This window comes from Mesorhizobium sp. WSM4830, from assembly GCF_055811495.1.
Window position 1 is genome coordinate 55,354 of sequence record NZ_JBVVQI010000006.1, and the last position, 54,233, is coordinate 109,586.

The 54,233-nt window shown below is 62.5% G+C and carries 61 protein-coding genes (1 of these 61 running past the window's edge); 29 read left to right on the top strand and 32 right to left on the bottom strand.

Annotated features, from left to right (window positions below):
• Positions 1-69: 69 nt before the first annotated feature.
• Both AC0L2Y_RS10235 and AC0L2Y_RS10240 read left to right on the top strand, forming a co-directional pair.
• The gene (locus AC0L2Y_RS10235) at positions 70-1,143 is read left to right on the top strand and encodes a branched-chain amino acid ABC transporter substrate-binding protein (protein WP_473555829.1); all 1,074 of its coding nucleotides are present in this window, start codon (positions 70-72) and stop codon (positions 1,141-1,143) included.
• 14 nt (positions 1,144-1,157) lie between these two features.
• Complete coding sequence (locus AC0L2Y_RS10240) at positions 1,158-2,177, top strand: P1 family peptidase (protein WP_473556067.1); 1,020 nt, start codon at positions 1,158-1,160, stop codon at positions 2,175-2,177.
• A 47-nt stretch (positions 2,178-2,224) separates the two neighbouring features.
• Here the strand turns inward: AC0L2Y_RS10240 and AC0L2Y_RS10245 are convergent, their stop codons facing one another.
• Complete coding sequence (locus AC0L2Y_RS10245) at positions 2,225-2,479, bottom strand: DUF2171 domain-containing protein (RefSeq protein WP_023674734.1); 255 nt, start codon at positions 2,477-2,479, stop codon at positions 2,225-2,227.
• Between the two features lie 246 nt (positions 2,480-2,725).
• Here AC0L2Y_RS10245 and AC0L2Y_RS10250 point away from each other — a divergent pair, with 246 nt between their 5' ends.
• Genes AC0L2Y_RS10250 through AC0L2Y_RS10265 form a run of 4 tightly spaced genes read left to right on the top strand, consistent with a single transcriptional unit; the run spans position 2,726 to position 5,902 of the window.
• On the top strand, positions 2,726-3,451 hold the full coding sequence (locus tag AC0L2Y_RS10250) for a DUF2259 domain-containing protein (RefSeq protein WP_473555831.1): 726 nt from the start codon (positions 2,726-2,728) through the stop codon (positions 3,449-3,451).
• 11 nt (positions 3,452-3,462) lie between these two features.
• Positions 3,463-3,963: a hypothetical protein gene (locus tag AC0L2Y_RS10255; protein WP_473555834.1), complete on the top strand. Its 501-nt coding sequence runs from the start codon at positions 3,463-3,465 to the stop codon at positions 3,961-3,963.
• A gap of 59 nt (positions 3,964-4,022) precedes the next feature.
• Positions 4,023-5,330 carry an adenylosuccinate lyase gene (gene purB, locus AC0L2Y_RS10260; RefSeq protein ID WP_473555835.1) on the top strand — a complete coding sequence of 436 codons (1,308 nt, stop codon included), beginning with the start codon at positions 4,023-4,025 and terminating at the stop codon, positions 5,328-5,330.
• Positions 5,330-5,902 (top strand): RBBP9/YdeN family alpha/beta hydrolase, encoded by a 573-nt coding sequence (locus tag AC0L2Y_RS10265; protein ID WP_473555836.1) that lies wholly within the window; start codon positions 5,330-5,332, stop codon positions 5,900-5,902. Before purB ends, AC0L2Y_RS10265 begins: the two co-directional genes overlap by 1 nt.
• Position 5,903: 1 nt before the next feature.
• Here the strand turns inward: AC0L2Y_RS10265 and AC0L2Y_RS10270 are convergent, their stop codons facing one another.
• The gene (locus AC0L2Y_RS10270) at positions 5,904-6,716 is read right to left on the bottom strand and encodes a VOC family protein (RefSeq protein WP_352492448.1); all 813 of its coding nucleotides are present in this window, start codon (positions 6,714-6,716) and stop codon (positions 5,904-5,906) included.
• A 271-nt stretch (positions 6,717-6,987) separates the two neighbouring features.
• On the opposite strand from AC0L2Y_RS10270, the gene AC0L2Y_RS10275 reads away from it, so the two are divergent.
• Complete coding sequence (locus tag AC0L2Y_RS10275) at positions 6,988-7,536, top strand: RBBP9/YdeN family alpha/beta hydrolase (protein WP_473556070.1); 549 nt, start codon at positions 6,988-6,990, stop codon at positions 7,534-7,536.
• On the opposite strand, the gene AC0L2Y_RS10280 is transcribed toward AC0L2Y_RS10275, so the two are convergent.
• Positions 7,533-8,306, bottom strand: coding sequence for an HpcH/HpaI aldolase family protein (locus AC0L2Y_RS10280; protein WP_473555839.1), 774 nt, complete (start codon positions 8,304-8,306; stop codon positions 7,533-7,535). The genes AC0L2Y_RS10275 and AC0L2Y_RS10280 overlap by 4 nt on opposite strands.
• Before the next feature lie 120 nt (positions 8,307-8,426).
• Positions 8,427-8,747 (bottom strand): DUF1476 domain-containing protein, encoded by a 321-nt coding sequence (locus AC0L2Y_RS10285; RefSeq protein ID WP_023674726.1) that lies wholly within the window; start codon positions 8,745-8,747, stop codon positions 8,427-8,429.
• A 270-nt stretch (positions 8,748-9,017) separates the two neighbouring features.
• Here AC0L2Y_RS10285 and purC point away from each other — a divergent pair, with 270 nt between their 5' ends.
• From purC to AC0L2Y_RS10320, 7 genes are read left to right on the top strand one after another with little or no spacing between them, the layout of a single operon-like run.
• Complete coding sequence (gene purC, locus AC0L2Y_RS10290; RefSeq protein ID WP_023674725.1) at positions 9,018-9,812, top strand: phosphoribosylaminoimidazolesuccinocarboxamide synthase; 795 nt, start codon at positions 9,018-9,020, stop codon at positions 9,810-9,812.
• A 40-nt stretch (positions 9,813-9,852) separates the two neighbouring features.
• Entirely contained in the window at positions 9,853-10,095 is a 243-nt protein-coding gene (purS, locus tag AC0L2Y_RS10295; protein ID WP_352492490.1) for a phosphoribosylformylglycinamidine synthase subunit PurS, read from the top strand.
• 18 nt (positions 10,096-10,113) lie between these two features.
• On the top strand, positions 10,114-10,368 hold the full coding sequence (locus AC0L2Y_RS10300) for a hypothetical protein (RefSeq protein WP_352492450.1): 255 nt from the start codon (positions 10,114-10,116) through the stop codon (positions 10,366-10,368).
• On the top strand, positions 10,365-11,033 hold the full coding sequence (gene purQ, locus AC0L2Y_RS10305; RefSeq protein ID WP_352492451.1) for a phosphoribosylformylglycinamidine synthase subunit PurQ: 669 nt from the start codon (positions 10,365-10,367) through the stop codon (positions 11,031-11,033). Before AC0L2Y_RS10300 ends, purQ begins: the two co-directional genes overlap by 4 nt.
• A 31-nt stretch (positions 11,034-11,064) precedes the next feature.
• Positions 11,065-11,730 (top strand): glutathione S-transferase family protein, encoded by a 666-nt coding sequence (locus AC0L2Y_RS10310; RefSeq protein WP_473555841.1) that lies wholly within the window; start codon positions 11,065-11,067, stop codon positions 11,728-11,730.
• 2 nt (positions 11,731-11,732) lie between these two features.
• Positions 11,733-12,143: a hypothetical protein gene (locus AC0L2Y_RS10315; RefSeq protein ID WP_473555844.1), complete on the top strand. Its 411-nt coding sequence runs from the start codon at positions 11,733-11,735 to the stop codon at positions 12,141-12,143.
• A gap of 4 nt (positions 12,144-12,147) precedes the next feature.
• Entirely contained in the window at positions 12,148-12,795 is a 648-nt protein-coding gene (locus AC0L2Y_RS10320) for a Pr6Pr family membrane protein (protein WP_473555846.1), read from the top strand.
• A 184-nt stretch (positions 12,796-12,979) separates the two neighbouring features.
• Here AC0L2Y_RS10320 and AC0L2Y_RS10325 read toward each other — a convergent pair whose 3' ends face one another.
• From AC0L2Y_RS10325 to AC0L2Y_RS10335, 3 genes are all read right to left on the bottom strand, one after another.
• Positions 12,980-13,225 carry a hypothetical protein gene (locus tag AC0L2Y_RS10325; RefSeq protein WP_473555847.1) on the bottom strand — a complete coding sequence of 82 codons (246 nt, stop codon included), beginning with the start codon at positions 13,223-13,225 and terminating at the stop codon, positions 12,980-12,982.
• Positions 13,218-13,469, bottom strand: coding sequence for a type II toxin-antitoxin system prevent-host-death family antitoxin (locus AC0L2Y_RS10330; protein ID WP_473555849.1), 252 nt, complete (start codon positions 13,467-13,469; stop codon positions 13,218-13,220). The genes AC0L2Y_RS10325 and AC0L2Y_RS10330 overlap by 8 nt, the downstream gene beginning before the upstream one ends.
• Before the next feature lie 135 nt (positions 13,470-13,604).
• Positions 13,605-13,757: a DUF1127 domain-containing protein gene (locus AC0L2Y_RS10335; RefSeq protein WP_473555852.1), complete on the bottom strand. Its 153-nt coding sequence runs from the start codon at positions 13,755-13,757 to the stop codon at positions 13,605-13,607.
• 186 nt (positions 13,758-13,943) lie between these two features.
• Between AC0L2Y_RS10335 and AC0L2Y_RS10340 the strand changes: the two genes are divergently transcribed.
• The 3 genes from AC0L2Y_RS10340 to AC0L2Y_RS10350 all read left to right on the top strand — a co-directional run bounded on the left by AC0L2Y_RS10340 (position 13,944) and on the right by AC0L2Y_RS10350 (position 18,063).
• A complete protein-coding gene (locus AC0L2Y_RS10340; protein WP_473555854.1) occupies positions 13,944-15,356 on the top strand; it encodes an aminotransferase-like domain-containing protein in 1,413 nt (470 codons plus the stop codon).
• A gap of 149 nt (positions 15,357-15,505) precedes the next feature.
• On the top strand, positions 15,506-17,743 hold the full coding sequence (gene purL / locus AC0L2Y_RS10345) for a phosphoribosylformylglycinamidine synthase subunit PurL (protein WP_352492491.1): 2,238 nt from the start codon (positions 15,506-15,508) through the stop codon (positions 17,741-17,743).
• Between the two features lie 86 nt (positions 17,744-17,829).
• Positions 17,830-18,063, top strand: a complete 234-nt coding sequence (locus tag AC0L2Y_RS10350) for a BolA/IbaG family iron-sulfur metabolism protein (RefSeq protein WP_023674714.1) — start codon at positions 17,830-17,832, stop codon at positions 18,061-18,063.
• Positions 18,064-18,075: 12 nt separating this feature from the next.
• Here AC0L2Y_RS10350 and AC0L2Y_RS10355 read toward each other — a convergent pair whose 3' ends face one another.
• Positions 18,076-18,882 (bottom strand): phosphodiester glycosidase family protein, encoded by an 807-nt coding sequence (locus tag AC0L2Y_RS10355; protein ID WP_473555856.1) that lies wholly within the window; start codon positions 18,880-18,882, stop codon positions 18,076-18,078.
• 162 nt (positions 18,883-19,044) lie between these two features.
• On the opposite strand from AC0L2Y_RS10355, the gene grxD reads away from it, so the two are divergent.
• Complete coding sequence (grxD, locus tag AC0L2Y_RS10360; protein WP_023674712.1) at positions 19,045-19,380, top strand: Grx4 family monothiol glutaredoxin; 336 nt, start codon at positions 19,045-19,047, stop codon at positions 19,378-19,380.
• Positions 19,381-19,536: 156 nt separating this feature from the next.
• Complete coding sequence (locus tag AC0L2Y_RS10365) at positions 19,537-20,781, top strand: multidrug effflux MFS transporter (RefSeq protein ID WP_473555858.1); 1,245 nt, start codon at positions 19,537-19,539, stop codon at positions 20,779-20,781.
• A gap of 19 nt (positions 20,782-20,800) precedes the next feature.
• On the opposite strand, the gene AC0L2Y_RS10370 is transcribed toward AC0L2Y_RS10365, so the two are convergent.
• From AC0L2Y_RS10370 to rpsD, 4 genes are all read right to left on the bottom strand, one after another.
• Positions 20,801-21,208 (bottom strand): hypothetical protein, encoded by a 408-nt coding sequence (locus tag AC0L2Y_RS10370; RefSeq protein WP_473555859.1) that lies wholly within the window; start codon positions 21,206-21,208, stop codon positions 20,801-20,803.
• A 49-nt stretch (positions 21,209-21,257) separates the two neighbouring features.
• A complete protein-coding gene (locus AC0L2Y_RS10375; RefSeq protein WP_473555862.1) occupies positions 21,258-22,085 on the bottom strand; it encodes an inositol monophosphatase family protein in 828 nt (275 codons plus the stop codon).
• Positions 22,075-22,962 (bottom strand): tRNA 2-thiocytidine(32) synthetase TtcA, encoded by an 888-nt coding sequence (ttcA, locus tag AC0L2Y_RS10380; protein WP_473555863.1) that lies wholly within the window; start codon positions 22,960-22,962, stop codon positions 22,075-22,077. Before ttcA ends, AC0L2Y_RS10375 begins: the two co-directional genes overlap by 11 nt.
• A 152-nt stretch (positions 22,963-23,114) precedes the next feature.
• Positions 23,115-23,732 carry a 30S ribosomal protein S4 gene (gene rpsD, locus AC0L2Y_RS10385; protein WP_473555865.1) on the bottom strand — a complete coding sequence of 206 codons (618 nt, stop codon included), beginning with the start codon at positions 23,730-23,732 and terminating at the stop codon, positions 23,115-23,117.
• A gap of 380 nt (positions 23,733-24,112) precedes the next feature.
• Here rpsD and AC0L2Y_RS10390 point away from each other — a divergent pair, with 380 nt between their 5' ends.
• Positions 24,113-24,325: a hypothetical protein gene (locus AC0L2Y_RS10390; RefSeq protein ID WP_023674706.1), complete on the top strand. Its 213-nt coding sequence runs from the start codon at positions 24,113-24,115 to the stop codon at positions 24,323-24,325.
• 93 nt (positions 24,326-24,418) lie between these two features.
• Here AC0L2Y_RS10390 and AC0L2Y_RS10395 read toward each other — a convergent pair whose 3' ends face one another.
• The 4 genes from AC0L2Y_RS10395 to AC0L2Y_RS10410 all read right to left on the bottom strand — a co-directional run bounded on the left by AC0L2Y_RS10395 (position 24,419) and on the right by AC0L2Y_RS10410 (position 27,242).
• Positions 24,419-24,607, bottom strand: coding sequence for a DUF3008 family protein (locus AC0L2Y_RS10395; RefSeq protein ID WP_023674705.1), 189 nt, complete (start codon positions 24,605-24,607; stop codon positions 24,419-24,421).
• A gap of 75 nt (positions 24,608-24,682) precedes the next feature.
• Entirely contained in the window at positions 24,683-25,495 is an 813-nt protein-coding gene (murI, locus tag AC0L2Y_RS10400; RefSeq protein WP_473555867.1) for a glutamate racemase, read from the bottom strand.
• A 156-nt stretch (positions 25,496-25,651) separates the two neighbouring features.
• On the bottom strand, positions 25,652-26,323 hold the full coding sequence (locus AC0L2Y_RS10405; RefSeq protein WP_473555869.1) for a DUF805 domain-containing protein: 672 nt from the start codon (positions 26,321-26,323) through the stop codon (positions 25,652-25,654).
• Positions 26,324-26,375: 52 nt separating this feature from the next.
• Positions 26,376-27,242, bottom strand: coding sequence for an RNA methyltransferase (locus tag AC0L2Y_RS10410; protein WP_473555871.1), 867 nt, complete (start codon positions 27,240-27,242; stop codon positions 26,376-26,378).
• A 207-nt stretch (positions 27,243-27,449) separates the two neighbouring features.
• Here AC0L2Y_RS10410 and AC0L2Y_RS10415 point away from each other — a divergent pair, with 207 nt between their 5' ends.
• Both AC0L2Y_RS10415 and AC0L2Y_RS10420 read left to right on the top strand, forming a co-directional pair.
• Positions 27,450-28,661 (top strand): NADP-dependent isocitrate dehydrogenase, encoded by a 1,212-nt coding sequence (locus tag AC0L2Y_RS10415; protein ID WP_473555873.1) that lies wholly within the window; start codon positions 27,450-27,452, stop codon positions 28,659-28,661.
• Positions 28,662-28,672: 11 nt separating this feature from the next.
• On the top strand, positions 28,673-29,299 hold the full coding sequence (locus AC0L2Y_RS10420) for a glutathione S-transferase family protein (RefSeq protein WP_473555875.1): 627 nt from the start codon (positions 28,673-28,675) through the stop codon (positions 29,297-29,299).
• 120 nt (positions 29,300-29,419) lie between these two features.
• Here the strand turns inward: AC0L2Y_RS10420 and AC0L2Y_RS10425 are convergent, their stop codons facing one another.
• The 3 genes from AC0L2Y_RS10425 to recA form a co-directional block, all read right to left on the bottom strand.
• Positions 29,420-30,214 carry a PhzF family phenazine biosynthesis protein gene (locus AC0L2Y_RS10425; protein ID WP_473555877.1) on the bottom strand — a complete coding sequence of 265 codons (795 nt, stop codon included), beginning with the start codon at positions 30,212-30,214 and terminating at the stop codon, positions 29,420-29,422.
• A 64-nt stretch (positions 30,215-30,278) separates the two neighbouring features.
• Positions 30,279-32,945 carry an alanine--tRNA ligase gene (alaS, locus tag AC0L2Y_RS10430; protein WP_473556072.1) on the bottom strand — a complete coding sequence of 889 codons (2,667 nt, stop codon included), beginning with the start codon at positions 32,943-32,945 and terminating at the stop codon, positions 30,279-30,281.
• A 259-nt stretch (positions 32,946-33,204) separates the two neighbouring features.
• Positions 33,205-34,302: a recombinase RecA gene (gene recA / locus AC0L2Y_RS10435; protein ID WP_023674696.1), complete on the bottom strand. Its 1,098-nt coding sequence runs from the start codon at positions 34,300-34,302 to the stop codon at positions 33,205-33,207.
• A 278-nt stretch (positions 34,303-34,580) separates the two neighbouring features.
• Between recA and AC0L2Y_RS10440 the strand changes: the two genes are divergently transcribed.
• Entirely contained in the window at positions 34,581-35,513 is a 933-nt protein-coding gene (locus AC0L2Y_RS10440; protein WP_473555879.1) for a PfkB family carbohydrate kinase, read from the top strand.
• A 34-nt stretch (positions 35,514-35,547) separates the two neighbouring features.
• Here AC0L2Y_RS10440 and AC0L2Y_RS10445 read toward each other — a convergent pair whose 3' ends face one another.
• A complete protein-coding gene (locus tag AC0L2Y_RS10445; protein WP_473555880.1) occupies positions 35,548-35,871 on the bottom strand; it encodes a TfoX/Sxy family protein in 324 nt (107 codons plus the stop codon).
• A 91-nt stretch (positions 35,872-35,962) separates the two neighbouring features.
• On the opposite strand from AC0L2Y_RS10445, the gene AC0L2Y_RS10450 reads away from it, so the two are divergent.
• Entirely contained in the window at positions 35,963-36,460 is a 498-nt protein-coding gene (locus AC0L2Y_RS10450; RefSeq protein WP_473555883.1) for a GFA family protein, read from the top strand.
• A 300-nt stretch (positions 36,461-36,760) separates the two neighbouring features.
• Here AC0L2Y_RS10450 and sufA read toward each other — a convergent pair whose 3' ends face one another.
• The 8 genes from sufA to AC0L2Y_RS10490 form a co-directional block, all read right to left on the bottom strand.
• Positions 36,761-37,141: a Fe-S cluster assembly scaffold SufA gene (gene sufA, locus AC0L2Y_RS10455; protein WP_352492473.1), complete on the bottom strand. Its 381-nt coding sequence runs from the start codon at positions 37,139-37,141 to the stop codon at positions 36,761-36,763.
• 89 nt (positions 37,142-37,230) lie between these two features.
• Entirely contained in the window at positions 37,231-37,731 is a 501-nt protein-coding gene (locus AC0L2Y_RS10460) for a DMP19 family protein (protein ID WP_473555884.1), read from the bottom strand.
• 18 nt (positions 37,732-37,749) lie between these two features.
• Positions 37,750-38,142: an SUF system Fe-S cluster assembly protein gene (locus tag AC0L2Y_RS10465; protein WP_292663164.1), complete on the bottom strand. Its 393-nt coding sequence runs from the start codon at positions 38,140-38,142 to the stop codon at positions 37,750-37,752.
• A 5-nt stretch (positions 38,143-38,147) separates the two neighbouring features.
• Positions 38,148-39,389, bottom strand: coding sequence for a cysteine desulfurase (locus tag AC0L2Y_RS10470; RefSeq protein WP_473555886.1), 1,242 nt, complete (start codon positions 39,387-39,389; stop codon positions 38,148-38,150).
• A 105-nt stretch (positions 39,390-39,494) separates the two neighbouring features.
• On the bottom strand, positions 39,495-40,763 hold the full coding sequence (gene sufD / locus AC0L2Y_RS10475; RefSeq protein ID WP_473555888.1) for a Fe-S cluster assembly protein SufD: 1,269 nt from the start codon (positions 40,761-40,763) through the stop codon (positions 39,495-39,497).
• Between the two features lie 43 nt (positions 40,764-40,806).
• On the bottom strand, positions 40,807-41,562 hold the full coding sequence (sufC, locus tag AC0L2Y_RS10480; protein WP_023674687.1) for a Fe-S cluster assembly ATPase SufC: 756 nt from the start codon (positions 41,560-41,562) through the stop codon (positions 40,807-40,809).
• Positions 41,563-41,591: 29 nt separating this feature from the next.
• Positions 41,592-43,109, bottom strand: coding sequence for a Fe-S cluster assembly protein SufB (sufB, locus tag AC0L2Y_RS10485; RefSeq protein WP_473555890.1), 1,518 nt, complete (start codon positions 43,107-43,109; stop codon positions 41,592-41,594).
• A 188-nt stretch (positions 43,110-43,297) separates the two neighbouring features.
• Entirely contained in the window at positions 43,298-44,476 is a 1,179-nt protein-coding gene (locus AC0L2Y_RS10490; RefSeq protein WP_473555892.1) for a cysteine desulfurase family protein, read from the bottom strand.
• 237 nt (positions 44,477-44,713) lie between these two features.
• On the opposite strand from AC0L2Y_RS10490, the gene AC0L2Y_RS10495 reads away from it, so the two are divergent.
• Positions 44,714-45,388, top strand: coding sequence for an alpha/beta hydrolase (locus AC0L2Y_RS10495; protein ID WP_023674683.1), 675 nt, complete (start codon positions 44,714-44,716; stop codon positions 45,386-45,388).
• A 6-nt stretch (positions 45,389-45,394) separates the two neighbouring features.
• Positions 45,395-46,063: an FMN-binding negative transcriptional regulator gene (locus tag AC0L2Y_RS10500; protein ID WP_352492480.1), complete on the top strand. Its 669-nt coding sequence runs from the start codon at positions 45,395-45,397 to the stop codon at positions 46,061-46,063.
• A gap of 41 nt (positions 46,064-46,104) precedes the next feature.
• Here AC0L2Y_RS10500 and AC0L2Y_RS10505 read toward each other — a convergent pair whose 3' ends face one another.
• From AC0L2Y_RS10505 to AC0L2Y_RS10515, 3 genes are all read right to left on the bottom strand, one after another.
• Positions 46,105-46,437, bottom strand: a complete 333-nt coding sequence (locus AC0L2Y_RS10505; protein WP_023674681.1) for a lipid-A-disaccharide synthase N-terminal domain-containing protein — start codon at positions 46,435-46,437, stop codon at positions 46,105-46,107.
• A complete protein-coding gene (locus AC0L2Y_RS10510; protein ID WP_473555895.1) occupies positions 46,430-47,158 on the bottom strand; it encodes a glycosyltransferase family 2 protein in 729 nt (242 codons plus the stop codon). The genes AC0L2Y_RS10505 and AC0L2Y_RS10510 overlap by 8 nt, the downstream gene beginning before the upstream one ends.
• A 78-nt stretch (positions 47,159-47,236) precedes the next feature.
• Positions 47,237-47,461: a hypothetical protein gene (locus AC0L2Y_RS10515; RefSeq protein ID WP_473555897.1), complete on the bottom strand. Its 225-nt coding sequence runs from the start codon at positions 47,459-47,461 to the stop codon at positions 47,237-47,239.
• On the opposite strand from AC0L2Y_RS10515, the gene tyrS reads away from it, so the two are divergent.
• A complete protein-coding gene (tyrS, locus tag AC0L2Y_RS10520; RefSeq protein ID WP_473555900.1) occupies positions 47,448-48,713 on the top strand; it encodes a tyrosine--tRNA ligase in 1,266 nt (421 codons plus the stop codon). The genes AC0L2Y_RS10515 and tyrS overlap by 14 nt on opposite strands.
• Positions 48,714-49,089: 376 nt before the next feature.
• Here tyrS and AC0L2Y_RS10525 read toward each other — a convergent pair whose 3' ends face one another.
• Positions 49,090-52,467 carry a hypothetical protein gene (locus tag AC0L2Y_RS10525; RefSeq protein WP_473555901.1) on the bottom strand — a complete coding sequence of 1,126 codons (3,378 nt, stop codon included), beginning with the start codon at positions 52,465-52,467 and terminating at the stop codon, positions 49,090-49,092.
• A gap of 96 nt (positions 52,468-52,563) precedes the next feature.
• On the opposite strand from AC0L2Y_RS10525, the gene AC0L2Y_RS10530 reads away from it, so the two are divergent.
• Positions 52,564-53,031, top strand: a complete 468-nt coding sequence (locus tag AC0L2Y_RS10530; RefSeq protein WP_473555903.1) for a peroxiredoxin — start codon at positions 52,564-52,566, stop codon at positions 53,029-53,031.
• Between the two features lie 115 nt (positions 53,032-53,146).
• On the top strand, positions 53,147-54,233 hold the 5' portion of the coding sequence (locus AC0L2Y_RS10535) for a M23 family metallopeptidase (protein ID WP_473555906.1). It continues 206 nt past the right edge of the window; only the first 1,087 of its 1,293 coding nucleotides appear in the window; it begins with the start codon at positions 53,147-53,149; its stop codon lies off the right edge, out of view.

Sequence of the window (54,233 nt, forward strand, 5' to 3'; positions counted from 1 at the left end):
TAGCCTTTAGGTCTTGACGGCATTGGCGCCAGCAAACACGCGACCGGTGCAGAGGAATTCTTCGCTCGCATGCGACCTTGGACGACCACGATAGCGGTGCTGGCCTGGCTCTCGGTCGCCGGTAGTGCAAGTGCCGAGACGCTGCTGGTCGGCGTCGCGGCACCTTTGTCCGGGCCGTCGGCGATCCTCGGCAAACAGGTCGAGGCCGGCGCGACAATGGCGGCTGAAGCGAACGATACCGAGATCACGACGATCGATGACGCCTGCACGGCCGACGGTGGCGCCGCCGCCGCGCGGGAGTTCACCGCGGCCAAGGTCAACGTCGTCATCGGGTTTCTGTGCACCGACGCAATCGAGGCGGCTCTGCCGATCCTCAAGGATGCCGGCATCCCGGTGATCACCGTCGGCGTTCGCACGGAAAGCCTGACCGACCGGCGCGCCAAGACCGGATGGCCGATCTATCGTCTCGGGCCGCGCGGCGATGACGAGCGCAATGCCGTCGCTGCCATCCTTACCCGCTTATGGCAGAGCGAGCTGTTCGCCATAGTCGACGACGGCACGATCTATGGCCGCGAAATGGCCGAGACGTTTCGTGCGGCCGCCGAGCAGGCGGCGCTGAAGCCGGTGTTCGTCGACACGTTCCGGCCGCAGCTCGACAACCAGTTCGGCCTGATCGGCCGTCTTAAGAAAGCCGGCGCAACGCATGTCTTTGCCGGCGGCGACGGCGATGATGTCGCCATTATGGGCCGCGACGCCGGCCAGCTCGACACCGGAATGGTGTTTGCCGGCGGCGAAGCGTTGCGCGCGCCGCTCGGCGACGTGCCTTATGCCGTCGGCACGCTGATGATTGCGCCGCCCGAATGGGCCGATGTCGCCGACCCCAAGGTGCTGCAGAGCTTTGCCGGACAAAACATCGTGCCGGAAGGTTACACGCTACCCGCCTATGCCGCGGTCGAGATCGCCAAGGCCGCTTCAGCATTGACGCAAAGCTCCGGCGAGAGGCTGGCTAACGTGCTGACCGCGCATGACTTCACCACGGCGATCGGACCGATCCGCTTTGACGAAAAAGGTGACCTGGCGCAAAATCCTTATCAAGCCTACCGTTTCGACGGCGGCCGTTTCGTGCCAGCGGAGAGCCAATGATGTCAAGCACGGGGATGTTCCATACGGGTCCGCGCAATCTCATCACCGACGTCGCCGGCCTGCGTGTCGGCAATGCGGCGAATGCCAAGCTGAAATCCGGTGTGACCACCGTCATCTGCGACGAACCGGCCGTGGCCGGTGTGCAAATCCTGGGCGGTGCGCCGGGCACCCGCGAAACCGACCTGCTCGAGCCGCACAATTCGATCCACGCCATCCATGCCGTGGTGCTGTCGGGCGGCTCGGCTTTTGGCCTTGACGCCGCGTCGGGGGTGCAGGCGGCCTTGCGCGAAAGAGGCATCGGCGTCGAGGTCGGCGGCTTTCGCGTGCCGATAGTGCCGGCGGCGATCCTGTTCGACCTGCGCAATGGCGGCGACAAGGATTGGAGCCGGTATCCGCCTTACCGCGACCTCGGCTACGAAGCCGCGCAAGCCGCCACGATCGACTTTGCGCTCGGCACTGCCGGCGCAGGTTGCGGGGCTTTGAGCTCCGGCCTGAAGGGCGGGCTCGGCTCGGCCTCGACAGCGCTGGACAGCGGCGTCACCATCGGCGCGCTCGCCGCCGTCAACCCGACCGGCTCGGTGACGGTCGCCGGGACCCGCCATTTCTGGGCGGCGCCGTTCGAGATCGGCGACGAGTTCGGCGGCTTAGGCTTTCCCCACCCGGTGCCTGACGATGCCAGAAAGATCGTGCTGAAGTTCCGTGACAAGCATGCCGCAGGGCAGGCGGAAACCGGCGCCAACACGACCATCGCCGTGATCGCCACCGATGCGGTACTCACGAAGGCCGCAGCCAAACGCCTGGCGATATCAGCGCATGACGGCTTCGTCCGTGCCATTTGGCCGACGCACACGCCCGCAGACGGCGATCTGGTCTTCGCGCTGGCAACCGGCAAGAGCGGCATCGAGCTCGCACCCAACGATGCCATCGATCTCTACGCCGCGGCCGGCGCCACGATGGCGCGCGCCATCAGCCGCGGCGTCTTTGCCGCGACGCCGGCCGAGGGCGATCTGTTCCCGGTCTGGTCATCGCGCTGACCGCGCCACGCTCATTCGGGTTTGCCGTAATCAGACTGGACTTTTGATCAGGTGGGTTCGGATTTTTCTTCTTCGAACGTGACCGCAACATCCGAGTTTGCTGAGAGCCGCACCTTCTGGCCCTCGACCTCGGCGACAAGGCTGAGAGGAATGAAGTGGTGATGGCCCCTGTGAGCGCCCTCGCCGCTGTCGCGCTTGGTCAGCTTGATGCGATCTCCGTCAACCTTGTCGACGGTACCGACATGGACGCCGTCGGCGCCGATCACTTCCATACGTTCGCGAATCTTGGCTGCATCCGTCATGGGGGTCTCCCTTAGAGCGCCGCGCGTCCTTTTGAACGGGCAAAGGACGCACTAAACATTTTGAATCAATGCATCGTGCCTTCCGACAATCGACCCTGATTTTCGGAAGGCACGATGCCGTGAAGCTGCCGACAATAACAAACGACGGCCGGATTGGATGCATCGACCTTGTGTTTCAGTCAGCACGATCTTTTGACGGCATCGTGATAGGAATTTAACGGCGTCGACCGCCTGAATGGAAGCCCCATGCGAAATCTTGCCCTGTTTGCCGTCTGCCTGCTTGCCCCGCTTGCAACTTTGGTCGCCGCCCACGCAGGCGATGTCGCCGAGCTTGAGATCCTCGGCTTCAGCCGTGATGGCGGGGTCTTTGCCTTCGAGGAATACGGCGTCCAGGACGGATCGGGATTTCCCTATGCGAACCGCTATTATATCGACACGGCCAACGACAGTTTCCTGAAGGGTTCGCCGATCCGTGTCCGGCTCGACGACGAGAATGCCGCCGTGGACGCAGCGCGGCTGCAGGCCCGGCAAAAGGGCGAAGCGATCGTCAGTCAGGCGGAACTCACGGCAAATCGCGGCATCACCGCCGGCTTCAACCCGGTGACCGAGCTTTCTGCCGATCCCTTCCGCATGGTGGTCAATCCGCGCCCGATCTTCTCGCCGGTCGACGATCCGCTCGAGTTCCGGCTCGACCAGATCGGCATGAACGACACCGAACGCTGCCAGAGCCAGGGTGAGATCAATGGCTTTCGCCTGCTGCGCATCGAGGCGAAGGACGGCGGCCAGACTAGGGTAATCCATGAGGACAAATCCATACCGGAAAGCCGCGCTTGCCCGAATGGCTACCGGATCGGCGCGGTTCAGACATTTTCGCTGGATAGCCTCAGCGCCTATGCCGTGCTGATCGCGGTGCGCCAATACGGCTTCGAAGGGCCGGACTATCGCTGGATCGCGGTAACCGGACGGCTGTGACGCTCCTGGCCATGCGCTATAGCGCCCTGCATCGTCTCCGCCGCGCTCTGCCGCCGCTGCGCACCGCATTTGCCGGTGCCTTGCTGTGGGCCATGGCGATGGGCGCCAGCGCGCTGCTCAATCTGCTGCAGTACGATTGGGAGACCCCGGCAAAGATCCGCTTCGTCTCGCTGCTTTATGCTGCCGGCGGTGCGCTGGCTTTCCCGGTTGGGCTGTTCCTGGCGCGGCTCGTCTCGCTCGGACGCCACTGGGAGATCGCCCTCGCCGCCGCCTTCGTCTGCCTTCTCGCAGCGACGATCGCCTTCACCGGCGGCCTGTTTGGGCTGCAATACCGCTCCTACTATGTCCAATGGCATGCGCCCGCGTTCACCATCACCTGGGTTTTCCAGTTCGTGTTCACGATGTTGACGGCACTCTACCAGTTCGTCGTCCTTGGCATCCGGCTGTATTTTCCGCTCGGTTTCATTGCGCTCGCTGTCGCCAGTGTCTGGTTTGCGCGCCAGCAACGTTGAGCATTTTGCCTGCCTCTGTTAGGACGCGGGCAAATGCTCTCGCAAGTCAGGACCGACTGATGATCCCTCGCTACTCCCGGCCGGAAATGGTGGCCATCTGGTCGCCCGAAACCCGGTTTCGCATCTGGTTCGAGATCGAGGGCTACGCCTGCGACGCGTTGGCCGAGCTCGGCGTCATCCCGAAGGAGGCCGCCAAGACCATCTGGGAGAAAGGCGGGACGGCGAAATTCGATGTCGAAGCGATCGACGAGATCGAGCGCGTCACAAAGCATGACGTCATCGCCTTTCTCACCCATCTTGCCGAATTCGTCGGGCCGGATGCCCGCTTCATCCACCAGGGCATGACATCCTCCGACGTTCTCGACACCTGTTTTGCCGTGCAGCTCACCCGCGCCAGCGACATCCTGCTGGCCGACATTGACGGGCTGCTTGCGGCGCTCAAGCGCCGCGCCTTCGAGCACAAGGACACCATCACCATCGGCCGCAGCCACGGCATCCATGCCGAGCCGACCACCTTCGGCGTCAAGCTGGCGCAGGCCTATGCCGAATTCTCGCGTTGCCGCGAGAGGCTGGTGCACGCACGCGAGGACATCGCCACCTGCGCCATCTCGGGTGCGGTCGGCACTTTCGCCAATATCGATCCATATGTCGAAGAATACGTGGCCAGGAAACTCGGACTGAAGCCCGAGCCGGTGTCGACGCAGGTGATTCCGCGCGACCGCCACGCGATGTTCTTCGCCACGCTCGGCGTGATCGCCTCGTCGATCGAGCGGCTGGCGATCGAGGTGCGCCATCTGCAGCGCACCGAGGTACTTGAAGCAGAAGAGTACTTTTCACCCGGACAGAAGGGTTCGTCGGCGATGCCGCACAAGCGCAACCCGGTGCTGACCGAGAACCTCACCGGCCTTGCCCGCATGGTGCGCTCCTTCGCATTGCCGGCAATGGAGAATGTGGCGCTCTGGCACGAGCGCGACATCTCTCATTCCTCGGTCGAGCGCATGATCGGGCCCGACGCGACGGTAACGCTCGATTTCGCGCTCTCACGGCTGACCAGCGTTGTCGACAAACTGCTCGTCTACCCCGACAACATGCTGAAGAACATGAACAAATTCCGCGGCCTTGTGCATTCGCAGCGCGTGCTGCTAGCGCTGACGCAAGCCGGCGTTTCGCGCGAGGACGCCTACCGGCTGGTGCAGCGCAATGCGATGAAGGTGTGGGAGCAAGGCGCTGATTTTCTTGAGGAACTTCTGGCCGACAAGGACGTTGTCGCAGCCTTGCCCGAGGCAGAGATCCGCGAGAAATTCGACTTGGGCTATCATACCAAGCACGTCGATACGATCTTCAGCCGAGTGTTTGGAGAAGCCTGATGATTTCGTCGGCCGGAGATTTCGATTTCCTTGCCCTGCCCGGGCGCGGCAATTCCGGGCCGGATCATTGGATGTCGCATTGGTGCCGGGTGTTCCCCAATTCGAGCCGCGTGCTGCAGGCTGAGTGGGACCGGCCGAAGCCTGAAGACTGGATCGGCCAGGTGGATGCCGCGGTGGCCGCCGCACCGCGCCGCGTCGTGCTGCTTGCGCATTCGCTGGCGGTGGCGACGGCGGTGAAGTGGGCTGCTAACGCCAGCCAAAGCCAACTCGACAAGGTCGCGGCGGCATTCCTGGTTGCCGCGACCAATGTCGAGGATACCGATCCCTCATTCGACGCGGTGCGCCCGTTCGCACCGATGCCGCTGAAGCGCCTGCCCTTCCCGACATTGGTAGTGGCGAGCCGCAGCGACCCACGCGTCACCATCGACAAGGCAAGCGCTTTTGCCGCAGCCTGGGGCGCGGATATCGTCGATGCCGGCGATCTCGGCCATATGGGAAACGAGGCCCGCCTGGGCGTATGGCCAGCGGGCCTGCTGATGCTTGGACGCCTGCTTGAGAAGGCGAACCTCTAGCCTACGCCTTGCCGGGAACCGTCCTTATCACTGTGCCCCACGGGTCCTCGCGGGTGGTCTCGCTTGCGGCATTGTCCGAGCGCATCTCGACCCAGGCCAAGCCGGAGCGGGAGGGATCGCGGCGACCGGCGCCCGCGCTCTGCCACGCATTTGCGCCAATGTGGTGATGATAGCCACCGGACGATAGGAACACCGCCGCGCCACCGTACTTTGCCACTGTGTCGAAACCGAACTCCTGATGCCACCATGCTTCGGCTTCTTCCGGCCTGCCGACGCGCAAATGGACGTGGCCGATAATGCTGTTTTCCGGCGCGCCCTGCCAACCGGTGTCACCGGCCGGCACTTCGGCAACCACCGAAGGGATGTTCAGCCGCTCCGTCGCCATCGCTATCTTGTCGCCATTCCATTTCCAATCCTGCGGACGGCGGTCGGCATAGATCTCGATGCCGTTGCCTTCCGGATCGGTTAGATAAAGCGCCTCGCTGACCAGATGATCGGATGCGCCCTCGATGCCGATCTTGCCGGCGATGGCGTGATTGATCCAGCGGCCGAGATCGGCCCGACCGGGTAGCAGGAAGGCGGTGTGGAAAAGACCGGCGCTGCGCGGATCATCGGGTTTCGCCGCCGGATCCGCTTCGATGTCGAGCAAAGGACGATTGACTGCACCGAGCGTAATCGTGCCGCCGGAGCGGCTCAGTTCCTGCAAACCGACGACTTTGCGATAGTAGGCAGCGAGATTTTCTGCATCGCGCGCCCGCAAGCCGACGCGGGCAACGCTGACCGGGGTCGTCGCAGCAAAAGGCAGTTCGCTCATCAAAGTGCTCCGTTCAGGCGGCGCTCGACAAGCTTCCAATGGAGGAACCCGGCGCCATCAATCATTCTACGCCGTGTCCGTGCCAAAATCTCGGAACAGCCATTCTTTCCTGGGCACAGATCGTCGATCGCGGTCGTTCACACAAGAGCGCAAGAAGCGAACATGGTGTTCACAATAGCGAGCAGAACCGGGCTCGTGAGCGGCCGTTCGCGTGTCGCTGTCGAGTTCATACCCGGTTGCACCCGACAACGCGTCTCGCTACATGCGCGCCATGAAAGTCAGGGAAGCAGATATTCTCATCGTGCCGGGCTACACCAATTCCGGCCCCGATCATTGGCAGAGCCGCTGGCAGTCGAAACTGTCGACAGCACGCCGCGTCGAGCAGGCGGAATGGTCGAAGCCGGTGCGCGAGGATTGGACGGCCGGTGTGGCCAAAGCGGTCAACGAGGCCGAGCGGCCGGTCGTCATCGTCGCTCATTCGCTTGGCGTCGCCGCGGTCGTCCAGGCCTTGCCTCGGTTCGAGCGGCCGGTCGCCGGCGCTTTTTTCGTGGCGCCGCCCGATGTCGCCAATCCAAAGATAAAGCCCAGGCACCTGATGACCTTCGGCCCCTATCCGCGCGACCCGCTGCCGTTTCCGTCGGTGGTGATCGCCAGCCGCAACGACCCGTTCTGCGCCTTCGGCGCCGCCGAGGACATTGCCGCGGCGTGGGGCTCGCTGTTCATCGATGCCGGCGATGCCGGCCATCTCAACGCAGATTCCGGCTTCGGCCCTTGGCCCGAAGGATCGATGACCTTCGCGAAATTCCTGACGGATCTCTAGGAAGCGATTGAGCCCCTGACGCTGTTCAGCAGGGTCTTTGCCCCAAGCGAAATCAGCGAATGCTCGGAACCCATCGCCAGCAGCCGGTAGCCCATCGACACCACGCGACCGGCAATGGCCGGTTCCATCACATAGATCGCCGCATGCTTCCCGGCTTTACGGGTGCGCTCGGCGATCGAGGCGACGGTCTCCATCATGCTCTCCAGCGTCGAACTGACGGCGGTCCCCTTCGACCAGGCGATCGAGAAATCCGAAGGGCCTAGGAAGATACCGTCGATGCCGGGCGTGTCGAGGATGCCGTCGAGTGCCTCAAGCGCGGCGCGCGTTTCGACCATGGCGAACGCCATGGTGCGCTGATTGCTGTCGCGCAGCCAGTCGGAATGATCGCCCTTGCCATGGCGCGGAAAGGCATAGGTGGGCCCCCAGGAGCGCTCGCCGAGCGGCGGGTATTTCATGGCGGCGGCAAACAGCCTTGCGTCCGCCACTGAATTCACCATCGGCGCGATCACCGCCTCGGCGCCGAAGTCGAGCGCGCGGCTGGCCATGTCGAAGCGGCCGACCGGAATGCGCACCAAAGCCGGCTTGTTGGCGGCCAGCACCGGCACAAGCCCGCGCAGTACGCTGTCCTCGTGATGGCCACCATGCTGCATGTCGAGCGTAACCGCGTCGAACCCTTGTCTGGCCAGTATTTCGACCGTCAAGGCATCCGGCACACCGGACCATGCGGTGAACAGCGTCTCGTCGGCCGCAAGGCGTGACTTCAGGGACATTGGCGATTTCCTCTTTGCTTGCAGCAATTCAGCCGGAAACGACCGCAAAGGCAAAGAAAAACCGCCCGGCTGGGCCGGGCGGTCGATTGGTCCAGCATTCTATCGATACCGGCGGAAAGATCAGGTGTTCTTGATCTGCTCGATCGCCTGCGCCATCAATTCATCCATGGTGCGGCGGATCTGATGGTCCGACTGGTCGATGCCGGCCGCATCGAAATCCTTGCGTATCTTGCGGAAAACGTCGTGATCGCCGGCTTCCTCGATGTCGCTGACGACCACTTCCCTGGCATAAGCGTCGGCATCGGCACCTGACTTGCCGAGCTTTTCGGCAGCCCACAGGCCGAGCGCTCTGTTGCGGCGTGCCGCGGCCTTGAACCGAAGTTCCTCGTCGAATGCGAATTTGCGCTCAAAGCCCTCTTCGCGGTCTTTCATGCTGCTCATGGCATCCCTCCGTGAAATCCGATTCGTTGCGCCAATATGTGTTGCCGGAGCACAAACCAAAAGGGCGCCGGCCGGTCAATATGCTACATTGGTTGCTGCGCTGCGGCATTTCGGTCCCCGAAAGCGGTTGATTGAAAGGATTTGCCGATTGAGCAAACAGTGCGATTGGGATAGACACCGGCATTGAACCCCACCGTCGCCATCTTATTTTAGGCAGACGGACAGGAACTGGTCGCTTGCCGCCTGCCCGCAAATCCAGAGAAAAATCAGATGAAAAATCGCCGCCGCATTTATGAAGGCAAGGCCAAGATCCTTTATGAGGGACCGGAGCCTGGCACGCTGATCCAGTTCTTCAAGGACGACGCCACCGCTTTCAACAAGAAGAAGCATGAAATCGTCGATGGCAAAGGCGTGCTCAACAACCGCATTTCCGAGCACATCTTCAATCATCTCAACCGGATGGGCATTCCGACCCACTTCATCCGCCGGCTCAACATGCGCGAGCAGCTGATCAAGGAAGTCGAGATCATCCCGCTCGAAGTGGTGGTGCGCAACGTCGCCGCCGGCTCGCTGGCCAAGCGCCTGGGCATCGAGGAAGGCACCGTGCTGCCGCGCTCGATCATCGAATTCTACTACAAGGCCGATGCGCTCGACGATCCGATGGTATCGGAAGAGCACATCACCGCCTTCGGCTGGGCGAGCCCGCAGGAGATCGACGACGTCATGGCGCTGGCCATCCGCGTCAATGACTTCCTTTCCGGCCTGTTCATGGGCGTCGGCATCCAGCTCGTCGATTTCAAGATCGAATGCGGCCGCCTGTTCGAAGGCGACATGATGCGCATCGTCGTCGCCGACGAGATCTCGCCGGATTCCTGCCGGCTGTGGGACGTGGCGACCCAGGACAAGCTCGACAAGGACCGCTTCCGCCGCGACATGGGCGGGTTGGTCGAAGCTTATCAGGAAGTTGCCCGCCGACTCGGCATCATGAACGAGAACGAACCGCCGCGTCCGGCCGGGCCGGTGCTGGTCGCATCGACCGATGGCGTCAAAGGCAAGCCGCACTGACGGCTTGCCCGCTCAACAGATGAACAGGAGCATGTCCAGCGTGATCAAGGCCCGCATTACCGTGACCCTCAAGAACGGCGTGCTCGACCCACAAGGCAAGGCAATCGAGCATGCGCTGTCCGCAATGGGTTTCGGCGGCGTTGGCCAGGTGCGGCAAGGCAAGGTTTTCGATGTCGAGCTTGCCGAGGGCGACAGGGCCAAGGCCGAGGCCGATCTGAAAGCCATGTGCGACAAGCTTCTAGCGAATACGGTGATTGAGAACTATAGTGTAGCCATTACCTGAGGTTGTGCCGGAGGGTAGATGACGGAAGCCACGAATGAGTTGATGTATGAGCTTCTCAAGCGTGTGCATCACGAAGTCGCTGAACTTCGCCAGGACGTTTCCGAAGTGAAGCGGGAGTTGAATGTCGTTCGGGGTCACATGGTCGCAACACAAAGCGACATTCACAACATCTATGGCATTCTCGGCCGTCAAGACGATCGCCTTGAGCGCATAGAACGCCGTCTAGAATTGCGCGAACTCGCCGAAGCCCAGAGGCCCTACGAACCAAAATGAAATCAGCCGTCGTCCTGCTCCCCGGCCTCAATCGCGACCGCGACATGATTGCGGCGCTGACCAAGATTTCCGGCACGCCGCCGGTCACCGTCTGGCAGACCGACACCGAAATTCCTGATGTCGACCTGATCGCCATTCCCGGCGGCTTTTCCTTTGGCGATTATCTGCGCTGCGGTGCCATTGCCGCGCGCATGCCTGTGATGCGGGCTGTGGCCGAAAAGGCGGCCAAGGGCGTCACGGTGATCGGCGTCTGCAACGGTTTCCAGATCCTGGTCGAGGCAGGCCTGCTGCCGGGCGCCTTGATGCGCAACACTTCACTGAAATTCGTCTGCCGCGAGGTGAAGCTGCAGATCGCCAACGCCAACACGATGTTCACCCGCCGCTACCAGCCGGGTCAGGTCATCCGCGCGCCGGTGGCGCACCATGACGGCAATTATTTTGCCGATGCCGAAACGCTGACCCGCCTCGAAGGCGAAGGCCAGGTAGTGTTCCGCTATGCCGAAGGCACCAATCCCAACGGCTCGATCAACGACATTGCCGGCATCGTCAACGGCCGCGGCAACGTGCTCGGCCTGATGCCGCATCCGGAAAACCTGATCGAAGCGGCGCATGGCGGCAGCGACGGCCGGGCGCTGTTCGAAAGCGCGCTGGGCATCGCCGCTTGATGCCTTCAATTTTCCTCCTGGAGCGACGGTCATGAAACTCTATTCGCGGCCGTTGTCGCCCTATTCGTCGATCGTGCGGGCCCTGGCCTACATCAAGAACGTGCCGCTCAAGCTCATTGCACCACCGCCGGGGTTTCCCATCCCCGAAGCCTTTCGTGCTATCTCGCCGCTCAACCGGATTCCGGTGCTGATCACCGGTTCGGGCGAAACGATCGTCGAATCGGTGGTCATTGCCGAATACCTGGAGGAGCGCTTTCCCGAGCCTGCATTGCTGCCCAAGGATTCGAAAGACCGGGCGTTGGTGCGCATGTTCGCCCGCATCACCGACCTTGACGTGCTCGCCCCGATGATGAAGCTGTTCGAGCTCTATTTCGTGCCGCAGCGCAATGAGGCAGAGATCAAGGCACAGTTCGCCCGATTGCATCATGGGCTTGCGGCAATCGAGGCCCGCATGGCGCATGGCCCGTTCGCGCTCGGCGACGATATCTCTTTTGCCGATGCATGGCTGACGCCGACCCGCTTCGTCTTCAACAATTTCAGGGCGACGATCGGCCGCCCCGACTTGCTTGATGCCTATCCGAAATTCGATGCCTATGAGCAAATCGCCTTGCAGCATCCGGCGCTGTCGCGCGTCTGGGGTGAGATGACAGACGGTCTGAAGATCTTCCTGTCCGAGCTCAAGATGGGCGCCGCTTGAACATGAGACCGACGATCACGCGCCTCGCCTTCGCTACTGTCGCCGGGCTTGTACTCGCCTCCTGCCAGTCAGGCCCGAAGAGCACGCCGGCGCCGGCCGGCAAGAGCGCGTCACTGCTTGCTATGGAGCAGGTGGCAATCGCTGCCCACAAATGCTGGATCGCCAGCAAGGACCCTGCCTTCAAATCGTACCAGATGGCCAACGAACTGAATTCGTTCAGCGGCACGCCGCGCTTCCTGCTGGTGCCGGCCAAGCATTATGCCGGAAAGCCGCTGCTGGTCGTGCAGGCGCAAGGCAATTCGAGCCGCGTCGACGTGTTCGGCCCGCTGATGGCGGAACCGCTCGGCGCGCGCATCGGCTCGGACATTGCCCGCTGGCAGGCGGGCAATCCGGCCTGCGGCGCTGCTGCCTAGCCCGATGGGTCGCTTGCTGCAGATCACTGGTCTGGTCGTCGGCCTGGCCGGGCTGGTCCTGCAGCTCTGCATCACCGTCCCGGCATCAATGGAAGCCGGCCGCGGCTTTGTCGGCTCGCTGGTCTTCTATTTCAGCTTCTTCACCATCCTGACCAACATCGGCGCGGTGCTCGTCCATGCCTCGTTGCTGTCATCGACGGGTTACACCTGGTTTCCGGCCTTTGCCGGGCCACGGATGCGAGCGGGCGTAGCCGTCGCCATAACGCTGGTCCTCATCGTTTATGCAACGGTCCTGGCGCAGCTTTGGCAGCCGCAAGGATTGTTCCTGCTCTGCGACGTTCTTCTGCACTATGTGACGCCGGTGCTGTTCGTGCTGTGGTGGCTTGTGGCGGGCGCCGACGGCTCGACACGGTGGCGCGACATCTCCTGGTGGATGATCTATCCGGTCGTCTACCTGGCCTATGCGCTGCTGCGGGCACCGATTGCCGGCGAAGTGCCCTACCCGTTCCTCGACGTCTCCAAACACGGTGCGGCCAGCGTCGCCGTCTCGGCTCTGGCCATCACCGGACTTTTTCTGATGCTGTGCATTGTGGCGGTGCTTGTGGACCACGGTGTCACGCGGATCAGGGCGGAACGCATGCATCCGCGATGACGCTCTCCCGCCCTGGCCGCCTTTAGCGTCTTGGCACGGTTCGCGCGGCGCCTGCACGGATCGCCGCAGCAGCTTCACCGGCGATCCGTGACATGAACTTGCGCGTGAATTGGCCAAGCGGCTTGGCATCCTCGAGCGCCCAGCTCGTCGCGAGATCATCGGTGTTGAATTCATCGACGATAACCTAGGCTGGCGTATAGAGCGTGGCGCGACGGGCCTCCGTCTCAGGAATCTCGACGTAGTACGCGTCAGGGCGTGGCGGCTGACTCGTGATCGGAAAGAGCAGAGCCTGCTTGCGGCCATTCTTACCGGCAACGATCAGCATGACGCAAGTCGGCCGCGCCTTGCGTCCGCTCTCCTCGCCACGGTCATATTCCCTTGCCCACGGATAGGAGTAGAGAATGATCTGTCCGTGACCAAGCTCATTCATCCCGGACATCATCTCGCGCGATTGCGTCGAGGCCGGCTAGAAGCTCGTCGCGTTCCTCGGTCGACAGATCCTCGACGCGGTGCGCCCGCTGGGCGCTGCGACCGGTGATGCGGTCGAACTGCTCTGCCGTCAGGAGCACGAACTTTCGCTTGCCGCGCTTGGTGATGTCGACGGGACCACGGAACGCGGCCTCGACGACCTCGCCGGATTTGTTACCGAGATCTGTGAGGGTGAAACTCGCCATGACCATCTCCTTCACACCGGAAAAGAGGTGGAATAGCTGTTTTCAGCAATACCCCTATTCATCAGAAGCGTCGCAGGCGGGAATCCGGTGAACGCAAGAAGGAGGGCGCATCTCCTCAATGACCAGCGTGGCGGCTCAGTCCCAGAACGGCCTCAGACCCTCACGATGGGCATCGCAGCGCGAAATGCCGATATCCTTGAGTTGGGCGTCGGTCATCTCGAGCAGGACCAGCCGACTTCGCCGGCGATCCAGCAGGCTGTCGATCCATCGGACCAATGACGTGACCACTTGCACGAGCCGGCGAACATAGGATCTCCGGCCCGACGAGCGGCTTCCGGTCAATTCAACTGCCGCGTATCGGATTGTCTCTATTGTACCCATTTGTCTTCTGCCAATATTGCAATTGTGCCCTTTTATACGGCCCGCTTCATATGTATTGACTCTCATTTCGGTGCAATGTAGAAAATTGTCACCATGACAACTTGGCTTCCAGATCTTACCGCCGGTACCGGCCCACTCTATCAGCGGCTTGCCGATTCCATCGAGACAGACATCGACCGCGGCCTGATCGGTGCAGGAGCAAAGCTGCCGCCGCAGCGCGATCTGGCATACGACATCGGCACGACCGTCGGCACCGTCGGCAGGGCCTATCAATTGCTGCGCGAGCGCGGTCTGGTGAGCGGCGAGGTCGGCCGCGGAACCTATGTTCTCGCTCAGCAGTCGGAGAGCGCAAAGCCGGAGTTCCTGGGGACGGTCGAACAAGGCACGCGCTATATGGATGCGCCCGGCGACAAGCTGCGCTTCGATAGCACCGCCGCACCGGATGTCGGCCAGGGCGCCATCGTCGCCGACGTGTTGACACGCACGGCCCAAGACCATCCGCATGAGATTTCAAGCTACACGCGTGACTTCCCGGACCGCTGGTTCGAGGCCGGCAGGCGCTGGCTGTCGCGCAATTCCTTTCGCCCGGCCGCAGATGCAATCGTTCCTACGCTCGGCACCCACGCCGCGGTGATGGCAACCATTGCGGGGCTCACCGCCCCAGGCGACTATGTCGTCTTCGAGCACCTCACCTATTCGCAGATTTCCCGCAGCGCCGGCCTTATTGGTCGCCGGACCGCATTGGTGGCGGCTGACGACGAGGGCATCGATCCCGAGGATTTCGAACGCGTCTGTGCACAAAAGCATCCGAAGATGATGTTTTTGATGCCGACGGCCAAAAATCCGACGTTGACAACGCTGTCGGCCTCGCGCCGCGAGGCAATCGCGCATATCGCCCGTCAATACAACGTCGTCCTGATCGAGGACGATCTCTATGGCGGACTGACCGATGATCCGACACCTTTGTTGGCCGAATATGCTCCCGAACGGACCATCGTTGCCGGCGGCCTGTCGAAATCGGTCGCGGCGGGTGTTCGCGGCGGTTGGCTCGCCTGCCCGCCGGCCTATCGTCACCGCATCCGGGTCGCCCACAAGATGATGACGGGCGGCCTGCCCTTCCTGCTGGCGGAGGTGGGCAGCCGGCTGGTGCTGTCCGGTCAGGCCGCCGAGATGCGCAAGCGCAGCATTGGCGAGGTCGGTGCGCGCATTGCGATCGTGCGCCAGACACTCGACGGCTTCGACTTCAAGGCGCTGGATAATGTGCCCTTCGTCTGGCTCACTTTGCCGGACCCATGGCTTTCCGGCACTTTCAAACAAGCTTGCCTCGAACACGGCGTGCTCATCGACGACGAGGACGAGTTCAAGGCGGGACGTTCCGAACAGGCCTTTCACGGCGTGCGGTTTGGCATCTCGCAGCCGCGACAGCGGGACGATATCGCGCACGGCGTCGCGGTGATCCGGCGGCTTCTGGACGAAGGCCGCGCCGGCTATGACAGCTTTTCCTGAACCGGCTTGAAACCGGCGGGTTGAGTGGCGATCTTTCGCTACTTGCGGCCAGCTGTTGCTTTCCGTCGTTTTAGTCATCCGACGGGGTGTATCGGCTGCAAAGCTTGCGATAAGACGGGACTCGATCCCAAGGACACAAATTGCCGATCATGACCATTTCCAATTCCGTGCCGATCACTCCGGAACTCATTGCCGCGCACGGGCTGAAGCCCGACGAGTACCAGCGCATCCTCGACCTGGTCGGGCGCGAGCCGAGCTTTACCGAACTCGGTATTTTTTCGGCGATGTGGAACGAGCATTGTTCCTACAAATCGTCGAAGAAGTGGCTGCGCACGCTGCCGACCACCGGGCCGCAAGTCATCCAGGGCCCGGGCGAGAATGCCGGCGTGGTCGACATTGGCGATGGCGACTGCGTCGTCTTCAAGATGGAGAGCCATAACCATCCCTCCTATATCGAGCCTTATCAGGGAGCTGCGACCGGCGTCGGCGGCATCCTGCGTGATGTCTTCACCATGGGCGCGCGGCCGATCGCGGCGATGAACGCGCTGCGCTTCGGTGCGCCGGACCATCCCAAAACCAGGCACCTCGTTGCCGGCGTCGTTTCCGGGGTCGGTGGCTACGGCAATTCCTTCGGCGTGCCGACGGTCGGCGGCGAGGTCAATTTCGACGCCCGCTACAATGGCAATATCCTGGTCAATGCGTTTGCCGCGGGCCTCGCGAAGACAGACGCAATCTTTCTGTCCGAGGCCAAGGGCGTCGGCCTGCCGGTCGTCTATCTCGGCGCCAAGACCGGGCGCGACGGTGTCGGCGGCGCCACCATGGCCTCGGCCGAATTCGACGACAAGATAGACGAGAAGCGCCCCACCGTGCAGGTTGGCGATCCGTTCACCGAAAAATGCCTGCTCGAAGCCTGCCTCGAACTGATGGCGTCCGGCGCCGTTATCGCCATCCAGGACATGGGTGCCGCCGGCCTCACCTGCTCTGCCGTAGAAATGGGCGCCAAGGGCGACCTCGGCATCGAGCTCGATCTCGACAAGGTGCCGGTGCGTGAAGAGCGTATGAGCGCCTATGAGATGATGCTTTCGGAGAGCCAGGAGCGCATGCTGATGGTGCTGCGCCCCGAAAAGGAAAAACAGGCCGAGGCGATCTTCCACAAATGGGGCCTTGATTTTGCCATCGTCGGCAAGACCACCGACGATCTGCGCTTCCGCGTGCTGCACCAGGGCGACGAGGTCGCCAACCTGCCGATCAAGGATCTCGGCGACCAGGCGCCGGAGTATGACCGTCCCTGGGTCGAGCCGAAGAAGCCGGTGCCATTGGCTGGCGATGCACCGCAAGCCGATGTGGCCGACGCACTGCTCAAGCTGCTGGGCGGACCGGACCTTTCCTCGCGCCGCTGGGTGTGGGAGCAGTACGACACGCTGATCCAGGGCAATTCGTTGCAGCTTCCCGGCGGCGACGCCGGCGTCGTGCGCGTCGACGGCCACCCGACCAAGGCGCTCGCCTTCTCCTCCGACGTGACGCCGCGCTATTGCGAAGCCGACCCTTACGAGGGCGGCAAGCAGGCGGTGGCCGAATGCTGGCGCAATCTGACAGCCACTGGCGCTCTGCCGCTCGCTGCCACCGACAACCTCAATTTCGGCAATCCCGAACGGCCGGAGATCATGGGCCAGCTGGTTGGCGCTGTGAAAGGCATCGGCGATGCCTGCCGGGCGCTCGGCTTTCCGATCGTCTCCGGCAACGTCTCGCTCTACAATGAGACCAACGGACAGGGCATCCTGCCCACGCCAACCATCGGCGGCGTCGGTCTGATTGCCGACTGGTCGAAAATGGTGCGCATCGGCTTTGCCGCCGAAGGCCAGATGATCGTGCTGGTCGGCGCGCCGACCATGTGGGGCACGCATCTTGGCCAGTCCGCCTATATGCGCGACATCCATGGCCGCGCCGACGGCCCGCCGCCGCCGGTCGATCTCGACCACGAGAAGCGGGTCGGCGACCATGTGCGGGCGCTGATCGGCTCCGGCGTCGTTACCGCGGCGCATGACGTTTCCGATGGCGGCATCGCGGTGGCGCTGGCCGAGATGGCGATGGCCTCAGGCATCGGCGCGACCATTCCCGGCCTGATCGGTACAGATCCGGTCCCGGTCTGGTTCGGCGAGGATCAGGGCCGCTATCTCCTGACGCTGTCGATCGACCCGCAGAGCGAGGCGTGGGACGCCATTCGCGAACAGCAAAGCAAGCTCGGCATCTTCGCACCATGGATCGGCTCGACCGGCGGCAGCGAATTGAAGCTGGGCGAGGCACGTGCGATACCGGTCAGCGAATTGACCGCCGCCCACGAATCCTGGTTCCCTCGCTTCATGGCAAATGAGGTCGTGGATCCGTGATGTGATCGAGTGGCGCCCCTTCGGTGTGGTTCATACGCCATTTCGACCATATCTATGAGATCACGACCTGAACAAGGAATCCTCGCATGGCAATGGACGCCCACGACATCGAACGGCTGATCAAGGAAGGCATTCCGGACGCCAAGGTGACGATTCGCGACCTGGCCGGCGATGGCGACCATTATGCGGCCGAGGTTGTGGCCGAAAGCTTTCGCGGCAAAAGCCGCGTCCAGCAGCACCAGATGGTCTATGACGCGCTGAAGGGCAACATGGGCGGCGTGCTGCACGCGCTTGCCCTGCAGACCAGCGTGCCGGACTGAACTCCCTTCCAGTTATCGCCTCGCAAGCGTCTTCCCGGTCACGGCAATGATCGGCCCGGCCGTATAGTTTCCACCAACAATCATCCGCTCGCCGTTCGACAGCGCCGAAACGACGCCGTCGAAGAAAAGCGCGTTGGCGCAGTCGAGCCCATCGCGAAATAGCCGTGCGAAGCTGCCGAGGCTGACTTCAGAGCGCGAGATCGCCAGCACGACGGTGTTTTCGTCACGCACGCCGACGCCGTTGCGGATATAGCGCGATGTGCCGTTCTGCTCGAAGCGAGGATGAAGCCGGCCGTCGATCACCAGCATCGGGCCGGATTGCGTGGCAAACATCACGTCCGGCCTGGCGGCAGCATAGGCGCTTGTCTCCATGACCGCCGCCTTGCCGTCCTTGCGGACCAGGAACACGCCGTTCGGTTTCAGGAAGAAATTGCCTTCGCTGTCGGCGACGTTGATCGGCGCCTTCTCCTGGCCGTCTTCGACGAGAAGGCCGACTGGGGTCAGGTCTTGGTGATACATGCCGGCGTTCATGGCGAGCAGCACCGTCCGGCCCTGATCCGCCATCGCCTTGTCGAATTTGTCCAGTGAACCGAAAGCCTTGCCGTCGAGGCCTGTGTGGAACACACCGACGTCATAGCGGCGCAGATCGATCTCGCAGACGACATAGGCGACCGCCTCGAAGCTCGCATCGCGGCACAGCGCCGGCAATTCACCGCCGACGACCAGCGGTGGCTCTCTCGGCGACTTGGCCCACCAGATCAAGATCAATGCGGCGACCAGAACGGCGAGGAGGAACCCGGCGGGATATCGTCTTTTCATCGCGCCTCGGGGAAGATGGTGGCCAACGGCTTGGCCCAAGGTCGGACGTTCCTTTGCGCCATTTGCATGGCAAGGCGGCAAACATCTTGTTTCGCGCAACCCATGGGTTTATTTGAAGGGTAATGTTCGAGCCTGACTCCCACAGGCATGAAAGGGTTTTCCATGAGCGGCATCAACGACTACATCGACAATGAAGTGAAGGGCAACGACGTCGTTCTCTTCATGAAGGGCACGCCCGGCTTCCCGCAATGCGGATTTTCCGGCCAGGTCGTGCAGATCCTCGACTATATCGGCGCTGACTATAAAGGCGTCGACGTGCTGACGTCGGCCGAACTGCGGCAAGGCATCAAGGACTACTCCAACTGGCCGACCATCCCGCAGCTCTACGTCAAGGGCGAGTTCGTCGGCGGCTGCGACATCATCCGCGAGATGTTCCAGGCAGGCGAATTGCAGACCTTCCTCGTCGAAAAGGGCGTCAGCGTCAAAGGCGCCGCCTGACTTCTGTTTCTGCGTATGACCTTCCGATTGCGATTTTCGGGGGTCAAGCGCTAAGCGCCGGGGCAGCTTGGCAAAAAGTTCTGCCCGGTATCGGGGCAATCAACGAATGGATGCGTCGGCCAGCCGGCGCATTTTCGTTTGAGGATCGGACTGGCCGTGGATCAGCAAGCACAAGCGCAGCAAAAGGCAAGCACCTTGCCCATTCCGCGCTGGGAATTCATTGCGCTGTGCGCGGCGCTGATGGCGCTCAATTCGCTGGCCATCGATATCATGCTGCCGGCGCTGCAGCAGATCGGCGCCTCGCTCGGCGTCGAAAATGAAAACCACCGGCAATATGTGGTCACCGCCTATATCCTTGGCTTTGGCGGCGGACAGCTGTTCTTCGGGCCGATCTCGGACCGCTTCGGGCGCCGCGCGCCGCTCGTCGCAGGGCTGGTGATCTACGTCGTGGCGGCCGGCGCTGCGGCAATCGCCCCGTCATTCGCCACGCTTCTGCTATGCCGGGCCGTGCAAGGCATCGGTGCGGCGGCGACGCGCGTCATTGCCGTCTCGATCGTGCGCGATACGTTCGACGGAAGGCGCATGGCCGAAGTCATGTCCTTGATCTTCATGGTGTTCATGGCAATTCCGGTGGTGGCGCCCGGTATCGGCCAGTTCATCATGCTGTTTGCGACCTGGCATGTGATCTTCGTCACCATGGCAGCCGGCGCACTGATCGTGTCCGCCTGGTCGCTGCTGCGCCTGCCCGAGACACTACACCCCGAATATCGCCGGCCGCTGACGCTGTCCTCCATCATTGGCGGCTTCCGCATCGTTCTCACCAACCGCATCGCGCTCTGCTACGCCTTCGCCAGCACCTTCATCTTCGGCGCCATGTTCGGCTTCATCGCCTCGGCCCAGCAGATCTATGTCAGCGTGTTCGATGTCGGCGAGATGTTCCCGGTCATCTTCGCGGGGGTTGCCGGCGTGCTTGCTTTTTCGAACTACCTGAACTCGCGCCTCGTCGGCCGCATCGGCATGCGCCGTCTGTCGCAAAGCGCGCTGCTGCTGTTTCTGGCAATCAGCCTTGCCTGGCTGGTCGTTTCCATCGAAATGAAGATGCCGCTCTGGCTCTTCATTATCTTCTTTGCCTGCGCCATGGTCCCGTTCGGCGCGCTCGGCGCGAACTTCAACGCGCTCGCCATGGAGCCGCTGGGGCACCTGGCCGGCACTGCGTCGTCGATTCTTGGGTTCATGCAGACATTTCTTGGCGGCATTCTCGGCACGCTGATCGGCCAAGCCTTCAACGGCACGGTGACGCCGCTGGCCGCCGGGTTCTGCAGCGTGTCAGTGGCAGCGCTGCTGATGATCCTCCTGGCCGAGCGCGGCAGACTGTTCCAGCCGCATAACCCGCCGGTTTAATGCACATTGCGGGGCGCGCCTAGGATGCACCCTCACTGACCGCGGTGAAGCGAGGGAACAGCGTACGTCCTGCGATTGCTCCACCCATGCTGTCCGAAACGGGCAGTGGGAGAGCCTTGTCGAGCGCCTCGAGGACGGAAGCCACGAAGGCTCGGTTGAGCGGACCGTCGTCCCCTAGATGGGAGTAAGTGGCGCGCGGTTTGCCGATAAGCGTGCCGTTTCGGCGAATTGAGAACTGCAGCGTCAGGGTCATGCCCGCGGTTCCGGGCGGCGGCTCCCAGCAGGCGAAGATCGCGGAGAACATCTCGTCTATGGTGTCGACGGAGTCGGGGCTGCGACATGCGCGTTCCTCAGATCTTGCTTCATTGACACCGGCAACCAAGGCAAGGGCAAAGGCCGTTGCAATAATTGCGGACCGAGGTTTCATTCGAGGTTTCCGGTTTCGCACAGGATTGGACAAGTTTGGCAGCGAAGAATTATTCGGCCCAGAGCTCGCGGCGCAGCTCTCGCCAGCTCTCCCGGTCCGGCGCGACCAGCAGGCCACCTCCGACATGCGACGGCAGATAGGCGCTGCCGTCGAAGCGCGCGGCATGGCCGCCGGCCTCCGCATGGATCAGCACGCCGGCCAGGTGATCCCAGGGCATCAGCTTGTTGTAGACGACGAAATGGCCGTGGCCGCTGGCCAGCAGGCGGTATTCGTGAGCGGCGCAGCGATAATTGAACTGCGATAGCGACTTGGTCTGGTTGCGCGCCAGACGTGAGCGGTCCGGCTCGGGCACATAGTGCCATGAGACCGCACCGGTCATTTCCGACATCGGCGCCGGTTTGGCGACATGGACCTTTTCCAGATTGCCATGGGCATGGCGGATATGGCTGCCGGCGCCACTAACGCCGATCAGCCAGTCCTTGCCGACGGGATCGTGAATGATGCCGGCGACCGTCTCGCCCTTGATCACGACGCCAAGCATGACGCCGAATAGCGGCACGCCGGAGGCGAAGTTGAAAGTGCCGTCGACCGGGTCGATGACGAAGGCGAGTTCGGCATCGCCGAGACCGTCGAGCAGCGTCGGGTCGTCGGAGCAGGCCTCCTCGCCGACGATCATTGCGTGGGGATAACGCTCAAGCAGCCTGGCGGTGATGAGCCGTTCGGCATTGACGTCGGCCTCGGTGACGAGATCGGCGGCCGAAGTCTTGCGACGGACGTCGCCCTCGCTCAACCGGCGAAAGCGCGGCATGATCTCGGCGACGGCGGCTTCCGACAGAAGGTCGGCAAGCCAGTCGATCGCGCTATCGTCAAATGTCATCGGGACGCCTGGTGGTGAGGGTTTCGTTGAGGGCGGAGAAATCGAACAGTTTCCTGTCGAGCAGATGCGACGTGCGCACATTGGCCATGGCGCGGATCATCGTGTCCTTGCGGCCGGGCATGCGCTTCTCGATGTCGTCGAGCATCGCCTTCATGGCGTTGCGCTGCAGACCTTCCTGGCTACCGCACAGATCGCACGGAATGATCGGGAACTTCATGGCGCCGGCGAATTTCTCGAGATCGGCTTCCGCACAATAGGCGAGCGGCCGCAGCACCATGACATCGCCTTCGTCGTTGAGCAGCTTCGGCGGCATGGCGGCCAGGCGCCCGCCATGGAACAGGTTCATGAAGAAGGTTTCCAGTATGTCCTCGCGGTGATGACCGAGCACCAGGGCCGAGCAGCCCTCCTCGCGCGCAATGCGATAGAGATGGCCGCGCCGCAGCCGCGAGCACAGCGAGCAATAGGTGCTGCCCTCGGCCAGCTTGTCGGTGACCACCGAATAGGTGTCCTGATATTCGATGCGATGAGGAATGGCATATCTATCGAGATAATCGGGCAATATGTGCTTGGGAAAGTTCGGCTGGCCCTGGTCGAGATTGCAGGCCAACAGCTCGACCGGTAGCAGCCCGCGCCATTTGAGATCGAGCAGCACGGCAAGCAGGCCGTAGGAATCCTTGCCGCCCGACAGAGCGACCAGCCAACGGTCGCCGGGCCTCACCATGGAGAAATCGTCGATCGCCTGGCGGGCAAGCCGCAACAGCCGTTTGCGCAGCTTGTTGAACTCGACGGAGGACGGCACATCGGCAAACAGCGGATGAAAGCCGCCTTCGGCGTCGGCGATCGGGTCAAGCGTTTTGGCGTCTGGCTGCATGTTCACGGCGCGTCGGCCCTAAAGTCCTGTTGCCGCCCGCAGTAGCGCATCGGACCGAAAATCGAAATCGATTTCCGAATCACGTCCCGGAAAAGGAACGAAAAAAGAAAAGGCCGCCTCGAGGGCGGCCCTTCCTTGTATCGCAACGAACGCGCCGATCAGCGCGAATAGAACTCGACGACCAGGTTCGGTTCCATCTGCACGGCAAACGGAACGTCCGCCAGGCCGGGAATGCGCGTGAAGGCCGCGGTCATCTTGTTGTGATCGGCCTCGATGTAATCGGGCACGTCGCGCTCGGCCAGGCCCACCGATTCCAGCACGATGACCAGCTGCTTCGACTTCTCGCGCACTTCGATGATGTCGCCCGGCTTGCAGCGGAACGAGCCGATGTTGACGCGCTTGCCGTTGACGTTGACGTGGCCGTGATTGACGAACTGGCGCGCCGCAAAGATTGTCGGCACGAACTTGGCGCGGTAGACGACCGCGTCGAGACGCGATTCGAGCAGGCCGATCAGGTTCTCCGAGGTGTCGCCCTTGCGGCGGTCCGCCTCTTCATAGACCTTGCGGAACTGCTTTTCCGAAACGTCGCCATAGTGGCCCTTCAGCTTCTGCTTGGCGCGCAGCTGCAGGCCGAAATCGGAAAGCTTACCCTTGCGGCGCTGACCATGCTGGCCGGGGCCGTATTCACGCTTGTTGACCGGGGACTTCGGGCGGCCCCAGATGTTTTCGCCGAGACGGCGGTCGATCTTGTACTTCGCGGATTCGCGCTTGCTCATCGCATTCCCTTTCAAAACAACGCACCCGGAACCTCATGGTCCGGGTGAAGGAAACGCGCCCTCCTCTGGCCTCCGTTTTCGAGACCTGACAGGGTTTTCCACGCAACGCGACGGAAAGCCCACGGGACACGTCATTTCAAATAAGACATAGGGAAAGTAAAACCGGCTTCCCAAACGTCTTGCACACATAAAGAAAACCACCGGGCATTGCGGCCCGGTGTTGGTGGGCTGGTTAAACGGAGATTTAACCGCTGTCAAGCTTCCGGCTGGCGCGAATCGCCGAACCGGGTAGTGTCATGGTTGTAGAACGTGCCGGATGTGGCGGGAGGTTGCGCCAGCGGCATCAGGAAGGGACTGAAATCAGAGGAGCTGGAATTCGCATGAAGAAGTTCTTCCTTACGTTGGTAGGAGCCGCGGTGATGGCCGGCACGATGGCGGTCGCGCCCGAGCCGGCGCAGGCGCGGCATTGGCACGGGCACAGGCATCACCAGGTCTGCCGCATCGTGGTCAAGAAGAAGGTGGTATGGCGCCACGGCCATCGCAAGGTCATCCGCTACAAAGTGCGGCGCTGCGGTTGGGGCTGGAACTGGTAATTTTTCGGCCTCGCCCGTTGAGACTTCAGGGCCCGCGGCTCAGCCGCGGGCCCTTTTAATTGACCGGCATCCGCGGCCTGAACGGTCAGTCGATCAGTGTTTCGACTTCTTTTCCGGCAGGCCCTTGCGCTTGGTCTCGGCGAATTCCTCGAGCTGTTTTTCGCTCATGGATTTATACATTCCCTTCGACGCGCCTTTGAGCGCGCCCTTCTTGGTCTCGCCGCGCTTGGCTGACAATGCCGCGCCGGCCGCTTTCTGCTGGGCTTTTGAGGTGGCTGGCATGATGGTTTCTCCCGTTCCAATGAGAGGAAAACGCATTGTCTGGTGCGATGTTCCCAAAGCGACAATTGCCTGCGGTCAGGGTATCGCCAGGCCAAATCCCTGCATCAGCCGGCGCGTGGGAAAATTGGCGCTGTTCGAGGTGAAGAACGCAAGGTCGGCGCCTTCCGGCAGCGCCTCTCTGCGATTACCGGCCTCGGTATCGGCAAGCAGCGAGAGCGCCCGGCGCGCGATCGCCTCGGCCGGGTCCAGCCAGTCGACCGGCCAAGGTGCTGTTTTCCGCATGCGGTTGGCCAAAAAAGGATAGTGAGTGCAGGCAAGCACGACGATGTCGGTGCGCAGCCCGTCATGCTCGACGAAGCACGGCGCGATCTCGGCGCGCACGGCGTCCTCGTCGACAAAACCGTCGCGCATATAGGCTTCGGCCAATCCCGCCAGCCTGTCGCTGCCGACCAGGCGGACATGGCATGTCTGCGCCCATCTGCTGATCAGGTCGCGCGTGTACTGGCGCTTGACGGTGCCGGGCGTAGCCAGCACCGAAACCAGGCCTGAGCGCGTGCGTTCCGCCGCCGGCTTGATGGCCGGCACGGTGCCGACGAAAGGGTGGCCGGGAAACCTCTCGCGCAAGGCATCGATGACCAGTGTCGAGGCGGTGTTGCAGGCGATGACCGAAATGGCCGGCGAAAACCGGTCGAGCAGCCTGGCGAACAACTCCAGGATATGTGTTCTCAGCGCCGGCTCCTCCCAGGCGCCGAAGGGGAACGCCGCGTCGTCGGCGACATAGATGAAGCGGCGGTCAGGCATCAGGACGCGCGCCTCACGCAGCACGGTGAGGCCGCCAATGCCGGAATCGAACATCAGGATCGGACGGGCGCTCGATGAATCGGTCATTGTCATTGAGTCACTAAGGGCTGGGAATCACTGAAGGCTGGGGAATCACAAACGAGATCACGAGAGAAGGCCGGCCCATGCATTTTGCTTCGGCCAATGATGCATTATCCCGGATGCTTCTATGTGGAGCCATCGTGGCCTTGATGCGGCAGCCGGTCACACAAGACCGCGCTTGCCGAAACCGCCGGCCCGCGGTCGGCCGTTCGCGGGAGATGCAGATTGAGATGCAGCGGGGTTCGACGACACCGGTGCGGCGCGCTTGGCGGAGGGCGCAGCCAGAGCCGTCACGCCGGCGGCTGACGCTGAATGAAGCGCCGCGGTGCCTCGCAGCGGCCCGGGCCGGTCGAAATCGTCGAAACTCAGGGATGACGCCATATCCGAAGAGCCACCATCCGCCGGCTTGGCCGCCAAGATGACGGCCCACAGCCCAACAAGAGCTAATCCCAGCAGGTTAAGGCCGGAATGCGTATCTTCGCCGTCGAATTTTACGACAAGAACAGTGCCGGCCTGCAGGATCGCGAACAGCGTCGAGAACACGATATACGACCAAAGGATCCAACCCGACCCTTGCGCGTCGCGGCTTCGACGCCAGGCGAAATTCGCGCGGAATAGAACGATCACCAGCGAGGCGACGAGAACGGCCGCGGCCAGTCCTTCCCTGGAAGGACCAGGTTGCGAATTGGCCAAGCCCTCGATGCCGATGGTCCACAAGACGCACAGCACAAAGGTCACGATTTCCGCAACCAGCAGAGCCACGGAATAGAAGAAAAAGCGAAGACGACCGATATTTGAGCTAAACATCCCAGAATCCATCGTTTTGAAAACCATGGATCAAACCAAATAAAATTCGGTTACTGGTGAGGTATGGGAAGTTCCGAGGCTAGTCTTTGTCTTTCGCCCTCGCAGCGCGTGCTGCGGCGGCCGGGAGCCGCCTTGGATCGTCGCCGGGCGATCCGTCGCCGCGCGGCATGGCCGGCGAGAACCTGTCCAGCGATGATATGATACCGCGCAGCACCTTGAGCTCCGGCTCGGCAAAACCGGGGCGGGTCAGCACTGCGCGCAAATTGTCGACCATCTTCGGCTTCTTCGCTGCCGGGCGGAAATAGCCGCGCGCCTCGAGTGCACCTTCCAGATACGCAAATAGGCCGTGCAATTCTTCCTTGGCAGCCGGCGGCATTTCGGGGCCGGAGAAGTTGGTCCTGGTCTCGTCTTCCAGGCCGGACTTCATCCATTCATAGGACATCAGCAGGGCCGCCTGGGCGATGTTGAGCGAGGAGAAGGCTGGGTCGACGGGGAAGGTGACGATCTCGTCGGCGAGGCCGACCTCGTCATTATAGAGGCCGAAGCGCTCGCGGCCGAACAGGATGCCAGTGCGCTGGCCGGCCCGCTGCCGCGCCCGCAGCGCCCTGCCCGCCTCGACCGGACCGCGCACCGGCTTGAAATTGTCGCGTGCGCGCGCCGTGGTGGCGAAGACGAAGTTCAAATCGGCAACCGCCGAGGCCAGGTCGTCGAACACCGTGACGGCATCGATGACGTGGTCAGCGCGGCTTGCGGCGGCACGCGCCTTCTCGCTTGGCCAGCCGTCGCGCGGATTGACGAGCCGCAGCTCGGCAAGGCCGAAATTGGCCATGGCGCGCGCAACCATGCCGATATTCTCGCCGAGCTGCGGCTCGACCAGGATGATCGCCGGTCCGGACGCTGGAGTTCCGGAGGCAAGAGGGTTGTCGGGATCCTGGGTGGCGGTCATGGCTGTCAATGAGCTGCTGTTTGCGGCATTTCGCAGTCCCCTGCCACATTTGGCAGCGAAAATGAAGCTTTGGCAGGGAATGCCGGCACTAACGGCGCGGTTCGCCGTTTGCGCGGCCAAAAAGCCTTTGATATACGGGCCGCATCCCAGGGCCGGCAGCCGTGCGGGCAAGGCCGTTCCGTTCCCCAAAAGCGAGGCATTCTTTCCATGGCGAAGATCAAGGTGGCGAACCCGGTCGTCGAACTCGACGGCGACGAGATGACCCGCATCATCTGGCAGTTCATCAAGGACAAGCTGATCCACCCTTATCTCGACCTCAAGCTCGAATATTACGACCTCGGCATCGAGCACCGCGACGCCACCAACGACCAGGTGACCATCGATTCGGCCAACGCCATCAAGAAATACGGCGTCGGCGTGAAATGCGCGACGATCACGCCCGACGAGCAGCGCGTCGAGGAATTCAAGCTGAAGAAAATGTGGAAGTCGCCGAACGGCACCATCCGCAACATCCTCGGCGGCACCATCTTCCGCGAGCCGATCATCATGAAGAACGTGCCGCGGCTGGTGCCCGGCTGGACCAAGCCGATCATCGTCGGCCGCCACGCCTTCGGCGACCAGTACCGCGCCACCGACTTCCGCTTTCCCGGCAAGGGCAAGCTGACGATCAAGTTCGTCGGCGAGGACGGCCAGGTGATCGAGCACGACGTGTTCGACGCACCCGGCGCCGGCGTCGCCATGGCCATGTACAATCTCGACGAATCGATCCGCGAATTCGCCCGCGCCTCTCTGAACTATGGCCTGCTGCGTAATTACCCCGTCTACCTCTCGACCAAGAACACCATCCTCAAGGCCTATGACGGCCGCTTCAAGGACATCTTCCAGGAGGTCTACGAGGCGGAGTTCGAAGCCGAATTCAAGGCGAAGAAGCTCTGGTACGAGCACCGGCTGATCGACGACATGGTGGCCTCCAGCCTGAAATGGTCGGGCGGCTATGTCTGGGCCTGCAAGAATTATGACGGCGACGTGCAGTCCGACACGGTGGCGCAAGGGTTTGGCTCGCTCGGCCTGATGACCTCGGTGCTGATGACGCCGGACGGCAAGACCGTCGAGGCGGAAGCCGCGCACGGCACCGTCACCCGCCACTATCGCCAGCACCAGAAGGGCGAGGAGACCTCGACCAATTCGATCGCCTCGATCTTCGCCTGGACGCGCGGCCTCGCACACCGCGCCAAGCTCGACGACAATGCCGAACTGAAGCGCTTTGCCGAGACCCTGGAAAGGGTCTGCATCCAGACGGTCGAGTCCGGCTTCATGACCAAGGACCTGTCGCTGCTGATCGGCCCCGACCAGCCCTGGCTTTCGACCACCGGCTTCCTCGACAAGATCGACGAGAATTTGCAGAAAGCAATGACCTGAGCCCAATCCACATGGGCAAGCCCGTCGTCTACGGCGTGGATTACAGCGTCTATGTGCGCATCGTCCGGCTGGTGTTAGAGGAAAAGGGCGTCGGCTACGAGCTCGTTCCCGTCGACATCTTTACCGCGGACGGCATTCCCGGCTGGTACTTCGAGCACCAGCCGTTCGGCCGCATCCCGGCCTTCGAGCATGACGGCTTTCGCCTTTACGAGACCGGCGCGATCGCCCGTTACGTCGACGAAGCCTTTGACGGCCCGGCACTGCAGCCGGTCGAAGCCCGGCGTCGAGCACGCATGAACCAGATCACCGGCCTGCTCGATGCCTACGCCTACAGGGCCATGGTCTGGGATGTGGCGGTCGAGCGGCTGGAAAAAACGCCGCCCGACGAAGCCGTGATCGCCAACGGTTTGCGGCAGGCGAGAACGACGCTGCAGGCGCTCTCTTCGCTGAAAGCCGAAGGGCCTTGGCTGTTGGGGACGGACCTGACGCTGGCCGACCTGCACGCCGCGCCAATCATCGGCTATTTCGTCAAGGTCGCCGAGGGACAAGCCCTGCTGGCGGAGTTTGCCGAGATTCGGGATTGGTATGCGCGCATCACTCAACGCGCGAGTTTTGCGAAAACCGAAAAGGCTGGGTGAGGAGACAAGCGTTCGGCAATAGGCCCTCTGGTGATTAGCGAAAGCCGAAGTGACATCCAATCTCCCCCTTGCGGGGGAGATCGGCAGCTTCGCCGAAGGCGACCCACTGCGAAATACCGCTCAATCGGGAAGGTAGATCTTCGCCTTCATGAAGGTCTTCGCACGGCCTGTGATCAGCACGCGATCTCCGGCCAGTTCGCATTGCAAATGCCCGCCGCGCTGCGAGCATTGGAATGCCGACAGATGCGTCTTGCCGAGCTTTTCAGCCCAGTACGGCACCAGCGTCGCATGAATGGAGCCGGTTACCGGATCCTCGGGAATGCCCGCCCCGGGCACGAAATAACGCGAGACGAAATCGTGGGCTCGCCCAGCCGCGGTAATAACCAGGCCGAGAGGATGAAAGGTTCCGATCCTGAGCAGATCGGGAACGAAAGATCGCACGGTTGTCTCGTCGGCAAGCTCGACAAACAGGTTCTCGAAATTGCGGAAGCTCGCAACCGGCCGCTGAGGCAATATCGCTTGCAACGCCGAGTTCAGCTCTTCCTCGATGGGCTGCGGCGGAAAACACGGCAGATCGAGCTGATAGGTCTCTTCCCGCCGGGAAACCCGCAGCTCGCCCACCCGGGTGGCGAAGGCCATTTCGCCCTGACCATTGTATTCCGTAGCCAGCACATGGGCGGCCGCAAGCGTGGCATGGCCGCAGAAGTCGACTTCATGGACCGGCGTGAACCAGCGCAAATCCCAACCTCTGCCATTCGGCCGCACGAACGCCGTCCCAGCAAGATTGTTTTCGTTGGCGATGGCCTGCATTACCTGCTCCGACAGCCATTCCTCCAGAAGGAGAACGGCGGCAGGGTTGCCCTGGAAGGCCCGTTCGGCAAAGGCATCGACCTGATACATCGTCAGCGTCGGCATATCGGCCCTCAAAGATATCCGCTGGGCGGCGCGCCACTTCGGCCGTGCCGCCCCCGGTGCAGATTCACGCCGCTTCGAGAGCCGCTTTCACCGCAGCGATCGCGTCTTCGGCCTTCGAGGCGTCCGGGCCGCCGGCCTGAGCCATATCGGGTCGCCCGCCGCCGCCCTGCCCGCCCAATGCCGCAGACGCGACGCGCACCAGATCGATGGCGCTGAAGCGGCCGGTCAGATCATCGGTGACGGCGACGACGACGCTCGCCTTGTTGTCCTCGCCGGCGCCAACAAAGACGACGATGCCGGAGCCGAGCGACTTCTTGCCGGCATCGGCCAGCGGCTTCAGATCCTTTGGCGAGACGCCGGATACCGCCTTGCCGAGAAAACCGACACCGGCAATGGTTTCGTTTTCCGCAGGCACACCGGCTGGCGAGCGATCGCCGAGCGCCAGCTTCTTGCGCGCCTCGGTCAGCTCCTTTTCGAGCTTCTTGCGCTCGTCGAGCAGCGCCTCGACGCGGGCCGGCACATCGGCCGGCGAAATCTTCAGCGCGGCGGCGGCTGCCTTCAGCCGCTTGTCCTGTTCGTCGAGATGCTTTCTGGCCGCTTCGCCGGTCAATGCCTCGATGCGGCGCACGCCGGCAGCGACCGCGCTGTCGGACACAATGCGCACCAGGCCGATATCGCCGGTCGCCCTGACATGCGTGCCGCCGCATAGCTCGACAGAATAAGGCCGGTTGGCCTTGGCGCCATGCAAGCCCGTGCCCATCGAAACGACGCGCACTTCATCGCCATATTTCTCGCCAAACAGCGCCATGGCGCCCTCGGCAATGGCGTCGTCGACGGACATCAGGCGAGTGGTCACAGGGCTATTCTGAACGACGATCTCGTTTGCCATGCGCTCGACCTCTTCGAGCTCGTCCGGCGAGATCGGCTTGTTGTGGGAGATGTCGAAGCGCAGACGCTCGGGCGCGACCAGCGAGCCCTTCTGCGCCACATGGGTACCCAGCACCTCGCGCAGCGCCTCATGGATCAGATGCGTGGCGGAATGGTTAGCGCGCAGCCTGGAGCGGCGCGCGTGGTCCACCTTCAGCTCGACGGTCGCACCCGTCTTGACCGTGCCGTTGGCCACCTTGCCGAGATGGACGAAAAGCCCGTCGGCCTTCTTTTGGGTATCGGATATCTCGATCGAAAACCCGTCGCCCGAAATCACGCCGGTATCGCCCATCTGGCCACCGGACTCGCCGTAGAACGGCGTCTGATTGACAACCACGGCAACAGCGTCGCCCTTGCCGGCACTGTCGATGGTCTTGCCGTCCTTGACCAGCGCCTGGATGAGGCCTTCCGCCTGCTCGGTCTCATAACCCAGGAATTCGGTGGCGCCGTTCTCCTCACGCACCGCGAACCATACTGTCTCGGTTGCGGCCTCACCGGAACCAGCCCAGCTTTTGCGCGCCTCCGCCTTCTGCCGCTCCATCGCCTCGGTGAAGCCGGCAAGGTTGACCGAGATGTTGCGCTGGCGCAACGCATCCTGCGTCAGATCGAGCGGAAAGCCATAGGTGTCGTAGAGCTTGAACGCTGTTTCGCCATCCAGCATGTCGCCGGAGGCCAGCTTTTCCGTCGCCTCCGAAAGCAAGCCCAGGCCGCGCACCAGCGTCTTGCGGAAACGAGTTTCCTCAAGCTTCAGCGTCTCGGTGATCATCTGTTCGCCGCGCACCAGTTCCGGGTAGGCTTGGCCCATCTCGCGCACCAGCGCCGGCACCAGGCGCCACATCAGCGGATCGCGGGCGCCGAGCAACTGCGCGTGGCGCATGGCACGGCGCATGATGCGGCGAAGCACGTAGCCGCGGCCTTCGTTGGACGGCAGCACGCCGTCGGCGACCAGGAAGCAGGACGAACGCAAATGGTCGACGATGACGCGGAACGATGCGACGGTGTCCGCATCCGGACCTTTGCCAAGCGCCGACGATGCAGCGTCCATCAGGTGGCGGAACAGGTCGGTTTCGAAGACGCTTTCGACCCCCTGCAGGATGGAGGCCATGCGCTCCAGGCCCATGCCTGTGTCGATCGACGGACGCGGCAGATCGACGCGCTCGTCCTTCGTCACCTGTTCATACTGCATGAACACCAGATTCCAGAATTCGAGGAAACGGTCGCCATCCTCCTCGGGGCTGCCGGGAGGGCCGCCCCAGATATGCTCGCCACGGTCGATGAATATCTCCGAACACGGCCCGCAAGGTCCGGTGTCGCCCATTGCCCAGAAATTGTCAGAAGTCGCGATGCGGATGATGCGATCGTCCGAAAGGCCGGCGATCTTCTTCCAGTACGAGGCCGCCTCGTCGTCGGTGTGGTAGACGGTGACCAGCAGCTTGTCCTTCTTCAGGCCGAACTCCCTGGTGATCAGGTTCCAGGCAAGCTCTATGGCCCGCTCCTTGAAATAGTCGCCGAAGGAGAAATTGCCGAGCATCTCGAAGAAGGTCAGGTGGCGCGCGGTGTAGCCGACATTGTCGAGGTCGTTGTGCTTGCCGCCGGCGCGAACACTCTTCTGGGCGGTCGTGGCGCGCGAATAGGGCCGCTTCTCCAGACCGGTGAAAACGTTCTTGAACTGCACCATGCCGGCATTGGTGAACATCAGCGTCGGGTCGTTGCGCGGCACGAGCGGGCTCGACGCGACGACCTCGTGACCTTCCTTGCGAAAATAGTCGAGAAATGCCGACCGGATCTCGTTGACGCCACTCATGAATACTGCCTTTTCGAGAGAACCGCCGGCTGCCGGCGGAAAATAGACATGGCCTTTTAGCGGTCGCACCCCAGCCTGTCCAGAAACACCAAATGGGCCAAAATCCCGGCTCTCATCAGCGCTTTGAAACGCGTCTGAATCGCCGTCAAACGCGAACCGCCGGCACGGAGCCGGCGGTTCGAAACGCATCGATTACACAAACTCAGAATCAAAACATCAAATCCAAACCTGTCTGATGCTCCGCGAGACGTCGCTTGCCCTACATCACCCCGGCATCGTCCTCGAAGCCGTCGTCGCTGCTTTCGGAGCCGCCGTTTTCAAGGAATTTCTCGGCGATCAGCCCGGCATTCTGCCGCAACGCCAGCTCGATCTCACGCGCCGTGTCGGGATTGTCGCGCAGGAACAGTTTTGCGTTTTCGCGGCCCTGGCCGAGACGCTGCGAATTATAGGAGAACCAGGCGCCCGACTTTTCGACCACGCCGGCCTTGACGCCGAGATCGACCAGCTCGCCGGTCTTCGAGACGCCCTCGCCATACATGATGTCGAACTCGACCACCTTGAAGGGCGGCGCCAGCTTGTTCTTGACGACCTTGACGCGGGTCTGGTTGCCGACGACCTCGTCGCGATCCTTGACCGAGCCGATGCGGCGGATGTCAAGGCGGACCGAGGCATAGAATTTCAGCGCATTGCCGCCGGTCGTGGTCTCGGGCGAACCGAACATGACGCCGATCTTCATGCGGATCTGGTTGATGAAGATGACCATAGTGTTGGAGCGCGAGATCGAGGCGGTGAGCTTGCGCAGTGCCTGGCTCATCAGGCGGGCCTGCAGGCCGGGCAGCGAATCGCCCATCTCGCCTTCGATTTCCGCCCGCGGCGTCAGCGCCGCCACCGAATCGACGACCAGCACGTCGATGGCGCCGGAGCGCACCAGCGTGTCGCAGATCTCCAGCGCCTGCTCGCCGGTATCGGGCTGCGAGATCAACAGGTTTTCGAGATCGACGCCGAGCTTGCGGGCATAGACCGGGTCGAGCGCGTGCTCGGCATCGACGAAGGCGCAGATGCCGCCCTTCTTCTGGGCTTCGGCCACCGTGTGCAGCGCCAGCGTCGTCTTGCCCGAGCTTTCCGGTCCGTAGATCTCGACGATGCGGCCGCGCGGCAGGCCGCCGACGCCAAGCGCGATGTCCAGCCCAAGCGAGCCGGTCGGCACCGTTTCGATCTCGACGACCTGCTCGTTCGCGCCGAGCCGCATGATCGAACCCTTGCCGAAGGCACGCTCGATTTGCGACAGCGCCGCATCCAGAGCCTTTGATTTGTCCACCGCTTTGTCCTCTACAAGCCGCAAAGAATTCTGAGCCATGATACATCACCCCGTGGTCGTCAATGGAGGCCGGACAATCCCGCAATCCCTAAAAAGAATGTACCTCATTTGTTCTCATTTGTCAATGAGCGCCAAGGGTTTGAAAAATAACAGATATTCATATTTGTTCTATTTTTGTTTCGCAATTTTGCTTCCGGATGTATCCCGCCTCGCATGCGGCGCCGTTGCCGTCACCAACCGAATCGGAGCCGCGATTGCAGGGTTCCGCCCGGCGACCTAGTCTCCTCCCGGGCAACAGCAAAGGGCATTTTGCCGGCATGATGAAATCCCCGACGATCCTGGCCGTGGGCGGCGCCTATATCGAGCGGCGCGGCCGGGTTGCCGGCGCCTTCGTGCCGGCCGCTTCCAACCCCGGCACGATGCGCGAGCATGTCGGCGGTGCCGTCTTCAATGCCTTGCGCTGGGCGGTGCGGCGCGGCGTCTCGGCCTCGTTGCTTTCGGTGCGCGGCGGCGATGCCCTTGGCGACACGGTTTTACGCGCCATCACCGAGGCCGGCATTGCCGACCTGTCGGCGGTGTTCCTCGACCGCACGACGCCAAGCCATACGATGCTGGTCGATAGCGACGGCGGGCTGATCGCCGGCCTTGCCGACATGGTGCTCTACGAACTGGCGCTTCCCAAGCAGATCCGCCGCGCCAAGGTGCGGGAAGCGATCGGTTCGGCGGACGCGGTGCTGTGCGATGCAAACCTGCCGTCTTCCGCGCTGGAGCGGCTGGCGGCACTCGCCGCCGGCAAGCCGGTGTTTGCGCTTGCGGTCTCGCCCAGCAAAGCGGCGCGGCTGACGCCGGTGCTCGACCGTCTGGCCGTGGCGTTCATGAACCGGCACGAGGCCGGCGTGCTCGCCGGCGTTGACATCAATGCTGACGATCAAGGCGTCATCGACGGCCTGAGACGCGCCGGCCTGAAAAGCGGCGTGGTCACCGACGGCGACGGTCCATTGCTCGGTTTCGACCAAACCGGCGCGTTCTCGATCTCGCCACCGCCGCTACAAAAACGGACCAATGCTGCCGGCGCCGGCGACGCATTGGCCGGCGCCACGATCGCTGCCCTGCTGCGCGGCCTGACGCTGCGCGCGGCACTGCGCGAAGGCATTGCCGCCGCGGCGCTCGCCGTCGAGCGCGCCGCCTTCACCAGCGCCAGCTTTGCCGAGGCGCTGGCGCTCGTGCCCGAGGCGCGGGACCTGGTGTGAAATGCGGCCCGGAATTGCCGAAGCATGACGCAGCCTATTTGCCGGCGCGCAGTCCTGCCTCGTAGGCGCGGCGCGCCCAGATCGCCATCTCGTCTGGATCGTCGAAAGCGCTGTCGGGAACGCTCCAATAGGGCATCGACACGAGCTTGCCGTGGCGCGAGCCGGTGTAGGTCCATTGCCGGCACCCGGCCGCTTCGAAATCCGGGGCGCTTTCCGCGTCGGCCTTCAGCATCAATTCGCCACGGATGACGATGGCGACGATGACGCCGTCGAGATAGATGCCCTTGCCGCCGAACAGCTTACGGATGCTGACCGGGCCGAGGCCTTCGAAAAGCTCTTCTATGCGCTCGTTGTCCATGCGGCGATCATGTCACCCGGATTTCCCCTTGTCATCGACGCAACCGGCACCATCCTGACAAGTTCAGAATCAATTTCGTCGGAGTTTTTTCATGCCGCTTCTGCTCAAGGGGTCCTGCCGGTGCAATGCCGTGCATTTCGAGGTGGAAAGCCACACGCCGGTGCCGTTCATGCTGTGCTACTGCTCGATCTGCCGCAAGCAGCAGGGCGGCGGCGGTTTTGCCATCAATCTCGGCGCCGATTACGAGACGCTGAAAATCCAGGGCAAGCGCCATCTCGGCGTCTACCGCGCCGAGATCGAGGACGACGAGCACCCGCAACGCGAGATCTCGACGGGCGAGCGGAATTTCTGCACGAAATGCGGGACGGCGCTCTGGCTCTACGATCCGACCTGGCCGGACTTGGTGCATCCGTTTGCCTCGGCGATCGACACCGACCTGCCGAAGCCGCCGGAGAAGGTGCATCTGATGCTGAAATACAAGGCGAATTGGGTCGAGCCGGATATCGGCAAGGGCGACAAGGTCTTCGATGTCTACCCGGAGGAGTCGATCGCAGACTGGCACAAGCGAACGGGGATGTGGGTGGATTAGCTATTTGCGTGGCGCGGCGGGCGCTGGCGAATGCCGTGCCCAGGGGATGGACGAAACCTGTCCGTCGTCATCCTGGGGCGGAGCAAGGAGCGAAGCGACGCGGCGCAGACCCCGGGATCCATGCCGCGACTTCTGAGCGCTGCTGCGATGCAGAATTCTGCTCCGCTGCACTCTTCGGTTAAGGTTACGGCATGGATGCCAGGGTCTCCGCGACGGAGCTTCGCTCCTGCTTCGCCCAGGGATGACGAAGTTGCGAGGCCTCGGCCAATCTCGAACGTGTCGAGAGCTAGCGGTTTCCAATCAGGCCGAAGCGCGGGCCTCGGCCAGTGCCTTGAGGTCGGCCGGCTTCAACTCGACCGATTCGCCGCAGCCGCAGGCCGAGCTCTGGTTCGGGTTCTTGAAGGTGAAGCCGGTGCGCAGCGTCGTCTGCTCGAAGTCCATCTCGGTGCCGAACAGGAAAAGCGCTGCCTCCGGCGCGACATAGACATGGGCGCCGTCGCGCTCGATATGATCGTCCTTGGTGTTGGGTTCGGTCACCAGGTCGACCGTATATTCCATGCCGGCGCAGCCGCCCTTCTTGATGCCGAGGCGAATGCCGTGCGCATTCTCACGGGTCGCGACGATCTCGCGCACCCGGTCGGCGGCCTTTTCGGTCATGGTGATGACGGCGAAGCGCCCCATGTTTTCTTTCTCCACTTTCGCGCAGGTTCAAGGCCTGCGGAACGTCTCATACCTCAAAATGGTTACAACTGCGTCTTACTGCAAGGGGTTTATTGCCACTGCCCCTTCAACGCGGCTGTTGCGTATGCGTCCAGCGCGACAACGGCGGAATCCTGGTTATTTTCCTCCAACGTATAAAAAGCATCATCCAAGGCTTCAAAAGTTATGCCGTCGCCGACGCTTTTACCTACCAAATCCATCCTTACCGACCTGTCTTCGGGGAAATACTCTCCAAACAATGCACAAGCTTGGCGAGTCAAGTCTGCATGTCGCTCCAAGCCCATTGCAACAAAACCCTGAATAGCGCCGCTGACGGTTATTCCATAAGAATTATAAAAATATTGCCAAAAGCCGCCGTTTAGAACCTGCCAATGCAATAGTTCTACGCAGAGTACATTCTTTATTGGCACGGGTATTTTTGAAATAACTTTATGGTATTCGGCAGGCTCGTCGAGTGCTTCCAGAACTGGATCGCCCCAAAGCTCTACGACTCTCGCCGAAGGCGGAATGTCACCATCGGGCAGTTCGGTCGGCAAGGCATCATCAGCCATCAAATTTTGCCCCGAGGCTCAATACCACCCAACCGCCACCTGCGCCTCTTCCGACATGCGGTCGGGCGACCAGGGCGGGTCGAAGGTCATGTTGACCTCGACGCCGGAGACGCCTTCGACGGCGCCGACGGCGTTTTCGACCCAGCCCGGCATTTCGCCGGCCACCGGGCAGCCCGGCGCGGTCAGCGTCATGTCGATCTTGACCGAGCGGTCGTCCTCGATGTCGATCTTGTAGACGAGGCCGAGCTCGTAGATGTCGGCCGGGATCTCCGGGTCGTAGACCGTCTTCAGCGCCGAGACGATGTCGTCGGTCAGCCGCGCCAGTTCGTCGGCGGGAATCGTCGATCCGGAAACCGCCGCATTGGTCGTCGTTTCCGAAGCGGTCTCGGCGGTGTGGCTGGCATCATCCATGATCGTCACCCGAAGAACTTTCGCGCCTTTTCCAGCGCATCGGCCAAAGCATCGACTTCGGCCCTGGTATTGTACATGCCGAACGATGCCCTGCATGTGGATGTTACGCCGAAGCGTTTCAACAGCGGCTGGGCGCAATGCGTGCCGGCGCGGACAGCCACGCCCTGCCGGTCGATGACCATCGACACGTCATGGGCGTGGATGCCCTGCAGCTCGAACGAGATGATGGCACCCTTGCCGGGCGCATCGCCGAAGATGCGCAGCGAGTTGATGGCGCGCAGTTTTTGATGCGCATAATCCTTCAGATCGGCCTCATGCGCGGCGATGCGCTCGCGGCCGATCTTTTCCATGTATTCCAGCGCCGCACCAAGCCCGATCGCCTGGACGATCGGCGGCGTGCCGGCCTCGAAACGGTGCGGTGGATCGTTGTAGGTGACGATGTCTTGCGTCACCTCCTCGATCATTTCGCCGCCGCCCATGAACGGGCGCATGCGCTCCAGAATGTCCTTCTTGCCGTAGAGCACGCCGATGCCCGACGGGCCGTAGACCTTGTGGCCGGTGAAGACGAAGAAGTCGCAGTCGAGATCCTGCACGTCGATCGGCATATGCACGACGCTCTGGCTGCCGTCGACCAGCACCGGAATGCCGCGGGCATGCGCGATGCGCACGATCTCCTTGATCGGCGTCACCGTGCCCAACGCATTCGACATATGCGTGATGGCAACCAGCTTCGTCCGGTCTGTCAGCCGCTTTTCGAATTCCTCGATGTGGAAGACGCCGAGATCGTCGACCGGCACCCAGACCAGCTTGGCGCCCTGGCGCTCGCGGATGAAATGCCATGGCACGATGTTGGAATGGTGCTCCATGATCGAAAGCACGATCTCGTCGCCTTCGCCGATATTGGGCATGCCGAAGCCGTAGGCGACCGTGTTGATCGCCGCCGTGGTGTTCGAGGTGAAGACGATGTTGTCGGTGCTCGGCGCGTTGAGAAATCTCTGTACGATCTTGCGCGCGTTCTCATAGGCGTCGGTCGCGGCATTCGACAGGAAATGCAGGCCGCGATGGACGTTGGCGTATTCCTGGGAATAGGCGTGCTGGATAGCGTCGAGCACGGCCTGCGGCTTCTGCGCCGAGGCGCCATTGTCGAGATAGACCAGCGGTTTGCCGTAGACTTGGCGCGACAGGATCGGGAAATCGCGGCGGATCGCCTCGACGTCATAGGGGATGTTTTCGACTTTCTGGTCCATCACAAGCTCTCTCGAGGCACCGCCTCATTCCGTCCAGCACCCCTCATCCGTCTCGGCGCTGCGCGCCGATCCACCTTCTCTCACAAGGGGAGAAGGTCAGGCGCTCTACCCGTGCGCCACGAACCAGTTGTCGAGACGTGCTTCCAGCGCCTCGACGATGGCCTCGTCATCCAGTTCCTCGATCACCTCGGCGACGAAGGCCTTGACCAGCAGGCCGCGCGCGGTCTTCTCGTCGATGCCGCGCGCCATCAGGTAGAACAGATGGCTGTGGTCGATCTCGGTGACGGTCGCGCCATGGCCGCAGACGACGTCGTCGGCAAAGATTTCCAGCTCCGGCTTGGTCGAGAACTCGCCGTCGTCCGACAGCAGAAGCGTGTTGCAGGCCATCTTGGCGTTGGTCTTCTGCGCATATTGGTGGACGTTGATGCGGCCCTGGAAGACGCCGCGCGCTCTGCCGGTCACCACATTGCGGATGACTTCGGTCGACGCGGTGTGCGGCACGGCATGGTCGAGCACCATGGTGACGTCGGTATGGGTGTCGCCGGCGAGCAGATTGATGCCGCGCAGCGTGAATTCGGCGCCCTCGCCGGTCGTCTTCACAACGACCTCCTGGCGCACCAGCTTACCGCCGGCATTCATCACGAACAGTGTCAGTTTCGAATTCTTGCCGAGATGCGCCTTGAACTGGGCGAGATGCGTTGCCGTATCCGGCTGCTCCTGCACGACCAGCCATGTCACTTCGGCGCCCTCGCCAAGCACAAGCTGGCTGACCGAACTGACCAGCGCCGCCCCCTCGCCCGCCTGGCGCTCGACGATAACAGCCCTGGCGCCGGCACCGACACGGATGGCCAGGCGTACATGCGTCTGGCCACCGGCCTGCAAATTCTGCAGTTCGAGTGGCTTTCCCAGTTTGGTACCGTCAGCGATGTCGACGAAATACCCGTCGACAACAAAGGCAGTGTTCAGCGCGCCTATGGCGTCGTCGCTGCCATAGGAATCCAACCCAGGTGCTGCGCTGCCGTCGGTCAGCTTCTCCGACAGGCGCTGCACGACAACGCCTTCGATATCGGGCAGTTTCGTACTCGACACGCCGTTCAGCACCGGCAAAACGCTGGAGCCTTCGACGATGGGCGCAATGGCTTTCGCGACCGCTGCCGGATCGAAGTCCGGCACCGAGGTCAGCAGCCGGCGCAGGTCCGTATAGTGCCAGGATTCGATGCGCCGCGTCGGCAGGCCGCTCTTGATCGCCTCGATGGCGTCGTCGCGCTTCAGCATCACCGCGCCGTCGCCGGGCAGCAGCGACAGCCGCTCGCCAAAGGCGTCGATCAGCGCCGTTTCGGCCAATGTTCGCTGGGGTGTCGTGTGCATATTCATCAGTATCGCCTTGTTTGGCTTGCCTTCCGGGCCTGCTGGCATCTCACGCGGCTTGCCCGATCACGCCGGCATAGCCATTGGCCTCGAGGTCGAGCGCCAGCGACTTGTCGCCCGACTTGATCACCTGGCCCCTGTAGAGCACGTGCACCGTATCCGGCACGATGTATTGGAGCAGGCGCTGGTAGTGGGTGATGACGACGATGGCCCGGTCCGGCGAGCGCAGCGTGTTGACGCCGTCCGCGACGATCTTCAACGCGTCGATGTCGAGCCCGGAATCGGTCTCGTCGAGGACACACAGCTTCGGCTCCAGCAGCTTCATCTGCAGGATCTCCGCGCGCTTCTTCTCGCCGCCGGAAAAGCCGACATTGAGCGGCCGCTTCAGCATCGCCATGTCCATGTTGAGCGAGGCCGCCGCTTCCTTCACGCGCTTGAGGAATTCCGGGATTTTTAGCGGTTCCTGGCCGCGCGCCTTGCGCTGCTCGTTCATCGCAACTTTCAGGAATTCCATGGTCGCCACTCCCGGTATCTCCATAGGATACTGGAAGGCGAGAAAGATGCCCGCGGTAGCGCGCTCGGCCGGATCCATTTCGAGGATCGACTGGCCGTTGTAGAGGATGTCGCCTTCGGTGACCTCATAGTCCTCGCGGCCGGCGAGGATGTAGGACAGCGTCGATTTCCCCGAGCCGTTCGGACCCATGATGGCGGCAACCTCGCCAGCCCTGACCGTCAGGTTCAGGCCGCGAATGATCTCGGTGCCGTCATCGACGATACGGGCATGGAGGTTTCTGATTTCAAGCATTTTTTTCTTTCCTGAAAATTCTTATCCGGTCAGCCGACCGAGCCCTCGAGGCTAATCCCGATCAGCTTCTGCGCCTCGACCGCAAACTCCATCGGCAGCTGCTGGATGACATCCTTGACGAAGCCGTTGACGATCAGCGCGATCGCCTCTTCCTCCGGGATGCCGCGCTGCATGACGTAGAATTTCTGGTCCTCGGAAATCTTCGAGGTGGTTGCCTCATGCTCGAACTGCGCGGTCGAATTCTTGGCTTCCATGTAGGGCACGGTGTGTGCGCCGCATTGGTCGCCGATCAGCAGGGAATCGCAATTGGTGAAGTTGCGGGCGTTGGTCGCCTTGCGGTGCGCCGATACCTGGCCGCGATAGGTGTTCTGCGAGAAGCCGGCGGCAATGCCCTTGGAGATGATGCGGCTCGACGTGTTCTTGCCGAGATGGATCATCTTGGTGCCGCTATCGACCTGCTGGTAGCCGTTCGAGACGGCGATCGAATAGAACTCGCCGCTGGAATCGTCGCCGCGCAGGATGCAGCTCGGATATTTCCAGGTGATGGCGGAGCCGGTCTCGACCTGCGTCCACGAAATCTTCGAACGATGGCCGCGGCAGTCGCCGCGCTTGGTGACGAAATTATAGATGCCGCCCTTGCCTTCGGCGTCGCCGGGATACCAGTTCTGCACCGTCGAATATTTGATCGCGGCATCGTCGAGCGCGATCAGCTCGACCACCGCGGCATGAAGCTGGTTCTCGTCGCGTTGCGGGGCCGTGCAGCCTTCGAGATAGGAGACGTAAGCCCCCTCCTCGGCGATGATCAGCGTGCGCTCGAACTGGCCGGTGTTCTTCTCGTTCATGCGGAAATAGGTCGACAGTTCCATCGGGCAGCGCACGCCCTTGGGCACGAAGACGAAGGAGCCGTCGGTGAACACGGCCGAATTCAGCGTCGCGTAGAAATTGTCGGAGGTCGGCACGACAGAACCGAGATATTTCTTCACCAGCTCCGGATGCTCGCGGATCGCTTCCGAGATCGAGCAGAAGATGACGCCGGCCTGCGCCAGCTCCTTCTTGAAGGTGGTGACGACGGAGACCGAATCGAACACCGCGTCGACGGCGACGCGGCCCGACTTGTAAACGTTGTCGCTGGCTTCCTCGAGCTCCGACGCATCGGTCTTCTGCACGCCGGCGAGGATTTCCTGTTCCCTGAGCGGAATGCCGAGCTTCTCATAGACCTTCAGCAGTTCGGGATCGACCTCGCTGAGCGAGGTCGGCCCGGGCGTGCTCTTGGGTGCCGCGTAATAATAGAGATCCTGGAAATCGATCTTGGGATAGTGGACGCGCGCCCATTTCGGCTCGTCCAGCGTCAGCCAGCGGCGATAGGCTTCCAGGCGCCATTCCAGCATCCAGGACGGCTCGTCCTTCTTCGCCGAAATGAAGCGGATAATGTCTTCACTCAGGCCCTTGGGGGCCTTGTCCATCGCGATTTCGGTCTGGAATCCGTATTTATACTGGTCGACATCGATCTTTCGGACTCGATCGATCGTCTCCTGCACAGCAGGCATCAGCGTTCTCCATCCACGCCGGGGTCAAGGCCCGGCAGTTTTCAAACTATGGCACCGCAAACGAGCACCCTTGGGCACCCGAAGCAGCGTAAGTTTCATATAGTGCGTTCATGCCGCAAATTCACCCGGCCAAATGCGAACGCACGGCTCTACCAGGCCACAAGGGCCCAAATATTCCGTTGCCGCGCTCAGGCGGCCTTTTCCCTGTTTGCCTTTTCCGTACCGGCTTGCCGCGCGACGATTGTCGCCAGCGCCGAACGAAACAGCTCGATATCTTCAGCGCTGGTCGCGTGGCCGATGGACACGCGCAACGCGCCGAGACTGTCGCCATAACCCATGGCTTTCAGCACGTGACTAGGCCCGACTTTGCCCGACGAACAGGCCGATCCAGCCGACAGAGCCACACCGGCAAGGTCGAAGGCGATCTGCGCCGTCTCGGCCTTGATGCCGGGAATAGCGAAGAACGTGGTGTTGGCAAGTCTTGGCGCGCCGGTCCCGAAGATTTCGGCGTCCGGAACAAGCGTTTTCACGATCGCCTCGACTTCGTCGCGGCGCTGCCGCACCGCTTCGATCGTTTGCAACCCGGCAAGCGCCTCGCGCGCTGCCGCGCCAAACCCTGCAATCGCCGCCAGGTTTTCGGTGCCGCCGCGATGGCCTTTTTCCTGGCCGCCGCCGCTGACCAGCGGTCTTGGCATCGTCAGGTCCGACGCCGCGATAATGGCGCCGACGCCCTTGGGGCCGCCGATCTTGTGCGACGACAGAATCAAATAGTCTGCGTAACCCGCTGACATATCGAGCGGAATGCGGCCGGCAGCCTGCACCGCATCGACAACCAGGATGCCACCCGCCGCCTTGGCGATTTCGGCAATGCGGCCAATCGGCTGGATCACGCCGGTCTCATTGTTGGCGGCGTGGATCGCGACCAGCGGCAAACCGTCGGCCTTGTCACGCGCACTAAGTGCTGACGCCAGGACGTCGAGCCTGACGATGCCGTCGGCATCGACGCCGATCCGCGTTACCTGCCCCGCGGGGAAGCGCCCGCCATTGAGCAGGCAGGGATGGTCGGCCTCGGACACGTAAAGCCGGCTCATGCGGACGGCGCCGCGCCCCATCTGCCAGTCCGGCGTCAGCAGCGTCGAGGCCGCTTCCGTCGCGCCGGAGGTGAATACGACATGCTCGGCTTTGGCGCTGACCAGTCGCGCCACGTCGCGCCTGGCGTCTTCGATCAGCCGCCGCGCAGCGCGGCCCTCGGCATGGACCGAGGACGGGTTGGCGGCGATGTCGAGCGCAGCGACCACCGCCGCGCGCGCCGAGGCAAGCAGCGGCACGCTGGCGTTGTAGTCGAGATAGGCGCGTGCTCCGGCCATTTGCGTCCAACTGGTCCCTTCAAAAGCCGTTCCGCGAAGATAGCGCGTTATTTCCTTGAAATTGCAAGGCAAGACGTCCTATTTACGCGGCTTGCGGCGTGGGTGGCCGAGCCACAGCTTTTGGCCGCCCAGTTTTGAACAATTCTAAACTAGCTTCTAGAAAGACGCTCGCCCTGCGTCAAGGCCTAGGGAAAGTTGTTCCGGGCGCCGCGCAATTTATGCCAAGTGGAGTATTTCATGCCTGAGGTCATTTTCACCGGTCCGGCCGGCCGCCTGGAGGGTCGCTATCAGCCCTCGAAGGAAAAGAGCGCGCCGATTGCCATCGTCCTGCACCCGCACCCCCAGTTCGGCGGGACGATGAACAACAAGATCGTCTACGACCTCTTCTACATGTTCCAGAAGCGCAATTTCACCACGCTGCGCTTCAATTTCCGCGGCATCGGCCGCAGCCAGGGCGAGTTCGACCACGGCACTGGTGAGTTGTCCGACGCCGCCGCGGCGCTCGACTGGGTGCAGTCGCTGCATCCGGATTCCAAGAGTTGCTGGGTTGCCGGCTATTCGTTCGGCTCGTGGATCGGCATGCAGCTTCTCATGCGCCGGCCCGAGATCGAGGGCTTTATCTCGGTCGCGCCGCAGCCCAATACCTATGATTTCTCGTTCCTGGCGCCATGCCCGTCGTCCGGCCTGATCATCCATGGCGATGCCGACAAGGTCGCGCCGCCGAAGGACGTGCAGGGCCTGGTCGACAAGCTGCACACGCAAAAGGGCATTACCATCACCCAGAAGACCTTGCCCGGCGCCAACCATTTCTTTGCCAACCATGCGGAGCTTCTGATCGAGGAATGCGCGGACTATCTCGATCGCCGGCTGGCCGGGGAACTGTCCGACCCACGGCCGAAGCGGCTGAGATAATCGGCGATGTACCAACCACCCCACTTTCAGGAAACACGGCCGGACGTCCTGCACGGGCTGATCCGGGCGCATCCGCTTGGCCTGCTGGTGTCGAACGGCACCGAGGGGCCGGTCGCCAACGCAATTCCCTTTCTTCTAGACGCGCCCTCCTTGCTCAACGCGGATGTGCCGCCGAATGGCAGGCTGCGCGCACATCTGGCGAAAGCCAATCCGCAATGGCGGCTTTTGGCCGACAATCCCCTGGCGCCGGTGCTGGTCGTCTTCCAGGGCGCCGACGCCTATGTGACGCCGTCCTGGTATGAGACCAAGCGTGAAACCGGCAAAGTGGTACCGACCTGGAACTACGCCATCGTCCAGGTGCGCGGCATCGTCACGGTGATCGAAGACCAGGATTGGCTGGCCGAGCAGATTTCCGATCTGACGATGTCGCAGGAGGGCAACCGCTCGGCGCCATGGGCGGTAACCGACGCTCCGGCACCCTTTATCCAGTCGCAGATCAAGGGCATCGTCGGCCTGGAGATCGCAATCACCGAAATCAGCGGTAAATGGAAAGTCAGCCAGAACCGCCCGGCCGCCGACCGCGTCGGTGTCGCCGAGGGGCTCGAGAGCGAGACTGCCAACTCGGCCGACATGGTCCGGCTGGTAAGGTCCTACGGCGGGCTGGACGGCAAGTAATCTGGATTGCTTGCTCGACCGGTTTCAGGCCGGTCGCGGGCTCAATCGACCTTGGTCATCGCCGCCTTTCGCTCGTTGGCGATCAGCCAGAGATTGCGGATATAGATCAACAGGCCCATGGCCTGGCCGGCGATGAACACCGGATCCTGACGCTGGATGGCATAGATCAGCAGCAGGCCACCGCCGAACAGCGAAAAGAACCAGAAGGCGATCGGCACGACGCTGCGCTTGGCCTTTTCCGACGCCACCCACTGCACCAGAAAGCGCATGGTGAAGAAGAACTGGGCGACGAAGCCGAGCAGAACCCAGGCATCGAATTGCTTGACGAAAACATCGTGAAGCCAGGTCGCCAATTCCTGAAGCACGTTACCCATGCCTGATTTCCTCTACTTTGGGCATCCTGCGGCGCCTGCGGCGCAGCCACCAGACGCCGGCAAGATCGAGCACGCCCTGAAGGCCGCGATCGAAGATGCCGTAATTCGATTTGCCGTGACGGCGGGAGCGGTCGACGACGTCGCAATGGACGACGCGGTAGCCCTCCTGGATGACCAGCGCCGGAACAAAGCGGTGGGTGCCGTCGAAGAACGGCAATTTCCTCAAAATGTCGGTGTGGATCGCCTTGAGGCCGCAGCCGGTATCCCGCGTCTCGTCGTGCAGGATGGCTTTTCTCAGCCCGTTGGCGAAACGCGACGCCAGCTGCTTGATCTTGCTGTCGCGGCGCTTCAGACGCTGTCCCTGCGCGGCCCCGACTTCGGGACCAGCCTGCCGCAGTGCGTCGATCAACACTGGGATATAGCCGGGGTCGTTCTGGCCGTCGCCGTCAATGGTGGCGACGATATCGCCGCGCGCCGCCCAGGCGCCTGAGCGCACCGAAAGCGACTGTCCGGCGGATTTTTCATGCCTGAGATGGCGCAGCGGAAACCGGCGAAGCGCTGCTTCTGCTGCAAGCACCGAAGGCGTATCGTCTGTCGAGCCATCGTCGACGACAATGACTTCGAAGTCCCGCCCGGCCATGGCAATGGCGATCTCGTCGAGCAGAAGCGGCAGGTTCGCCGCCTCGTTCCGGCAAGGAATGACGATGGATATCTCCGGCATCTCGACTCTGTCACAGGATATGGCATTCGATCGATGCCGCGCGGTCCAGAGGAAGAGCCCCGCTGGCGCGGCGCCTCATTACGCCAGCCGAAACAATGACGCAAGCAGGCCGCACGCTATCCGCGCGGACGCGAAAACCGGATTCCACTTTTGCTGATCGCACAAAGCCATCCGAAGCGCGATCGGACACAAAACCGGATTCCACTTTTGCTGATCGCGCTTGAGTGCTAAACGCCCGCCTTCATGCATAGCCGGGCCGCGTTCGGCCGGAAGCTTTTCGGGAAAGAAAATGTCCGCCTTCAAATCCGATTTCCTGCGCACGATGAGCGAGCGCGGTTTCATCCACCAGACCTCGGACGATGCCGGCCTCGACCAGCTTTTCGCGACGGAAACGGTGAGCGCCTATATCGGCTTCGACGCAACCGCGAGGAGCCTGCATGCCGGGTCGCTGATCCAGATCATGATGCTTTACTGGCTGCAGCAGACCGGCCACCGGCCGATCGCCCTGATGGGCGGCGGCACCTCGATGATCGGCGATCCGTCGTTCAAGGACGAGGCGCGCAAGCTTTTGACGCCGCAGGACATCGAGGACAATCTCGCCGGCATCCGCCGCAACTTCACGCCTTACCTCAAATTCGGCAGCGGCCCGAACGACGCCGTCATGATCAACAATGCCGACTGGCTGATGGACATCAACTACGTCAATTTCCTGCGCGATGTCGGCCGGCATTTTTCGGTCAACCGCATGCTGGCCTTCGATTCGGTCAAGCTCCGGCTGGATCGCGAGCAGTCGCTGTCGTTCCTAGAATTCAACTACATGATCCTGCAGGCCTACGACTTCGTCGAACTCTACAAACGCCTCGGCTGCCGGCTGCAGATGGGCGGCTCCGACCAGTGGGGCAACATCGTCAATGGCATCGATCTCGGCCATCGCATGGAAGGCGCGCAGCTTTATGCGCTGACGACGCCGCTGCTCACCACCTCCTCCGGCGCCAAGATGGGCAAGTCGGCCTCGGGCGCAGTCTGGCTCGATGCGGAGATGTTGAGCCCGTACGAGTTCTGGCAATATTGGCGCAACACCGAGGATGCCGATGTCGGCCGTTTCCTGAAGCTCTACACGACCTTGCCGCTCGCCGAGATCGCACGTCTCGAACGGCTCGGCGGCTCGGAGATCAACGAAGCCAAGAAGATCCTCGCCACCGAAATCACCGCCATGCTGCATGGCCGCGAGGCGGCGGAGGAGGTAGCCAAGACAGCAGAAGCGCTTTTCGAAAGAGGTCAGTCAACCGAGTCATTGCCGACAGTAACAATCGACAAAGGAGAGGATGACAGATGGCAATTTGGCAGGTCGAATGCTGCAATTGCGGTCGCGTCCGGGCTTGTGTCATCTAACTCGGAAGCTCGGCGCAAGATGGCGGAAGGTGCTCTACGCATCAATGACAGGGTCGTCACCGATCCGAACGAAATTGTCTTGTGGACCGACCTGTACGAAAACACCGGAGCATTCAAAGTTCAACTGGGGAAGAAGAAGGTCGTTCTGGTGCGGCCGATCTAACGCCTGCTGAGGCTTAGGTGAAACCTAGCCGGGGACGGGCGCAAGCAATGGATCGCTGCATTCCTCGGCCACTGTAACGGCATGGATCCTAGGGTCTCCGCGACGTCGCTTCGCGCCTGCTCCGCCCTAGGATGACGAAGGCATGGTGGCTCAAGGCTAGTCGCGGATGTCGGAGAGCGAGGCGGTCGCGTGGCGGCCGATGGCAAAGCAACCTTCGAGATTGGCTGAAACCACCCCTCGCTTCGTCATCCTAGGGCGGAGCAGGCGCGAAGCGACGTCGCGGAGACCATAGGATCCATGCCGTTACCTCTAGGCGCTGCTACGCTGAACAGCACCTCACCCGGCCTTTTCGCCTCACCCCCCTCACCTACCCATCTCAGCGATATTCAAAGATCGACCGGAAAATCCCGGGCGCGATCACCGATAGCGGATTGACCTCGAGGATCGGCTTGTTGGCGTTGCCCTTGAGCCGGTAGGTGACGCCGATCAGGCCGCGGTCGCGGCCGTTGCCGAGCAGCGCGCCGATCAGCGGCAGTTCGCCGAAGATGCGGTTTACGCCGTAGGCTGGCATGAACGTGCCGGTCATGTCCATATTGTTGTTCTGGTCATAGAGCGTGCCTTGGAAGGTTGTGCCGATGCGCGGACCGCGCAGCACGCCGTTGCGCAGCTTCAGATAGCCGCTGCCCTTCTCGATCTCGCTGAAACCGCGCTCGAACTTCACCCTCGATGTGTCGAGATTGCCTTTGACCGCCTCGTTGAGGCTGCGGCTGTCGCCGGCCGGCGTCGTCGACACGATCGAGGCGAGCTTCGGCTCGTTGACGACAACGAAATTCCTGGCGTCGACCTGGCCTTTCAGCGGACCGTCGCCGGCCCCGGTGAGCGCCAGCGTGATCGAGCCGCCTTCCATATGCTCGTAGATGTTGAGGAAGCGCAGTATGGCGCCGGCATCGGCCGACTTCATGTTGAGCGTTCGCAGGCCGCCGCCGGTGGTGTTGCTGACGGTGATCGCGGCTCCCGAACTTGCCGTGGCGCTCACCTTGAGCCCGTTCACCCGGGAGCCGGCGGCGCTGTAGTCGAGCTTCAGATTCGACAGCACCTCGTCGTGGAAGCCGGTCAGGGAGCTGACGTCGGCGCTGACCGAGATCGCATCGACGCCGGTGGTCTTGGTGGCGGTGTCGACGTCGGACGTGAATTGCTTGATCAGCGAGCGTGCGTCCAGCGCGCTGCCGCTGACCTCGACCGCATAGGCCTTGCCCGACCGCTTCACCGAGACGGCGACGTCGTCGCCCCTGTTCAACGTGACCTTGCTGAACCGGGCCGAGGACAAGGCGCCGTTGACCAGCACCGCGCTGCCATCGATGGAGAAGGTCTTGCCGTCGAGTTCGAAATTGGACAGGGTCGTGGTGTCGCCGGTCTTCGCCATGGCGAAGACGACCTTGGCGGGAATGCCGGGGCCCTTGCTCCAGCCGGCCCAGGGAATGTCCAGCCTGGCATTGGTCAGGTCCGCCGACACGTTCTGGTTGCCGGTGCCGCTCTTGTCGATTGCCACCTTGATGGTCCCGGAAAGCAGCGTCGACAGGCCAGGCATGGCGGTGGCGCGCGTCTTGTCGTCGAGCACCAGCGCTACTTTACGACTGCGCGGCGGGCCGCCATCCCTGAGCGGCTCGATCAGGTCGAGCTCGGCCGGAATGCCGTTGAGCAGCGCCTCGGCCGAGATCACCGCCCGGTCGGGCGCGACGGTGATCGCGCCATCGGCATGGCTGATCGTCTGGCCCTCAAACGGCTTGCCCAGCGACAGGTCCTTGTAGTCGAGCGCCACCAGCCAATCGAGTTTGGAAGAGTCGACACCGGACTGCAGCGGAATATCGGCCTTGACGTGGCCGGTCACCGTGCCGGACAGGTCGTCCGGCAGCAGGCCGACATGGCGCATGGCGTTGATCGGGTCATAGGATGCCAGCTCGGCGATTGCCGGCGCCTCGCCGGCGACATCGATGTCGAGCGCGCCGATCACCGGCGGATGGTTCGCCGCCTTGACGGTAAGCGTGCCGTTGCTCGCCGCCACCGTGCGGCCGCTCGGCATATAGACGCTGCCCGACGACAGCGCGACATCGACGTCGTTGCCGTGGAAGCCGACGACGCCGACGGCATCGCGGATCGGCGGGATGCGGCCGGCAGTGTCGAAGCGCGATCCTTCGACCTGGAATCGGCCGAACACTTCATCGGCGGAAAGCGGCACGCCGTTGCCGAGCCGTCCGGGCACGACCTGGAATTGCAGGCTGCCGTCGACGACGCGGCCGCCGAACAGGTTCTTAAGCACCCACAGCCTGGCATTGCGCGCCGAAAACCATGGCCATAATTGCTTGACGTGCGAGACCGGCATGTCGTGGACATTGAGCGCCACCGATATGCCCGGCGCCTGGTTGGCGACGAATGCAACCGAAGCCGTGCCCAGCACTTCGCTGCCCGGTCCGGACCGGACGCCGATCTGCTCGGCGACCAGCTTTTGGCTCGTCGGCTGGTAAACGCCGGCGATACGGGCAATGAAGCTGAGTGCCGGCTCCGGCGAATCCGAAGGCGCCAGGGTCGAACCGTCGCTGGTCAGGTCGTAACGATAGGATGGCTCCTCGCCCGCTGTGCCGGTGGCCGGCTTCGGCCCGATCGAACCGGCGAAATCGAAGGTCGAGCGGCCGGTTTTCACCAGCAAACTGTCGACCTGGATTTTATTCGACCCGGCGACGAGCGTTGCATCGAGATCGATGTCGGCCGGAAGCAGGCCGCGCGAACCGAGATCGAGCACCGATCCGGTCAGCGACAGGGCAGCGGTCAGCCGCGAACCGTTGTCGCCGGTCCCTTCCGACCCCGCCAGCTTCAAGGCGATCGCACCCAATTTGCCACCTGCCGCCGCAGTGTCGGCGTCCGCCGCCTGGATGCTGGCGTCCAGCGTGGTGATGCGTCGCGTCGCCGGATCGCGGGTGGCGGAAGCGGCGATGGTAAGCGCCCTGCCGTCGACATCGGCGTCGGATGAAAGCTCCATGCTTCCCGGTCCGGACTGCGAGACGGAGGCGTCGGCGATGGTGACCGACTTGACCGATCCGGTCTCGGGCAGTGCCAACTCGACGTTGCGCAGATCGATCTGGCGCATCGAATCCTCGCGCACCGCATCGAGCGCGCGATTGAGATTGGCGAAGACGGCGGCGGAAAGTTTTTCCGGATCGATGAGGCCGTCCTGGTTGCGCAGCCCGGCCGTCCAGTCGCCGCCGGACGGCATCGCCGCCATGACGATGTGCGCGTCGGAAATCCGGGCACTGGTCAGCCGTACCTCGCCCGAAAGCAGCGGGATCAGCCGGATGCCGAAGCGGACCCAGCCGGCATCGGCCATCGGTTTTCCGTCGGCGGTCTTGAGGCTGACGTCGCTGACCTGCAGCGCAATGAAGCTCGACCCGTCAAGCGTCAGCCGGGCCGGCCCGACGGCAACGTCGACATCGAAGCCGGCCAATTTCTCGATTGCCGTTTCGGCTTCCGCGCGAAGCCGCTCCGAGCCGAAGCCGGACACGCCGATCGCATAGACGCCGGCGGCGGCCAGCAGCACAAGGGCGAAGAGGCCGGCAAACAGCCGCGCCATCAAACGAACGCCGCGACCGATCGACGCCTGCCCAAGCGGCGGGACGCGGCACGCGGACGGAAAGGTTCCCAGGTCGGTGATCTCGTCACGCCTGAACCTGATCTTCTCGTGCTGCGGCAGCTCCTGATCCACGCAATCTTCCGTTGAAACGAATTCGATCGTGGACGAATCCCCGCTCGATATTATATCGGTGCAGCCTGGCGCGTAACCTCAAACAAGGGCATCGGTATGGCTGACCTCGACGTGGGCGATGTTGCGCCGCAATTCGATCTTCCGCGCGACGGCGGCGGTTCACTCAGCCTCGCCGCATTGCTGGGAAAACCCATCGTACTCTATTTCTACCCACAGGACGACACCACAAGCTGCACCAACGAGGCGATCGGCTTTTCGCAGTTGAAGCCGGAGTTCGAAAAGGCCGGCGCTGTCGTCATCGGGCTGTCGCCGGACAGCATCAAAAAACATGACAAATTCAAGGCGAAATACGATCTGAGCGTCGACCTTGTCGCCGACGAGGAGCGCAAGGTGATCGAGGCTTACCATTTGTGGGTGGAAAAGAAGCTCTACGGCCGCACCTATATGGGCGTCGAGCGGGCGACATTCCTGATTAGCCGGGACGGACGCATCGCCAGGATCTGGCGCAATGTCCGCGTCAAAGGGCACGCCGAAGACGTGCTGGAGGCGGTTCGCGCAATTTGAGAGCTGCGCCAGGCCGCTGCAATTCGATACCCGTTTTGCGCGAAGACAAAACTTTGTTAACCCTAATAATGTGTAATCAGGCTCGTCGTTGGTGTCGTAACGAAAGCTTGGTCCCGTGAACGTAGCCAGTCAGTCAGCGGTCTTCGGCAGACGCAAAGAGCCCCACACGGTCATCATCGCCCGGGGCGACCAGATAAGGCATTTCACCATACGCCCGTGGCTGGCTGCATTTTGCGGCTCGGCGCTGGCGGCGATCGTCATTGGCTATCTGCTGGCGACCTCCTATCTGGTGCTGCGCGACGATCTGATCGGCGCCACGACGGCGCGGCAGGCGCGAATGCAGCAGGCCTACGAAGACCGCATCTCGGCACTGCGCAGCCAGGTCGACCGCATCACCAGCCGCCAGCTACTCGATCAGCAACTGATGGAAACCAAGGTCAGCGAGCTGCTGGAACGGCAGAGCCAGCTCAGCCTGCGTCACGGCCGCCTCGGCCCGATCCTCGAACGAGCCGAAAACGAGGTCGCAACGCCGCCCGTGCCGACGGCAAAGCCGGATGAACATGCCGACGCGACCGGCAGCATCCAGCCGATGGCCTATTCCGTCGCCAGCCTTGCCGCCCCGCTTGCCGCTCCTGTGGGCGGTGACGACACCAGGCCGTTCTCGCTGTGGTCGACCCGCGCCGATCCGCTGCCGAGCGAAAGCGCGGCCGACCGGGCAGACAAGCTCTTCGTTTCGATCAACAACTCGCTGAAGGCCATCGAGAGCCAGCAGCTCACGCGAATCGCGAGGCTCGCCGACAATGCCTACAAGAGCGCCGACGCGATCTCGCAGGCGCTCGAGGCCGCCGGCCTGCCGGTCGACAGCGAATTCGAAAAGAGCGACGTCGGCGGTCCGCTGATACCGCTCGACAGTTCGTTGGTCTTCGACAGCAAGGTCAAGGAGTTGGACGAAGCGCTTGACGCGCTGGATCATCTGAAAAAGGAAGCGCGCCGGCTGCCGCTCGCCAACCCCGCGCCCGGCCATAGCGTCACCAGCCCGTTCGGCGTGCGCACCGACCCCATCCTCGGCACGGCCGCCTTGCATTCCGGCATGGACTTCAGGGCGCCGGTCGGTATGCCTGCCAAGGTCACGGCAGCCGGCGTCGTCGTCAAGGCCGGCTGGAACGGCGGCTACGGCCGCATGGTCGAGGTCGACCACGGAA

Coding starts and splice junctions, on each gene's coding strand:
- AC0L2Y_RS10235 (WP_473555829.1), top strand. CDS start 70: ATGCGACCTTGGACGACCACGATAGCGGTGCTGGCCTGGCTCTCGGTC.
- AC0L2Y_RS10240 (WP_473556067.1), top strand. CDS start 1,158: ATGTTCCATACGGGTCCGCGCAATCTCATCACCGACGTCGCCGGCCTG.
- AC0L2Y_RS10245 (WP_023674734.1), bottom strand. CDS start 2,479: ATGACGGATGCAGCCAAGATTCGCGAACGTATGGAAGTGATCGGCGCC.
- AC0L2Y_RS10250 (WP_473555831.1), top strand. CDS start 2,726: ATGCGAAATCTTGCCCTGTTTGCCGTCTGCCTGCTTGCCCCGCTTGCA.
- AC0L2Y_RS10255 (WP_473555834.1), top strand. CDS start 3,463: ATGCGCTATAGCGCCCTGCATCGTCTCCGCCGCGCTCTGCCGCCGCTG.
- purB (WP_473555835.1), top strand. CDS start 4,023: ATGATCCCTCGCTACTCCCGGCCGGAAATGGTGGCCATCTGGTCGCCC.
- AC0L2Y_RS10265 (WP_473555836.1), top strand. CDS start 5,330: ATGATTTCGTCGGCCGGAGATTTCGATTTCCTTGCCCTGCCCGGGCGC.
- AC0L2Y_RS10270 (WP_352492448.1), bottom strand. CDS start 6,716: ATGAGCGAACTGCCTTTTGCTGCGACGACCCCGGTCAGCGTTGCCCGC.
- AC0L2Y_RS10275 (WP_473556070.1), top strand. CDS start 6,988: ATGAAAGTCAGGGAAGCAGATATTCTCATCGTGCCGGGCTACACCAAT.
- AC0L2Y_RS10280 (WP_473555839.1), bottom strand. CDS start 8,306: ATGTCCCTGAAGTCACGCCTTGCGGCCGACGAGACGCTGTTCACCGCA.
- AC0L2Y_RS10285 (WP_023674726.1), bottom strand. CDS start 8,747: ATGAGCAGCATGAAAGACCGCGAAGAGGGCTTTGAGCGCAAATTCGCA.
- purC (WP_023674725.1), top strand. CDS start 9,018: ATGAAAAATCGCCGCCGCATTTATGAAGGCAAGGCCAAGATCCTTTAT.
- AC0L2Y_RS10300 (WP_352492450.1), top strand. CDS start 10,114: ATGACGGAAGCCACGAATGAGTTGATGTATGAGCTTCTCAAGCGTGTG.
- purQ (WP_352492451.1), top strand. CDS start 10,365: ATGAAATCAGCCGTCGTCCTGCTCCCCGGCCTCAATCGCGACCGCGAC.
- AC0L2Y_RS10310 (WP_473555841.1), top strand. CDS start 11,065: ATGAAACTCTATTCGCGGCCGTTGTCGCCCTATTCGTCGATCGTGCGG.
- AC0L2Y_RS10315 (WP_473555844.1), top strand. CDS start 11,733: ATGAGACCGACGATCACGCGCCTCGCCTTCGCTACTGTCGCCGGGCTT.
- AC0L2Y_RS10320 (WP_473555846.1), top strand. CDS start 12,148: ATGGGTCGCTTGCTGCAGATCACTGGTCTGGTCGTCGGCCTGGCCGGG.
- AC0L2Y_RS10325 (WP_473555847.1), bottom strand. CDS start 13,225: ATGAATGAGCTTGGTCACGGACAGATCATTCTCTACTCCTATCCGTGG.
- AC0L2Y_RS10330 (WP_473555849.1), bottom strand. CDS start 13,469: ATGGCGAGTTTCACCCTCACAGATCTCGGTAACAAATCCGGCGAGGTC.
- AC0L2Y_RS10340 (WP_473555854.1), top strand. CDS start 13,944: ATGACAACTTGGCTTCCAGATCTTACCGCCGGTACCGGCCCACTCTAT.
- purL (WP_352492491.1), top strand. CDS start 15,506: ATGACCATTTCCAATTCCGTGCCGATCACTCCGGAACTCATTGCCGCG.
- AC0L2Y_RS10350 (WP_023674714.1), top strand. CDS start 17,830: ATGGCAATGGACGCCCACGACATCGAACGGCTGATCAAGGAAGGCATT.
- AC0L2Y_RS10355 (WP_473555856.1), bottom strand. CDS start 18,882: ATGAAAAGACGATATCCCGCCGGGTTCCTCCTCGCCGTTCTGGTCGCC.
- grxD (WP_023674712.1), top strand. CDS start 19,045: ATGAGCGGCATCAACGACTACATCGACAATGAAGTGAAGGGCAACGAC.
- AC0L2Y_RS10370 (WP_473555859.1), bottom strand. CDS start 21,208: ATGAAACCTCGGTCCGCAATTATTGCAACGGCCTTTGCCCTTGCCTTG.
- AC0L2Y_RS10375 (WP_473555862.1), bottom strand. CDS start 22,085: ATGACATTTGACGATAGCGCGATCGACTGGCTTGCCGACCTTCTGTCG.
- rpsD (WP_473555865.1), bottom strand. CDS start 23,732: ATGAGCAAGCGCGAATCCGCGAAGTACAAGATCGACCGCCGTCTCGGC.
- AC0L2Y_RS10390 (WP_023674706.1), top strand. CDS start 24,113: ATGAAGAAGTTCTTCCTTACGTTGGTAGGAGCCGCGGTGATGGCCGGC.
- AC0L2Y_RS10395 (WP_023674705.1), bottom strand. CDS start 24,607: ATGCCAGCCACCTCAAAAGCCCAGCAGAAAGCGGCCGGCGCGGCATTG.
- murI (WP_473555867.1), bottom strand. CDS start 25,495: ATGACCGATTCATCGAGCGCCCGTCCGATCCTGATGTTCGATTCCGGC.
- AC0L2Y_RS10405 (WP_473555869.1), bottom strand. CDS start 26,323: ATGGTTTTCAAAACGATGGATTCTGGGATGTTTAGCTCAAATATCGGT.
- AC0L2Y_RS10410 (WP_473555871.1), bottom strand. CDS start 27,242: ATGACCGCCACCCAGGATCCCGACAACCCTCTTGCCTCCGGAACTCCA.
- AC0L2Y_RS10415 (WP_473555873.1), top strand. CDS start 27,450: ATGGCGAAGATCAAGGTGGCGAACCCGGTCGTCGAACTCGACGGCGAC.
- AC0L2Y_RS10420 (WP_473555875.1), top strand. CDS start 28,673: ATGGGCAAGCCCGTCGTCTACGGCGTGGATTACAGCGTCTATGTGCGC.
- AC0L2Y_RS10425 (WP_473555877.1), bottom strand. CDS start 30,214: ATGCCGACGCTGACGATGTATCAGGTCGATGCCTTTGCCGAACGGGCC.
- alaS (WP_473556072.1), bottom strand. CDS start 32,945: ATGAGTGGCGTCAACGAGATCCGGTCGGCATTTCTCGACTATTTTCGC.
- recA (WP_023674696.1), bottom strand. CDS start 34,302: ATGGCTCAGAATTCTTTGCGGCTTGTAGAGGACAAAGCGGTGGACAAA.
- AC0L2Y_RS10440 (WP_473555879.1), top strand. CDS start 34,581: ATGATGAAATCCCCGACGATCCTGGCCGTGGGCGGCGCCTATATCGAG.
- AC0L2Y_RS10445 (WP_473555880.1), bottom strand. CDS start 35,871: ATGGACAACGAGCGCATAGAAGAGCTTTTCGAAGGCCTCGGCCCGGTC.
- AC0L2Y_RS10450 (WP_473555883.1), top strand. CDS start 35,963: ATGCCGCTTCTGCTCAAGGGGTCCTGCCGGTGCAATGCCGTGCATTTC.
- sufA (WP_352492473.1), bottom strand. CDS start 37,141: ATGGGGCGCTTCGCCGTCATCACCATGACCGAAAAGGCCGCCGACCGG.
- AC0L2Y_RS10460 (WP_473555884.1), bottom strand. CDS start 37,731: ATGGCTGATGATGCCTTGCCGACCGAACTGCCCGATGGTGACATTCCG.
- AC0L2Y_RS10465 (WP_292663164.1), bottom strand. CDS start 38,142: ATGGATGATGCCAGCCACACCGCCGAGACCGCTTCGGAAACGACGACC.
- AC0L2Y_RS10470 (WP_473555886.1), bottom strand. CDS start 39,389: ATGGACCAGAAAGTCGAAAACATCCCCTATGACGTCGAGGCGATCCGC.
- sufD (WP_473555888.1), bottom strand. CDS start 40,763: ATGAATATGCACACGACACCCCAGCGAACATTGGCCGAAACGGCGCTG.
- sufC (WP_023674687.1), bottom strand. CDS start 41,562: ATGCTTGAAATCAGAAACCTCCATGCCCGTATCGTCGATGACGGCACC.
- sufB (WP_473555890.1), bottom strand. CDS start 43,109: ATGCCTGCTGTGCAGGAGACGATCGATCGAGTCCGAAAGATCGATGTC.
- AC0L2Y_RS10490 (WP_473555892.1), bottom strand. CDS start 44,476: ATGGCCGGAGCACGCGCCTATCTCGACTACAACGCCAGCGTGCCGCTG.
- AC0L2Y_RS10495 (WP_023674683.1), top strand. CDS start 44,714: ATGCCTGAGGTCATTTTCACCGGTCCGGCCGGCCGCCTGGAGGGTCGC.
- AC0L2Y_RS10500 (WP_352492480.1), top strand. CDS start 45,395: ATGTACCAACCACCCCACTTTCAGGAAACACGGCCGGACGTCCTGCAC.
- AC0L2Y_RS10505 (WP_023674681.1), bottom strand. CDS start 46,437: ATGGGTAACGTGCTTCAGGAATTGGCGACCTGGCTTCACGATGTTTTC.
- AC0L2Y_RS10510 (WP_473555895.1), bottom strand. CDS start 47,158: ATGCCGGAGATATCCATCGTCATTCCTTGCCGGAACGAGGCGGCGAAC.
- tyrS (WP_473555900.1), top strand. CDS start 47,448: ATGTCCGCCTTCAAATCCGATTTCCTGCGCACGATGAGCGAGCGCGGT.
- AC0L2Y_RS10530 (WP_473555903.1), top strand. CDS start 52,564: ATGGCTGACCTCGACGTGGGCGATGTTGCGCCGCAATTCGATCTTCCG.